Source organism: Comamonas odontotermitis, from assembly GCF_014207855.1.
Lineage (GTDB): Bacteria > Pseudomonadota > Gammaproteobacteria > Burkholderiales > Burkholderiaceae_C > Comamonas > Comamonas odontotermitis_A.
In genome coordinates this window covers 1-57372 of the sequence record NZ_JACHKZ010000023.1, presented here as the reverse complement: position 1 = coordinate 57372, position 57372 = coordinate 1, and the positions used below count along the sequence as shown (strand labels likewise).

General features: G+C 61.2%; 51 protein-coding genes and 1 pseudogene (1 of these 52 only partly in view). 22 read left to right on the top strand and 30 right to left on the bottom strand.

What is annotated here, in order from left to right:
• On the top strand, window positions 1-1326 hold the 3' portion of the coding sequence (locus tag HNP33_RS15930; protein WP_233464554.1) for a TonB-dependent siderophore receptor. Its footprint begins 747 nt before the window's first position; 1326 of the gene's 2073 nt are visible here — the last part of the coding sequence; the start codon falls outside the window, past its left edge; the stop codon is at window positions 1324-1326.
• Window positions 1327-1479: 153 nt separating this feature from the next.
• Window positions 1480-2814: an MFS transporter gene (locus HNP33_RS15925; RefSeq protein ID WP_184710128.1), complete on the top strand. Its 1335-nt coding sequence runs from the start codon at window positions 1480-1482 to the stop codon at window positions 2812-2814.
• Window positions 2815-2859: 45 nt separating this feature from the next.
• On the opposite strand, the gene HNP33_RS15920 is transcribed toward HNP33_RS15925, so the two are convergent.
• Complete coding sequence (locus HNP33_RS15920) at window positions 2860-5052, bottom strand: prolyl oligopeptidase family serine peptidase (RefSeq protein WP_325064948.1); 2193 nt, start codon at window positions 5050-5052, stop codon at window positions 2860-2862.
• A gap of 374 nt (window positions 5053-5426) precedes the next feature.
• Here HNP33_RS15920 and HNP33_RS15915 point away from each other — a divergent pair, with 374 nt between their 5' ends.
• The 6 genes from HNP33_RS15915 to HNP33_RS15890 all read left to right on the top strand — a co-directional run bounded on the left by HNP33_RS15915 (window position 5427) and on the right by HNP33_RS15890 (window position 12744).
• Window positions 5427-5723 (top strand): YciI family protein, encoded by a 297-nt coding sequence (locus tag HNP33_RS15915; RefSeq protein ID WP_184710221.1) that lies wholly within the window; start codon window positions 5427-5429, stop codon window positions 5721-5723.
• A gap of 218 nt (window positions 5724-5941) precedes the next feature.
• Window positions 5942-7378, top strand: a complete 1437-nt coding sequence (locus HNP33_RS15910; protein WP_184710130.1) for an MFS transporter — start codon at window positions 5942-5944, stop codon at window positions 7376-7378.
• Window positions 7379-7401: 23 nt separating this feature from the next.
• Entirely contained in the window at window positions 7402-8943 is a 1542-nt protein-coding gene (locus tag HNP33_RS15905; protein ID WP_184710132.1) for an FGGY family carbohydrate kinase, read from the top strand.
• Window positions 8940-10622 (top strand): glycerol-3-phosphate dehydrogenase/oxidase, encoded by a 1683-nt coding sequence (locus HNP33_RS15900; RefSeq protein ID WP_184710134.1) that lies wholly within the window; start codon window positions 8940-8942, stop codon window positions 10620-10622. Before HNP33_RS15905 ends, HNP33_RS15900 begins: the two co-directional genes overlap by 4 nt.
• Entirely contained in the window at window positions 10616-12157 is a 1542-nt protein-coding gene (locus HNP33_RS15895; protein WP_184710136.1) for an FAD-binding oxidoreductase, read from the top strand. The genes HNP33_RS15900 and HNP33_RS15895 overlap by 7 nt, the downstream gene beginning before the upstream one ends.
• A gap of 17 nt (window positions 12158-12174) precedes the next feature.
• Entirely contained in the window at window positions 12175-12744 is a 570-nt protein-coding gene (locus HNP33_RS15890; protein ID WP_184710137.1) for a glycerol-3-phosphate responsive antiterminator, read from the top strand.
• Window positions 12745-12892: 148 nt separating this feature from the next.
• Here the strand turns inward: HNP33_RS15890 and HNP33_RS15885 are convergent, their stop codons facing one another.
• Window positions 12893-13693: a pseudouridine synthase gene (locus HNP33_RS15885; RefSeq protein ID WP_418903853.1), complete on the bottom strand. Its 801-nt coding sequence runs from the start codon at window positions 13691-13693 to the stop codon at window positions 12893-12895.
• 640 nt (window positions 13694-14333) lie between these two features.
• Here HNP33_RS15885 and HNP33_RS15880 point away from each other — a divergent pair.
• Window positions 14334-14522: a hypothetical protein gene (locus HNP33_RS15880; protein WP_184710141.1), complete on the top strand. Its 189-nt coding sequence runs from the start codon at window positions 14334-14336 to the stop codon at window positions 14520-14522.
• An 18-nt stretch (window positions 14523-14540) separates the two neighbouring features.
• Here the strand turns inward: HNP33_RS15880 and HNP33_RS15875 are convergent, their stop codons facing one another.
• Window positions 14541-15269, bottom strand: a complete 729-nt coding sequence (locus HNP33_RS15875) for a Crp/Fnr family transcriptional regulator (RefSeq protein ID WP_184710143.1) — start codon at window positions 15267-15269, stop codon at window positions 14541-14543.
• A 123-nt stretch (window positions 15270-15392) separates the two neighbouring features.
• On the opposite strand from HNP33_RS15875, the gene HNP33_RS15870 reads away from it, so the two are divergent.
• The 9 genes from HNP33_RS15870 to HNP33_RS15830 all read left to right on the top strand — a co-directional run bounded on the left by HNP33_RS15870 (window position 15393) and on the right by HNP33_RS15830 (window position 24949).
• The gene (locus tag HNP33_RS15870) at window positions 15393-15647 is read left to right on the top strand and encodes an acyl-CoA-binding protein (protein WP_184710145.1); all 255 of its coding nucleotides are present in this window, start codon (window positions 15393-15395) and stop codon (window positions 15645-15647) included.
• Window positions 15648-15982: 335 nt separating this feature from the next.
• Window positions 15983-17929: an AMP-dependent synthetase/ligase gene (locus tag HNP33_RS15865; RefSeq protein WP_184710147.1), complete on the top strand. Its 1947-nt coding sequence runs from the start codon at window positions 15983-15985 to the stop codon at window positions 17927-17929.
• 25 nt (window positions 17930-17954) lie between these two features.
• The gene (locus HNP33_RS15860; RefSeq protein WP_184710149.1) at window positions 17955-18737 is read left to right on the top strand and encodes an ABC transporter ATP-binding protein; all 783 of its coding nucleotides are present in this window, start codon (window positions 17955-17957) and stop codon (window positions 18735-18737) included.
• A gap of 22 nt (window positions 18738-18759) precedes the next feature.
• Window positions 18760-19689 carry a branched-chain amino acid ABC transporter permease gene (locus HNP33_RS15855; RefSeq protein WP_184710151.1) on the top strand — a complete coding sequence of 310 codons (930 nt, stop codon included), beginning with the start codon at window positions 18760-18762 and terminating at the stop codon, window positions 19687-19689.
• A 16-nt stretch (window positions 19690-19705) separates the two neighbouring features.
• Complete coding sequence (locus tag HNP33_RS15850; RefSeq protein WP_184710153.1) at window positions 19706-20770, top strand: branched-chain amino acid ABC transporter permease; 1065 nt, start codon at window positions 19706-19708, stop codon at window positions 20768-20770.
• A 76-nt stretch (window positions 20771-20846) separates the two neighbouring features.
• A complete protein-coding gene (locus HNP33_RS15845) occupies window positions 20847-22157 on the top strand; it encodes an ABC transporter substrate-binding protein (RefSeq protein WP_184710155.1) in 1311 nt (436 codons plus the stop codon).
• 115 nt (window positions 22158-22272) lie between these two features.
• Entirely contained in the window at window positions 22273-23100 is an 828-nt protein-coding gene (locus HNP33_RS15840; protein ID WP_184710157.1) for an ABC transporter ATP-binding protein, read from the top strand.
• 165 nt (window positions 23101-23265) lie between these two features.
• Window positions 23266-24513 (top strand): phenylacetate--CoA ligase family protein, encoded by a 1248-nt coding sequence (locus tag HNP33_RS15835; protein ID WP_184710159.1) that lies wholly within the window; start codon window positions 23266-23268, stop codon window positions 24511-24513.
• Between the two features lie 193 nt (window positions 24514-24706).
• Window positions 24707-24949: a hypothetical protein gene (locus tag HNP33_RS15830; RefSeq protein ID WP_184710161.1), complete on the top strand. Its 243-nt coding sequence runs from the start codon at window positions 24707-24709 to the stop codon at window positions 24947-24949.
• 96 nt (window positions 24950-25045) lie between these two features.
• Here the strand turns inward: HNP33_RS15830 and HNP33_RS15825 are convergent, their stop codons facing one another.
• From HNP33_RS15825 to tkt, 13 genes and pseudogenes are all read right to left on the bottom strand, one after another.
• Window positions 25046-25453, bottom strand: a complete 408-nt coding sequence (locus HNP33_RS15825) for an OsmC family protein (protein ID WP_184710163.1) — start codon at window positions 25451-25453, stop codon at window positions 25046-25048.
• A gap of 231 nt (window positions 25454-25684) precedes the next feature.
• The gene (locus tag HNP33_RS15820) at window positions 25685-26416 is read right to left on the bottom strand and encodes a sulfite exporter TauE/SafE family protein (RefSeq protein ID WP_184710165.1); all 732 of its coding nucleotides are present in this window, start codon (window positions 26414-26416) and stop codon (window positions 25685-25687) included.
• A 168-nt stretch (window positions 26417-26584) separates the two neighbouring features.
• Window positions 26585-26887 carry a FixH family protein gene (locus HNP33_RS15815; RefSeq protein WP_184710167.1) on the bottom strand — a complete coding sequence of 101 codons (303 nt, stop codon included), beginning with the start codon at window positions 26885-26887 and terminating at the stop codon, window positions 26585-26587.
• Window positions 26888-26930: 43 nt separating this feature from the next.
• Complete coding sequence (gene ccoG, locus HNP33_RS15810) at window positions 26931-28388, bottom strand: cytochrome c oxidase accessory protein CcoG (protein ID WP_184710169.1); 1458 nt, start codon at window positions 28386-28388, stop codon at window positions 26931-26933.
• A gap of 136 nt (window positions 28389-28524) precedes the next feature.
• Entirely contained in the window at window positions 28525-29442 is a 918-nt protein-coding gene (gene ccoP / locus HNP33_RS15805) for a cytochrome-c oxidase, cbb3-type subunit III (RefSeq protein ID WP_184710171.1), read from the bottom strand.
• A 32-nt stretch (window positions 29443-29474) separates the two neighbouring features.
• Window positions 29475-29609: pseudogene (locus tag HNP33_RS15800) on the bottom strand (cbb3-type cytochrome oxidase subunit 3); the annotation flags it as partial.
• An 11-nt stretch (window positions 29610-29620) separates the two neighbouring features.
• Window positions 29621-30250: a cytochrome-c oxidase, cbb3-type subunit II gene (gene ccoO / locus HNP33_RS15795; protein ID WP_184710175.1), complete on the bottom strand. Its 630-nt coding sequence runs from the start codon at window positions 30248-30250 to the stop codon at window positions 29621-29623.
• A 15-nt stretch (window positions 30251-30265) separates the two neighbouring features.
• Entirely contained in the window at window positions 30266-31711 is a 1446-nt protein-coding gene (gene ccoN / locus HNP33_RS15790) for a cytochrome-c oxidase, cbb3-type subunit I (RefSeq protein ID WP_184710176.1), read from the bottom strand.
• A gap of 142 nt (window positions 31712-31853) precedes the next feature.
• Window positions 31854-31991, bottom strand: coding sequence for a cbb3-type cytochrome oxidase assembly protein CcoS (ccoS, locus tag HNP33_RS15785; RefSeq protein ID WP_184710177.1), 138 nt, complete (start codon window positions 31989-31991; stop codon window positions 31854-31856).
• Window positions 31992-32008: 17 nt separating this feature from the next.
• Window positions 32009-34435 carry a heavy metal translocating P-type ATPase gene (locus HNP33_RS15780; RefSeq protein WP_184710178.1) on the bottom strand — a complete coding sequence of 809 codons (2427 nt, stop codon included), beginning with the start codon at window positions 34433-34435 and terminating at the stop codon, window positions 32009-32011.
• A 222-nt stretch (window positions 34436-34657) separates the two neighbouring features.
• A complete protein-coding gene (gene gap, locus HNP33_RS15775) occupies window positions 34658-35656 on the bottom strand; it encodes a type I glyceraldehyde-3-phosphate dehydrogenase (RefSeq protein WP_184710179.1) in 999 nt (332 codons plus the stop codon).
• A gap of 328 nt (window positions 35657-35984) precedes the next feature.
• Complete coding sequence (locus HNP33_RS15770) at window positions 35985-36533, bottom strand: hypothetical protein (RefSeq protein ID WP_184710180.1); 549 nt, start codon at window positions 36531-36533, stop codon at window positions 35985-35987.
• 94 nt (window positions 36534-36627) lie between these two features.
• Complete coding sequence (gene tkt / locus HNP33_RS15765; protein WP_184710181.1) at window positions 36628-38667, bottom strand: transketolase; 2040 nt, start codon at window positions 38665-38667, stop codon at window positions 36628-36630.
• Between the two features lie 229 nt (window positions 38668-38896).
• On the opposite strand from tkt, the gene HNP33_RS15760 reads away from it, so the two are divergent.
• Window positions 38897-39409 (top strand): PepSY domain-containing protein, encoded by a 513-nt coding sequence (locus tag HNP33_RS15760; RefSeq protein ID WP_184710183.1) that lies wholly within the window; start codon window positions 38897-38899, stop codon window positions 39407-39409.
• 78 nt (window positions 39410-39487) lie between these two features.
• Here HNP33_RS15760 and HNP33_RS15755 read toward each other — a convergent pair whose 3' ends face one another.
• The 14 genes from HNP33_RS15755 to HNP33_RS15690 all read right to left on the bottom strand — a co-directional run bounded on the left by HNP33_RS15755 (window position 39488) and on the right by HNP33_RS15690 (window position 53226).
• Window positions 39488-40048, bottom strand: coding sequence for a GNAT family N-acetyltransferase (locus HNP33_RS15755; protein ID WP_224150772.1), 561 nt, complete (start codon window positions 40046-40048; stop codon window positions 39488-39490).
• 54 nt (window positions 40049-40102) lie between these two features.
• Window positions 40103-40669, bottom strand: a complete 567-nt coding sequence (locus tag HNP33_RS15750) for a carboxymuconolactone decarboxylase family protein (RefSeq protein WP_184710185.1) — start codon at window positions 40667-40669, stop codon at window positions 40103-40105.
• 23 nt (window positions 40670-40692) lie between these two features.
• Complete coding sequence (locus tag HNP33_RS15745) at window positions 40693-42039, bottom strand: aspartate aminotransferase family protein (protein ID WP_184710187.1); 1347 nt, start codon at window positions 42037-42039, stop codon at window positions 40693-40695.
• A gap of 300 nt (window positions 42040-42339) precedes the next feature.
• A complete protein-coding gene (locus HNP33_RS15740) occupies window positions 42340-43512 on the bottom strand; it encodes an MFS transporter (RefSeq protein WP_184710188.1) in 1173 nt (390 codons plus the stop codon).
• A 64-nt stretch (window positions 43513-43576) separates the two neighbouring features.
• Window positions 43577-45028 (bottom strand): FAD-binding oxidoreductase, encoded by a 1452-nt coding sequence (locus tag HNP33_RS15735; RefSeq protein WP_184710190.1) that lies wholly within the window; start codon window positions 45026-45028, stop codon window positions 43577-43579.
• 133 nt (window positions 45029-45161) lie between these two features.
• A complete protein-coding gene (hutG, locus tag HNP33_RS15730; RefSeq protein ID WP_184710192.1) occupies window positions 45162-46001 on the bottom strand; it encodes an N-formylglutamate deformylase in 840 nt (279 codons plus the stop codon).
• A 134-nt stretch (window positions 46002-46135) separates the two neighbouring features.
• Window positions 46136-47521 (bottom strand): formimidoylglutamate deiminase, encoded by a 1386-nt coding sequence (locus tag HNP33_RS15725; protein ID WP_184710194.1) that lies wholly within the window; start codon window positions 47519-47521, stop codon window positions 46136-46138.
• Between the two features lie 19 nt (window positions 47522-47540).
• On the bottom strand, window positions 47541-48128 hold the full coding sequence (locus HNP33_RS15720) for a HutD family protein (protein ID WP_418903854.1): 588 nt from the start codon (window positions 48126-48128) through the stop codon (window positions 47541-47543).
• Window positions 48129-48146: 18 nt separating this feature from the next.
• A complete protein-coding gene (locus tag HNP33_RS15715) occupies window positions 48147-48923 on the bottom strand; it encodes an amino acid ABC transporter ATP-binding protein (protein WP_325064947.1) in 777 nt (258 codons plus the stop codon).
• Entirely contained in the window at window positions 48920-49588 is a 669-nt protein-coding gene (locus HNP33_RS15710) for an amino acid ABC transporter permease (protein WP_184710198.1), read from the bottom strand. The genes HNP33_RS15715 and HNP33_RS15710 overlap by 4 nt, the downstream gene beginning before the upstream one ends.
• A 67-nt stretch (window positions 49589-49655) precedes the next feature.
• Window positions 49656-50396: a transporter substrate-binding domain-containing protein gene (locus tag HNP33_RS15705; RefSeq protein ID WP_184710200.1), complete on the bottom strand. Its 741-nt coding sequence runs from the start codon at window positions 50394-50396 to the stop codon at window positions 49656-49658.
• A 44-nt stretch (window positions 50397-50440) separates the two neighbouring features.
• The gene (locus tag HNP33_RS15700; protein WP_184710202.1) at window positions 50441-51217 is read right to left on the bottom strand and encodes an IclR family transcriptional regulator; all 777 of its coding nucleotides are present in this window, start codon (window positions 51215-51217) and stop codon (window positions 50441-50443) included.
• Between the two features lie 353 nt (window positions 51218-51570).
• Complete coding sequence (locus HNP33_RS15695) at window positions 51571-52602, bottom strand: XdhC family protein (RefSeq protein WP_184710204.1); 1032 nt, start codon at window positions 52600-52602, stop codon at window positions 51571-51573.
• A gap of 9 nt (window positions 52603-52611) precedes the next feature.
• Window positions 52612-53226 (bottom strand): nucleotidyltransferase family protein, encoded by a 615-nt coding sequence (locus tag HNP33_RS15690; RefSeq protein WP_184710207.1) that lies wholly within the window; start codon window positions 53224-53226, stop codon window positions 52612-52614.
• Between the two features lie 141 nt (window positions 53227-53367).
• On the opposite strand from HNP33_RS15690, the gene HNP33_RS15685 reads away from it, so the two are divergent.
• From HNP33_RS15685 to HNP33_RS15675, 3 genes are all read left to right on the top strand, one after another.
• Window positions 53368-53850, top strand: coding sequence for a (2Fe-2S)-binding protein (locus HNP33_RS15685; RefSeq protein ID WP_184710209.1), 483 nt, complete (start codon window positions 53368-53370; stop codon window positions 53848-53850).
• On the top strand, window positions 53847-56150 hold the full coding sequence (locus HNP33_RS15680) for a xanthine dehydrogenase family protein molybdopterin-binding subunit (RefSeq protein WP_184710211.1): 2304 nt from the start codon (window positions 53847-53849) through the stop codon (window positions 56148-56150). Before HNP33_RS15685 ends, HNP33_RS15680 begins: the two co-directional genes overlap by 4 nt.
• Before the next feature lie 380 nt (window positions 56151-56530).
• Window positions 56531-57372, top strand: an 842-nt coding sequence (locus HNP33_RS15675; protein WP_184710213.1) for a type VI secretion system Vgr family protein, incomplete at its 3' end; no start/stop codon positions are given.

Below are 57372 nucleotides of genomic sequence, written 5' to 3'. Positions count from 1 at the left end.
CGCCCCACCAACGGCTTTCTGCCTGCCTACGGCACCATCATCGACACGCCCTATGGGCGCATCGACCGTCGCTTCAATGCCGGCGAGCCAGGCGTGGATCAGCTCAAACGCACCCAATCGAGCCTGGGCTGGCTGCTGAGCCACAAATTCAACCAGGATTGGAAGTTCACCCAGGACTACAAGTACACCAACCTCGATCTCGACCAGACCAATACATTCGCCTATGGCTCCAACGGTGATCGTGAGCTTCTGCGCGGCTACACCTTTACCGACGGCAAGTCCAAATCACATTATCTGGACAACCGCATCAGTGGCCGCCTGCGCCTGGGTGACAGCGTGCAACTGCTGCCCACCTTTGGCATCGATTACCTCAAATCCGACACCGATGGCCTGAACAACGGTTTTGGCATGGTGCCCAACCTTGACATGTTCAACCCTGTCTATGGCGCACCTTTTGCTGTGACGGGCACGCCCTACGGTCTGCATTCCAAGCAATGGGGCGCTTATGCATCTGCCCAGATGCGCGTAGGCAGCCACTGGAACTTCAACGCAGGCATTCGCCACGACAAGGCCAAGAACAACGGGCAGACCAATGGCGCCGATTCCAGCTACGACGTCAGCAAAAACTCGATCAATGCGGGCGCGATGTACATCACTGATTTTGGTGTCTCGCCCTACATCAGCTACTCCGAATCCTTCAAGCCCATCGCTGGCGTAGATGGCTACGGCAACGCCTACCGCCCCTATGAAGGCCAGCAAAGCGAAGTGGGCGTGAAGCTCGAACCGACCTGGCTCAATGGCGGCAACATCACGCTGGCTTACTTTGACGTCAAGGAAAAGAACGCACTGGTCTCGGATGCCTCCAATATCCAGTCGCAGACGGGCAAGCGCACCAACAAGGGCATTGAGCTGCAGGGCGACTTCAAGCTGGGCGCCAATACCCGCATCAAAGCGGCCTATACGCACAACAATTCCCGCCAGGATGTGACTGCCGCGCAGACAGTGCGCACGCCGCTGATCCCTGACAACCAGGCCAGCCTGTGGGTGAGCCATGCCTTTGCCCTGGCCAACAGCCAGAAGCTGACCGTGGCCGCTGGCGCGCGCTACAACGGCTCTACCGAAGACCAGCGCTACACCCCTGGCACACGCATCTCCAGCTATACGCTGCTGGACCTGATGGTGCGCTACGACATCAGCCGTGAATGGGCGCTGCAGTTCAATGCCCGCAACCTCACCGACAAGACCTATGTCAGCGGCTGCGACTTCTACTGCTACTACGGCGACGCTCGCACGGTCGATCTTCAGTTGCAATACAAATGGAAGTAAGCACCGCTGCCCAGGCGGCTGCGCCCGGCGCTCGTCAGGTGCAGCCTTCCTTCAGCTAGCAATGGCTCTCGTTGCTTGCATACCCGCCCGGCCGCACCAGATGCGCGCCGGGCGCCATGCATTCTCACGACAGCTGGGTAAAACAGTACTGCTATGAAAAACTCTTCCAGTGCCGAACAGGCCCAAGGCCCTGCGCAATGGTCGCTGCAGAGCTTGTTGACCGTGGTCTTCCTGGGCCTCACAGCGGGCGTGCAGATGAGCGACTACGGTCTACAGGCCATCTCGTTGTCGGCCATTCAGAAGACTTTTGCCATCAGCGATGCCGCAGTCGGTGCACTCCAAGGTCTGGCAGGCGTACTGGTCGGCAGCGCGCTGGCGATACCGCTGGCTCGCTTTGCCGACCGTTTCTCGCGCAAGCGGGTGCTGTTGTGCCTCGTTCTGGCTTCGACGGCAATGATGGTGCTCAGTGCCCTGGCACCCAATTTTCCGCTGTTCTTTCTGGGCCGCTCGGCGGCAGGCATCACTGAATTTGCAATGGTGCCCCTGGTGTACTCGATGATTCCTGATCTGGCACCCGAGCGCCACCGCGTGTTTGCCAATCTGGGCTTTGCTGCCCTGGTTTCGACCGGCGCAAGCGCGGGCTTCTACTACGCAGGCGATATCCAGGCAGCCGCCATGGCATGGATTCCCGGCGCGCTCGATCCCTGGCGCAAAGCCTTCTTGCTGCTGTCCGCAGCAGGCCTGCCTTTGCTGGTGGCCGGCCTGTTCACCGCCGATCCACCTCGCCACGCAGTGCAGGGCGAGATCGCAAACGGGGGCACGGGCGCAGATTCGCTGCAACAGTTTCTGCGCCAGCACTGGCGGCCAATTGCACTGTTCGTGGGCGTGGCAGGTAGCCTGATGATTGCCGTGCAGGGTCTGAACCAGTTGATGGCCTTGGCATTGGAGCGCCGTTTCAACGCCACACCGGCACACATCGGCAAGGTGCTGGGAGCGCTGGTACTGGTCGCCACGCTCGGCTGCCTGCCAGTGGTGGGCTGGCTAGACCGGTGGCTAGGCAAGCGCCTGCAGGCTGCAGTGCGCCCTCTGCTGATGGGTATATGTGCTCTCCTGGCAGTGCCTGCAATTTTGATGCTCTATTCCACCGCTTCGCTTGAGCAGGCATTTGTGGTGGTGGGGGTGTTCCTGTTCGTCACCTGCACTGCCAATGCACTGGTGCCCACCATGCTGCAGGATCTGGCACCCCCTCCGCTGCGCGCGCGCTGCTTTGCGCTGTGGAGCTTTGTGGTGTCGGTCTTCAGCGCCCTGGGGCCTCTGCTGGCGGGTTTTGTGTCCACCTGGCTGGTGCATGGCCGCATGCTCAGCGCCATTGCCATCACCGCAGTGCCTACACTATTGATTTCAGCCTACTGTGCATGGCGGCTGTTCCTGCACACACGCAGCGCAACGCAAAGCGCAGCCCTGGCACCTGCCGCGCCAGCTGTGTAGCGGTTGTACAGCCGGTTTTGCAGTGCGGACATGCGGCCGTACCGCTCAACGGCCGGTATGTTTATCTGCAGCGCCCGCCGTACGGATGCAATGCTCGGCAAATGCCCATAACTGCGCGGCCTGCTGCAGCACGCTTTGCGGTTGATCGCTCTCCTGGTGCCCGCTGTCCGGGTTGAGCAGCAGCAGTGCAGGCGCGTTGCTGGTGGAATAACGTCGGATATTGGCCAGCAACTTGGCGGGCTCCCAGTAAGGCACGCGATCGTCCTTGAGGCCCGCCGTGCACAGCACCGGCGGATACGCGGCAGCGCGCACGTTCTCATAGGGCGAAATGGCGGCCATGGCGTCGTAAGCGTTCTGGTCTGCCAGCGGGTCACCCCAATCGGGCCGCAACAGCGGCACCAACGGGTGGCCCGCATCGCTCATGGTGTTGAGCATGTCGACAAATGGTACCTGCGCCATCACGCCAGCCCATAGATCTGGCCGCATATTCGCTGCGCCGCACACCAGCAAACCGCCAGCCGATACGCCGTGGCTGACCGTTTGCTCCGGCGTGCTGTAGCCCATGCGCTGCAGGTGCTGCGCGCAGGCCAGAAAATCGCTCATCGAATTGCGCTTGTCTTCGCGGCAGCCGCCCTGGTACCAGTCATAGCCTTTTTCCGAACCACCTCGCACATGCGCAATCGCATAGCGGTAGCCGGCATCCGCCCAGGCCAGTGCGGGTAATGAAAACCCAGGCTCATAAGCAATGCCATATGCGCCATAGCCGGTAAGCAGCAAAGGCAATGGCTGCAGCGGGCTTCCTGCACGGTCTTTGCGCGAGAGCAAGGTAATGGGAACCAGCTGGCCATCGTCAGCAACGGCATGCATGCGCTCGACCAGGTAGCGGTCCGAATCCAGCCCGCTATAGCTTTCGCGCTCCACTTCGCTGACCTGCCCATCGCTCAAACGCACCTGCAGCCAGCGCAGCGGTTGGGCCAGGGTCTGGTGGGAAATTCGTACGTGCGTGGCGTCCCAGGGCTGCGCCAGCGGCATCTCCAATACGTACGAGGGCTCAGTGAACGCGATCACCATTTCATGGCCATCAGGCCGCAGCAGCACCACGCGGTGCAGGCCATCCACGCGCTCCAGCCGCACCAGGGCAGCGGCAAAAGGCTGCATGGCGATGATGGGGACACCATGGCGGTGCGGCACCAGTGGCTCGGGTGCCGCAGATGCGAAGGCACTCTCCATGCGCAGGATTTGCCGGTCACTTGCGCCATCCACATTGGTCAGTGCAATCAAGCCGCCATCCCACTCGTTGATCTCGTAGCGAATACCCCGTTCGCGCTCGCGCAGGATGCGCGGCGGTGCACACTCGGCATCCGCAGCGATCAGGCGCACCTCACTGGTATCAGGCCCAAACAGAGTCACCGCAACATAGCCATTGGCCGCCGTGCGCGCCACTTTCATGAACAAAGCGGGGTCGTGCTCTTCATAGACCAACTCGGTGGAACCACCTGCGACCGGCGTGCGGTACAGACGCGAAGGTCGGCTGTGGGCATCGCGCCAAATCCAGAAAACGTGCTGCGACGACGGCGAAAACACCAAACCGCCATAACCAAATGCGTCCTCCGGCACCAGCACCCGGGTTGAACCTGTCTGTGTATCGAGCATGCAGATCCGATGGCGGTCATTGCCGATCACATCCTCCGCCCAGATGAAATAGCGCTCATCTGGGCTGGCCTGGTGCTCGGCGGCTCGGTAATAGGCATGGCCTGCGGCACGCTCGGCTTCATCCACCAGCGCCTGCACCCGTCCATCGGCATGCCTGCGCACAAACCGCTTGTGACCTAGGGCTGCACTGGGCTCCACGCTGTAACTCCATCCCCCAGGGGCCCGGGCTGATGCTGCCGCAGGCGCCTGCTCCACACTGCGCACATGCGCTGCCATTGCCTTGTAGAACGCCTGTGCAGACGCAGCCAACGGCTGCAACAGCTGCTGCGCATAATTGCGCTCGGCCTGCAGGTGCTGGCCCAGACGGGGCGGCAAGTTCTCCATGGTTCGCGTGCCCGTGGCAGGCACAAACTTCATCCAGGCAAATTCGTCGTTACGGATGCGCCCCAGTTGCTCGATCACATGGTCCTCACGCGGAGCCTGGGGCACCGCCAGCATCGGCCAGCCTGGCGCAGGCTTGTCTGCCTCCGCACGATTGGCAATCAAAGAGGTTTTCTCGGTGAAAAGAGGTGTGGAAGGGAGCACAGGCAAGGTGGTCTCGGCAATAGGATGGGGCGCGCCAGAATATGCTGCAAAGCATACGCCCATAGGTAGCGGGCAAAGCCCTGTCAGCTGCAATCGCGGCACAAGGCAGGCGGCACAAAGGTTGCTTATTGTTGTAATGCGCAGTATTCCCATCCGCACATGGGGCTAATTGGATTGGTTGATTTGGCCACTATGCGCCCTGGCGGGAGGTGGCCATGTTCCACACCGTCGCTGCAGCATTTCTCTCGCTCCGTCATATGACCACAGAACGGACGGCACATGGATGGCATTGGGTAGCCTTGTCATCTCTGCATCACCTCCAGGGCTGTGGGGTGCGCTACGCTAGAAACCTTTCCTTGACCTTCCAAGCCGGTATGCCTTACATCATTGAAACCTTTGACAAGCCCAACAGCCTAGCAATGCGCAAAGAAAATCGGGATGCACACCTGCAATTTCTTGATGAGAACAAAGCAGCGCTGATCGCATGCGGCGCCAAGCTGAATGACGATGGCTCGGACCAAGGCGGCGGCCTGTATATCGTCGCCGTGGAAAGCGCCGAGGAGGCGCGCGCCTTCATCGAGCAAGACCCTTTTTTCAAGATCGGGCTGTTTGGAGACATCAAGATCACCCGCTGGCGAAAGGCCTATGTCGATGGCGTGTGCAAGCTCTGAAAAGATTCCTCCAGCTGCATTGCATGGATGGTCGCCCTCTCGTGCTTTCGCTTATGCGACAGCCAACGGTGGCGATAGTGGTTTGTCCTGAGTTCTGAGCAGAACATGCGTTCTACAATGGGCGCATACAGGTTCAGATTTGAAGACCATCTGTAAGATGGCTTCGTCGCGCCTTATGGGTTTGTATCAGCCTCTTGCAGCATATGAAGGAGGCAATGATGCAAACCAGCGCTATAAAAATTCGTGGTGTCCAGGATGTCATATCCTTTATCGACGGATGCCAGGGGATCAAAGGCCGAGCGGGCGTTATTTGGTGGCTCGCGCTAGGTGGCCTGTTTCTCGATGCATTTTCCAATTCGGCACTCAGCGTAGGCCTGGGGCCCATGACGCGCGACCAGCAGCTGACCCCTGCTGAAGTTGCGTGGATGACGTCGCTTGCATCCTGGGTGTCCATCGCCTTCAACCCCATTGGCGGCTGGATGGCTGACCGCTGGGGCCGCATGCGCCCCCTCATCATCGCCAAGGTGCTCGCGGTGATTGGCGCGCTGCTGGTCACGTTTGCGCCAGACTATTCCACCATTCTTTTCGGCCGCTTCTTTGTGGGCGCGGCCTACGGCATTGATTTCGCCATTGCCATGGCCGTGCTGGCAGAGTTCACTCCGGCAAGGTTCAAGAGCCGCCTGAACGTATGGCAGGGCATGTGGTACATGGCCGTCTGTACCAACCTGGTGCTTGCGCTGTGGTTCAACTCCTGGGGCGTGGGCGATTCGCTGTGGCGTTACTCGGTTGCAGCCACCGCTGTATTCGGCTGCCTCATCCTGGTGCTGCAGCTTTGCCTGTTGATTGAAAGTCCGACCTGGCTGGCGCGCAAGGAACGCCTCGAAGATGCAGCGCGCTCAATGACACGCATCTATGCCCAGTCATTTGTTGCCGCCCCGGTTTCCGAACGCCTGCCGGTCATCAACCAGGCCAAGCGAGGGCTTGCGAATGTGCTGCTGATTTTCCGCGGCATCTATCTGCCACGCACCATTCTCGCGGCCACGGTGCAGATTGGCCAGTCGATCCAGTACTTTGCGGTGGGCTGGTATCTCCCGCTGATCAGCGCGTCGCTGTTTGGCAAGGATTTTCAGCAGGCCACGCTTGGCGCGCTGGTGTTCAATGTCTTCGGCATCGTGGGCGGCTTTCTTTCACCCACGATCGGCCGCATTCTGGGATTGAGACGTGCCTCTGCCATTGGGTTTGCACTGGTCTTTTTGATGCTTCTGGTGCTAGGCCTCTTCAACGGAAAGATGCCAATCTGGGCAGCAGTAGCGGTACCGTCGCTGTTCATTCTTTTCCACTCCGGCGGTCCCGGCGCCAATGGAAAAAGCCTCTCGACGCTGTCTTTCCGCAGCGAATTGCGTGCGGGGGCGAACGGTGTCATTGGTGCGCTGGGTGCCATGGGCGCAGCCCTGGGGCTGCTCGTGTTCCCGCTGTTCCGCCAGCAGTATGGCCTGGAGACCACCTTCCTGATTCTGTCGGTGGTGCCGCTGGTTGCAAGCCTCATCTGCTTCACCATCAAATGGGATCCGACGCGCAGTGCCGTCAACCCGGACAACGAGCCGGACGCCCCCCAGTTTGAAGCCGATGCCGTCAAGGTGGTGGCAGCGCGATAGCCGACAAGAAGAGGAGACAGGCAATGGCCGACAACGACGTTATTTTGTCCATCGATGAAGGCACTTCAGGCACGCGCGCAGCTTTGGTGGGAAGAGACGGCCTCGTCTTCGGCCAAGACTACATTCCGCTGGATGTGTCGTGCCCGCGTCCGGGAACCGTTGAGCAAGACGCAGATGTTTTGCTGGAGAAGACGCTGCTGGTGTGCCGCAGGGTGATTGCACAAGCACAGGCGAGCGGAAAGCACATCGTAGCCATGGCCATTGCCAACCAGCGCTGCTCGGCGGTGCTGTGGGATACCTTGACCGGCAGGTCCCTCGCTCCCGTCATGGTCTGGCAGGATTCAAGGCACCGGGAAGAGCTGGCAGCCCTGTCCTCCCGCTGGGATTCGACCCTGGTGCAGTATGCGGGGCGGCCTGCGGGTGTCCGCTCGCCCTATCTGTGGGCCCGGCACAAGCTGCGAGAGGTACCGGAGATTGCCCAGGCCTACCGGGAAAAGCGCCTGGCATTCGGAACCATCGATACCTGGTTGCTGTGGCACCTTTCTAAGTCGCGCGAACTGGTCACGACGCCGACGAACGTGACTTCAGGCAATGCATACATCCTGCGGGAACACCGGTATCTGAACTCCTGGCTGGATGCGCTGGAGTTTCCACAAGAATTGCTACCCAAGCTCCGGGAGGATGCAGACGATTTTGGTGTCACCCGGCATGAGCTCCTGGGTATCGAAGTACCCATTCTTGCCTGTGCAGGCGACCAGCATGCTGCTGCCATCGGTCTGGGTTGCCTGGAGCGCGGGCAGGCCATGTGCGTGCATGGCACGGGCAGTTTTGTGGATGTTCTGACAGGCACCACGCTGGCGCCACACGATGGAGCGCATGAGAGCTCCCTGACGATGACCGCAAGAAGAGCGAACGGACTGTCTCGCTTCGCCATCGAAACCTATGTGCCCACCACGGGCTCGGCCTTGAACTGGATATGCGAGAAGCTTGAATGGTTCAGCGACCCCAAGCAGATCAGTGAATTGGCCAGCAGCGCAACCACGTCTCCAGACCTGCTGTTCGTGCCTGCGCTGACGGGGCTGCGCATTCCCTCGATGGAGCCCGCAGCCCGGGCATCGGTGCTCGGAATATCGATGGCAACCTCCAAAGCGGAGCTGGCAAAAGCCATTTTGGAGGGTATCGCGCATTCGGTGACCTCCTGCATGGAGGCCAACCAGCAGGCGTCTGGCACCCGCGTATCGGAGCTGCTGGTCGGCGGTGGCTTGGCCGGCAGCTCTACCTTGTTGCAGATACAGGCCGACCTGATGGGTATGCCCGTGCGGCGCCTGGCCGAAACCGATAAAGCAAGCCTCAGAGGAATTGCCTTCCTGGCAGGGGCATCCGGCCTGCTGTGGGATTCGCTGGAAGAGGCTTGCGCCACCTTGAAGACAGACGCTGTCTTCGAGCCGCAGATGGGCGAGGACGAACGCGCCCACCGCCGGGCGATCTGGCATGCACGCGCGGCCGACGAGCTGGCCCACGCAAGAAAGTACACACGTCTTGAACCAACGGAGAAAGCAGCATGATAGGTTGGCCAACAAACCTATATGGCAAGGACAGCGCCGAATTGACATTGACCGCCCCGCTGCGGCTGGAGCGTGCCGAGCAACTGGCACAACTAGGCGGTGAGAAATTCGACCTGCTGGTGATAGGCGGCGGCATCACCGGCTCCTATGTCGCACTGGACGCCAGCCTGCGCGGCTACCGGGTCGCGCTCATCGAGAAAGATGATTTCGCCTCGGGAACATCGTCCAAATCGTCCAAGATGGTTCACGGCGGACTGCGCTACATCGAGCAGGGAAACCTGGGCCTGGTTCGCCATTCGCTTCTGGAGAGGCAGCGCCTGCGCCGCAACGCCCGTCATCTCGTTCATCGGCTGCCGTTCCTGTTTCCCGTGATGGAGCGCGAGGGCGTTTTCGACAAAAAACTGGCCAAGGCCTTCAACAGCCTGCTGTGGACCTACGATTTTGCCGGTGGCTGGCGCGAGGGAATCCTGCACCAGAAACTGTCCAAGGCCGAAGTGCTCTCGCACTGCCCGACTTTCCGCGAAGACCACCTCATGGGCGGATTCATGTACTTTGACGCGCGGGTGGACGATGCGCGCCTGACCTTGACGGTTGCCCGAACCGCCGCATTCCACGGCGCGACCGTCGTGAACCACTGCAAGGCGGTTTCGCTGACGCGCAATGAAAACGGCAAGGTCGACGGCGCCATCACCCAGGTGGATGGCAAGGAGATCCGCGTGCAAGCCCGGTCGGTGGTGATGGCGACTGGCGTATGGCTGCGCGATTGGGATGGTCGAAAGCATGGCCAGGAAGCCAGGCTGCACGTCCGCCCCGCCAAGGGCGTGCACGTCGCCATTCCGTGGCTGAAGATCCGCAACGACTGCACGGTCACCATTCCGGTGCCGGGACGCAGCAGGCGCGCCACCATCACCCGCTGGGGCAACGTCTCTTACCTGGGCACGACGGATGAAGATTATGAAGGCAGCCTGGACGATGTGCACTGCACACGCAAGGAACTCGATTTTCTTCTGGAAGGCGCGCGCTCGGCTCTCAAGACCGACCTGCAGCCAGAGGATGTGGTCGGCAGCATTGCCGGATGCCGCCCGCTGGTCGGGCCAGCCGGCGGGAAAACCGTCGAGATGAAGCGCAACCACGAGATCCATGTCGCCGAGGACGGGCTCGTCACCATCGTGGGCGGTAAGCTGACCACCTCTCGCCACATGGCAGAGCAAACGGTGGACACGGTGGAAAAACAGCTCGGGCGGCGCAAGCCATGCAGCACAAAGTCTGCATTCCTGCTGGGCGCTGCAGGCTACGACTCACAGGCCATCACGGCCACTGGCGGGCTCTCGGCGCATCTGGGTGAGCGCTACGGAACGGAGGCTCGGTTTGTCAGCGACATCATGCAGCCCCATCCGGCCCTCCTCAAGCCCATTGTGGAAGGGCTTGCGTACACCGAAGCGGAAGTCGTCTATGCGGTGCGCCACGAGATGGCAAGAACGGTGGAAGACGTGCTGTCCCGCCGCATGCGAGCGCGGCTCATGGCACGCGACGCATCCGCCTTGGCCGCAGCGCGCGTGGGCGAAATCCTGCAGGCCGAACTCCAGCTGAACGCAAACGACATTTCGGAACAGGTGGCCGCATACCGCCACTCTGTTGAACGTGAAAAATCCATTCTTATGGGAGATATCCAATGCTGAGCAAAGATGCAATCAAACGTGGCTACAACCGTCGCAACTACGTGGTGGGCGCCCATACCCCACCCGCCTATGCGGCAGGCATCACCGAGTTCGGCGGTCCGGCAGGCCTTCAGCGCGATCCGGTGCTGGTAACCCAGGCGCAGGTAGAAGCGCTGCAGAAGGTCGCGGACAAGGTAGAGACCGCCCGCGAAGCCGTCATCGCAGGAACGCGCGACTGGTGGGCTCGCACGATGGTTGCAGAGACTTCCGGGCAGCCCGCCACACCAGATGCAGTCATCGTTCATGCCTCTCAAGTCGCGCAAATCCAGGCCGTGATGCGCATCGCCAACGCGCATGGCATTCCAGTGACCGTGGCAGGTGGTCGCAGCAACGTCACCGGCGCGGCGCTTCCTGTGCGGGGAGGCATCGTCCTGGACATTTGCCAGCTCAACATGCTGGTCGATTTTGACGAAGTCAGCCAGGTTGTGAATGTGGAAGCAGGCATGTTCGGAGACGTCTTTGAGGAGACCATCCAGGGCCAGTTCAAAATGACCATGGGCCACTGGCCTTCGTCCTTCGGCATCAGCACCGTGGGAGGCTGGGTTGCCTGCCGAGGTGCTGGCCAGCTGTCAACCCGGTACGGCAAGATCGAGGACATGGTCTATGGCATGGATGTGGTGCTCGCCGACGGCAGCCTCATCACCGTGGGCGGATACCCGCGTGCAGCCATCGGCTCCGACCTGCAGCAGCTGTTCATCGGCTCCGAAGGCACGCTGGGCATCATCGTTCGCATCCGCTTCAAGCTGCACCGCCTGCCTGACTATGGCAAAGCCATTGCCTACGAATTCAGCACCTTCGCACAGGGCCTGGAAGCCTGCCGCCAGATCATGCAGCAGGGCGCCAACCCCGCCGCACTACGCCTGTACGACGCGCTGGAAAGCGGCGTGCAGTTCAATCGCCCCACAACCAATGTGCTGATGATTGCCGACGAAGGTGCACCGGAAATGGTCGACGCCGTCATGCAGATCTGTGAGCGCGTGTGCAAGGCCACCGGCACCGAACTGGACGGCGCAGCCATTTTGGAGCGCTGGCTGGACACGCGCTACCTCACCGGCAAAAGCGCGGAAGGCTTCAAGAAAAGCCCCGGCTTTGTCGCCGATACCCTGGAGATGTCTGGCTGCTGGCGTGATCTCCCCGCCATTTATGACGAGGTGGTCAAAGCCATCGCATCGGTGCCTGGCACGCTTGCAGGCTCGGCCCACCAGTCGCATGCGTATGTCGACGGTGCATGCCTGTATTTCTCGCTGCGCGGCGAAGTCGAAGTGGGCAAGCGGGCCGACTGGTACCGCGCCGCCTGGGATGCGGCCAATGCAGTCATACTTCGTTACAATGCCACATTGAGCCACCACCACGGCGTGGGCCTGCTGCGTGCGCCTTACATGGCTGAATCGCTGGGCACCGCATTTTCATTGCTGCAGCTGACCAAGAAAATGCTCGACCCCAAGAATCTGCTCAATCCGGGCAAACTCGGTCTGTCCGACGAAGTAACGCCTTAACCGAAACGATTGCCAGCATGGACCGCTCCCTGGGCGCAAGGCTCGCCAGATACCCCGTCATGGCAACCCTCTATGGTGCCGAGCAGATGGCTGCGTTTCTGGCCAGCGATGCCGAAGTTGCCATCGTCGCGAATATCGAGCTGCGAAAGCTGCGCCTGGTGGTCTCCACGATCACCAAGGCGGACAAGCTCGCCATCGTGAACATCGACAGCTGCGACGGGATATCGCAGGACAAGGGCGCTGTGGACTACCTGGTCGATATTGGTGCCAGCAGCCTGCTGTCCACCAGAATGGCGACCATCCAGCGGGCCAACAAGGCGGGCCTGCTCACCATGCTCAAGGTGTTCGTGACCGACCGGTCCACCTGGCCGCGCAGCGTCAAGGCTATCGAGCAAAGCGATCCCAACCTCGTTCAGATCATGCCAGCGCCCATGCTGGCGCACATCTCCAAGGCCGAGAAGCAATCCATGCCACCCATTGTCGCGTCCGGCTTCATCTGCAACCACGAGCACGTGGCACTGGCACTGCGCTCAGGCGCGTGCGCGGTATCCAGCAGCGATGCGGAGCTGTGGAGCCGGGCTTCTTGACACCAAGCAGCCCATTCTGTGTGCCCAAGAAGATAAAAAGAGAGCTGATTGCGCATCGGTATTGGGTTTCAAGCGTTTTAGACCTGAAAGCCCATTCCGCTCTGCGCAAACAGCTGCGCTTCACCGAATCCTCGGTTTGCTGACTGGCTCAGAAGCCTTCATTCGCGCCCAGATAGCGCCACTGCCCCACCGGCAGATTGCCCAGCGTGACCTTGCCGATGCGAATGCGCTTGAGGCCCACCACATGCAGGCCCACCGCTTCGCACATGCGGCGAATCTGGCGCTTCTTGCCTTCGCGCAGTACAAAGCGCAATTGCTCGGGGTTCTGCCAATCCACCTCGGCGGGCAGCAGTGCCTGACCGTCCAGCGACAGGCCATGGCGCAGCAGCGCCAGCTTGTCTTGCGGGAAATGGCGTTCCACATCCTTCTCCACCGCGCCGTACACCACCCGCACCAGGTATTCCTTGTCCACCTCGGAGTCTTCGCCAATGATGTGCTTGGCGATGCGGCCGTCCTGCGTCAGCACTAGCAGGCCGATCGAATCGATGTCGAGTCGGCCACAAGGCGCAAGGCCCTTGAGCTGGCTGAAGTTGAAGCGCGTCTTGCTGCGGTCTTCGCGCCAGTGGTTGGGCGGGTTGATCAGCACCACGGCAGGCTCGTGGCCATCTTCTGCCTGGCCGCTCACGTAGCCCATGGGTTTATTGAGCAGAATGGTGACCTGCTGGGCCTGCTGCTCCTGCGCCGCGCGCTGAATCTCGATTTTGTCGGTCAGGTTCACCAACTGGCCCATCGTGGCGACCACGCCGTTGACCAGCACCCACCCGTTCTCGATCCATGCATCGCCCTCGCGGCGCGAGCACATGCCCAGATCAGACAGGCGCTTGTTCACACGCACCTGGCCTTCAGCCTTGAGCTGCACATTCTGCGCCTGGGCGGTCGCCGTCTGCATGGTGCGTGGCGTAGCATCTGCCCGCCATACATTGGCTTTCGTGTCGCTGCGGGCCGGTTGCGCGGGGCGAAAGCCATCGCGCGGGCGATCAACGCCCGCAGGCTTGCCTGTGGCGCCCCGTGTACTTCGGGGACCGCCATCCCCTGTAAATCTGCCGGATGCACCGCCCCGTCGCACACCACTCTCGGCATTAGCGCCAGCATTGCTGCGCGGCGCTCCAGCCGACCTGCGCGCGACAGGTGCCGGCGCCGGCTTGCTGCTGAGCGTCAGTTTTTTGCGGCCTTCGCCCTCAGGCAAAGAGGATGCGGGCGATGAAGAAGGGGCAGGGGCATTTGGCATAGCCCGCTATTGTCGCGCTAATCCCATGCCTGGCCGCTCCGCACGGCCTTGTTGCCGCCCTTGCGCGGCAAGTGCGCTTACATTTTTCCGGGGTTCTTACGGGAAAAGCGCCCTACTCGCCCGATTGCTTCTCCCACGCCAGACTGGGCCTACGGCGTGCGAGCCGCAACCAGCATGAACAGAAGCGTCGCGCCCCAAAAAAGCAGTTGCAAGCAGATATGACGAATGCAACAGTGCCGCTTTTGACCTTCCGGCAGCGGCGTAGCATGAAACTTCGTTTGACAAAAATTGGAGAAACACCATGAAATGGATTTCCCTGTGTGCGATGCTGGCCTGTGCAGCGGCTGTCAGCGGCTGCGACCGAGGCCCTTCATCCGTACCCACCCCTCGCGCCACACCCGGCACCATGCCCGCACCCGACACTGCGGCCCCTGGCACTCCAAGTACCGGCCCAGGCTCCGCACCCGGCGCTCCAGAAAGCAAGCCCTGAACAACGCTACCCTGCTGCTCACGCGCGCTCGGGGTTGACGAACCAGCCCTTGCCGCGCAGAGCCTGCAGGTTGAGCACGCGCAGGCCGCCATATTCAATGCGGATCGCGCCTTGTTCCTGCAGTGCTGCCAGCGCCTCGTTCACACGTTGGCGAGACAGACCCACCAGGTAAGCCAGCTCCTGCTGGGTAATACGCAGCACATCGCTCACGCCGGGGTAGAGCACCGGATTGAACAGCGCCGCCAAGGTACGTGCAACACGCTCTTCGGGCCGGTTGAGGCGATCAATCTCGCGTGCCGAGATGAACTGCGCCAACCGTTCGTTGAGCTGATGCATCATGAAGCGGTTGAAGCCCAATGAATGGTCGAGCAGCCAGTGGAACGTATCCACCGGAATGCCACCAATCGTGCTTTTGCGCAGCGCCTGGATGTCATAGCGGTAGGGCTCACGCTTGAGCGCAGTGCCTTCGCCGAACCAGCCACTGCGTGGCATGCCTGCGAAGGTCATGGTTCGGCCCTCGCTGTCTTCGGCACTCATTTTGAGCAACCCTTCGATCACGCCGAACCAGAAGGTAACCGGGCGCCCGACCCGGCATACATATTCACCGGGCTCAGCTTCCGTCACCACCAGTTGCCGCACGGCGTGGTCGCGCTCCGCAGGCTGCAGAACACGCAGCCAGGGGATACCCGCCAGTTCGTCAGGGCTGGGGGCACGCCGACGTTGGTACAGGGACGCAGTGACAGTCATAGGGCGCAAGATTGCCGCAGAGCCTGCAGCATTCCTATAGGGAACGCACTAGTGTGCGAGGCTGGTTTGTCGCTTGCGCGCCAGCTACACTGACGCCCAGCTTTTGATTGCATTGGAAATACCATGACCGATTTGAATACCGCCTTTGAAGCCGCCAAGGACAACGCGATGAACCTCAGCGAGCGCCCCGACAATCAGACCCTGCTCAAGCTTTACGGCCTGTACAAGCAAGGTGCCGTTGGCGACAACAATGAACCGAAGCCTGGATTCACCGACTTTGTTGCGTCTGCCAAATGGAATGCCTGGAACCAGCTCAAAGGCACGGCGCAGGATGATGCCAAGCAGCAGTACATCGATCTGGTGAAATCGCTGGAGTAAACACGCACCAGCTCCAAGCAACGGCCCGAGGGCCGTTTTTTTTACCCCCAGCATCACCTATTACCCGCAAAGCGCTCGCATCCAAGCAAGAGCACATTGCAGTGTGGTCCGCAGGAGCGTATTTGCTTCTGCGTTACATCAAGACGGCATGCATTCAGCCGGGCTTTTCTGCTACCACAACCCGCCATTCATCACAGGTAAACACCGAGAGTGCTTTCCCTAGGATTGTCGTCATAAAGACAAAATAACGTCAAAGCTACTTCTACATTCCGTTTCAACAACGACGTGTGCTTTCAAAGCATGCGATCCAATAAAAACGGTTCAGGAGACGGCACATGTCCACTACCTTTCCCAAGCTCTTGCTGCAGCATGCCGCCAGCCGGCCGCACGACGCTGCACTGCGCGAGAAGGAATACGGCATCTGGCAAAGCTATGACTGGGCGCATCTGGCAGCCCTGGTCTCGCACATCGCAGCGGGCCTCGCGCAAGCAGGCCTCGTGCGAGGAGAGCATCTGGTACTGATCGGTGCCAACCGCCCCCGCCTTTATGCCACCATGCTGGCAGCGCAATCGCTGGGCGCGATTCCCGTGCCGCTGTACCAGGACGCCGTTGCTGCGGAATGTGTGTTCCCCTTGAACAATGCAGAGGTGCGCTTTTGCCTGGTGGAAGACCAGGAACAGGTGGACAAGCTGCTGGAGTTGCGCGAGCAATGTCCGCTGATCAGCCACATCTTCTACGACGATCCACGTGGACTGCGCAACTATTCGGAGCAGGGCCTGGCATCGCTCGACAGCCTGATTGCCACCGGCAAGGAATACGTCGACAACCACCCTCAGTGGTTTGAGGGGCAGGTGCATGCCACGCAAACCGAAGACGTGGCCGCAATGTTCTTCACCTCGGGCACCACGGGCAACCCCAAGGGCGTGGTGCACACCCACAGCTCGCTGCTGGAGAGCGCTTCTGCAGGCGCCGAATTCGAAAAGCTGACCAGCAAGGAAGAAGTGCTGGCCTACCTGCCTCCGGCCTGGATCGGCCAGAACATCTTCAGCTATGCGCAATGGCTGGCCTGTGGCTATGTGGTGAACTGCCCCGAATCGAGCAGCACCGTCAACATCGATCTGAAGGAAGTCGGCCCCACCTACTACTTTGCGCCGCCCCGTATTTTTGAAGGCATTCTGACCAGCGTGATGATCCGCATGGAAGATGCAGGCCTCATCAAACGCAAGATGTTCCACCACTTCATGGAAGTGGCCAAACGGGTGGGCCCCGCCCTGCGTGATGGCCAGCGCGTGAGCCTGATGGACAAGATCAGCTACCGGCTGGGCGACTGGATGGTGTTTGGCCCCTTGCGCAACAACATGGGTTTCAGCCGGGTGCGCGTGGCCTATACCGCTGGCGAGGCGATCGGGCCTGATCTGTTCACCTTCTTCCGCTCCATCGGCATCAACCTCAAGCAACTGTACGGATCGACCGAAACTGCCGTGTTTGTCTGCATCCAGCCGGACAACCAGGTGTTTGCCGACACGGTGGGCAATCCGATCCGCGGCGTCGAGATCAAGATGGCGGACAACGGCGAAATCCTGGTCAAGTCCAAAGGGCTGCTTAAGGAGTACTACAAGAACCCCAAGGCCACGGCCGAGGTGCTGAGCGAAGACGGCTGGTACCACACCAGCGACGCGGGCTTCATGGACAAGAGCGGCCAGCTCAAGATCATCGACCGCGTCAAGGATGTGGGCCGCTTGAAGGGCGGCGCCAACGACGGCGCAATGTTTGCACCCAAGTATGTCGAGAACAAGCTCAAGTTCTTCCCCTTCATCAAGGAAGCGGTAGCACTGGGTGATGGCCGCGAAAAAGTCTGCGCGATGATCAACATCGACTTCGAGGCCGTGGGCAATTGGGCCGAGCGCCAGAACCTGCCTTACGCGGGCTACACCGATCTGGCGCAAAAGCCCCAGGTCTACGCACTCATCAAGGATTGCGTCGAGAAGGTCAACGCCGATCTGGCAACCGACGCCATGCTCGCTGGCAGCCAGGTCACGCGCTTTCTGGTGCTTCACAAGGAGCTCGATGCGGACGATGGCGAGCTGACCCGCACCAACAAGGTGCGCCGCGGCTTCATCGCCGACAAGTACGGCGTGCTGGTCGAGGCGCTGTATGCCGGCCGCACGGAACAGTTCATCGAAACGCAGGTGAAGTTCGAGGACGGTCGCACCGGCAGCGTGAGCGCCACCTTGAAGATCGACGACAGCAAGACCTTCACGCCCGTGAAGTCTGTTGCCTGAAGCCATTGCCGAGAGAAAGCCACCCATGAGCAAAAAAATCGGTGACGTCATTTTGGACATCCAGAACATCAGCCTGCGCTTTGGCGGTGTGAAGGCGCTGACAGATATCTCCTTCAACGTCAAAGAGCACGAGATCCGCTCCATCATCGGGCCCAACGGCGCGGGCAAGAGCTCCATGCTCAACTGCATCAATGGCGTCTATACGCCCTCGGAAGGCTCCATCACCTTCCGCGGCCAGACCTTTGCGCACATGAACAGCCGCCAGGTGGCAGAGATGGGCGTGGCCCGCACCTTTCAGAACCTGGCGCTGTTCAAGGGCATGAGTGTGATCGACAACATCATGACCGGCCGCAATCTCAAGGTCAAAAGCAACATCCTGATGCAGGCCTTGCGCATCGGTCCCGCGCAGCGCGAGGAAATGCAGCAGCGCGAGTTTGTCGAACACATCATCGATTTTCTGGAAATCCAGGCGTACCGCAAGACGCCCGTGGGCCAGTTGCCCTACGGCCTGCAAAAGCGGGTGGACCTGGGGCGCGCGCTGGCCATGGAGCCGCAAGTGCTGTTGCTGGATGAACCGATGGCGGGCATGAACGTCGAGGAAAAGCAGGACATGTGCCGCTTCATCCTGGATGTGAACGACGAATTCGGCACCACCATCGTGCTGATCGAACACGACATGGGCGTGGTGATGGACATCTCGGACCGCGTGGTGGTGCTGGACTACGGCAAAAAGATCGGCGACGGCGCACCCGATGAAGTGCGCGCCAACGAAGACGTGATTCGCGCCTACCTCGGCGCAGGCCACTGAGCACAGGTTCCAGGAGCGAAGCATGGCATTTTTTCTCGAAACTCTGTTTGGCGGCCTGATGGTAGGCATGCTCTATGCGTTGATTGCGCTGGGCTTTGTACTGATCTTCAAGGCATCGGGCGTCTTCAATTTCGCCATGGGGGCCATGGTGCTGTTTGCAGCCCTGGCCATGGCGCGTTTTTCCGAATGGATTCCCAAATGGCTGGGCATGGAGCCGGGCTTTGTCAGCATTACGTTGGCACTCGCAGTGGCCATGGCCATCATGGTGGGCGTGGCCTGGCTGATCGAACGCTTTGCACTGCGCTACCTCGTCAACCAGGAGCCCATTGCCCTGCTGATGGCCACCCTGGGCATCGCCTATTTCCTGGACGGGCTGGGGCCGCTGATCTTCGGTTCGGCCGTGTACAGCATCAACGTGGGCATGCCCAAGGATCCGATGTTCGTGCTGGAAAACATGTTCCAGGGCGGTGTGCTCATCAGCCAGGAAGACCTGTATGCCGCCGCCATCGCCGCCGTGCTGGTGGTTGCCTTGAGCATCTTTTTCCAGAAGACCAAGACCGGCCGTGCACTGCGTGCCGTGGCTGACGACCACCAGGCCGCGCAATCCATCGGCATTCCGCTCTCTCGCATCTGGGTGATTGTCTGGTCGGTCGCAGGCTGCGTAGCCCTGGTGGTGGGCATCATCTGGGGCAGCAAGCTGGGCGTGCAGTACTCGCTGTCGCTCGTGGCACTCAAGGCCCTGCCGGTGGTGATTCTGGGCGGCCTCACATCGGTGCCCGGTGCAATCGTCGGCGGCCTGATCATCGGCATTGGCGAGAAACTCTCCGAGGTCTACCTGGGCCCCATGGTGGGCGGGGGCATCGAAACCTGGTTTGCCTATGGTCTCGCGCTGTGCTTCCTGCTGTTCAGACCACAAGGCCTCTTCGGCGACAAAATCATCGACCGCGTGTAACTGGAGATTCTGACCTATGTTTTATCGTGAAAATGGCCAGTTCAAGACCAGCTACGCGGCCGACCAGCAAATCTTCCCTGTTCTGCAAGACAAGTGGGCCATCGTTGCCATCCTGCTAGTGGCCTTTCTGGTGGTGCCCTTCACCTTCAGCAACTACACCTTTCAGGCGGTGCTGATTCCCTTCCTGATCATGTCGCTGGGCGCTATCGGCCTCAATATTCTGGTGGGCTACTGCGGCCAGATTTCACTAGGCACGGGCGCCTTCATGGCGGCAGGGGCCTATGCGGCCTACAACTTCCATGTGCGCTTTGAAGGCATGCCGCTCATTCTGTCGCTGATTGGCGGGGGTTTCGTCGCCATGTTGATCGGCGTGCTGTTCGGCTTGCCCAGCCTTCGCATCCGGGGCCTCTATCTGGCAGTCGCCACGTTGGCTGCGCAGTTCTTTGTCGATTGGCTCACCAGCCGCGCAGCCTGGGTCACCAACCACTCTTCTTCGGGCTCGGTGAGCGCAGGCAAGCTGTCGGTGTTTGGCATGGCCATTGAAACCCCGGTGCAGAAATACCTGTTCTGCCTCGCCATTCTGTGCGTGCTCGGCCTGCTGGCCAAGAACCTGGTGCGCGGTGCCGTAGGCCGCGAATGGATGGCCATGCGCGACATGGACGTGGCCGCCAGCGTGATCGGTATTCGCCCCATGTACGCCAAGCTCTCGGCCTTTGCCGTCAGCTCTTTCATCGTGGGCGTGGCGGGCGCGCTCTGGGGCTTTGTGCATCTGGGTGCATGGGAGCCTGCGGCGTTCAGCCTGGACCGTTCGTTCCAGTTGCTGTTCATGATCATCATCGGCGGCTTGGGCTCCATCGTCGGCAGCATCTTCGGCGCGGCTTTCTTCGTGCTGCTGCCCATTTTTCTCACCCAGGTACCGCACTGGCTGGGCCTGCCGATCTCCACCGCCACTGCCACCTATCTGGAGCACATGGTGTTTGGCGCGTTGATCGTGTTTTTCCTGATTGTCGAGCCGCACGGATTGGCCAAGCTGTGGGCCACGGCCCGCCAGAAGCTGCGTCTGTGGCCTTTCCCCCATTGATCCGTTTTCAGCAGAGCAACGCAGAGTGTTCGTGACAGGGGTAATCAGTCCCCAACAACCCAAAGGAGATAGAACCATGTCTTTCAAGAAAGCTGTTATCGCCGCTGCCACCGCAGCGCTGGGTATGGGCGCACTGGTTGCAGCCCCTGCCGCGCAAGCCCAGGAGCAGTTCGTGCCGCTTCTGGTGTATCGCACCGGCCAGTTTGCACCACTGGGTATTCCGTGGGGCGACGGCAAGCAGGATTACCTCAAGCTCGTCAATGCCAAGGGCGGCATCAACGGCGTGAAGATTGCCTTTGAGGAATGCGAAACCGCCTACGACACGGCCAAGGGCGTGGAATGCTACGAGCGCTTCAAGACCAAGGCGGGCGTCTCCAGCTTTGACACACAATCGACCGGCATCACCTTCGCAGTAAGCGCCAAGGCCCCAGGCGACAAGATGCCTGTCGTAACCCCAGGCTACGGCCTGTCGCAGTCTGCCGACGGCCGCGCCTTTGAGTGGAACTTCCCGCTGCTGGGCAACTACTGGACCGCTGCCGACTCGATGATTCAGGACATCCTGAAGAAGGAAAAGGGCAATCTCAAGGGCAAGAAGATCGCGCTGGTCTACCACGATTCTCCGTATGGCAAGGAGCCCATTCCGCTGCTGCAGAAACGCGCGGCCAAGGATGGTTTCGAGCTGATGCTGCTGCCGGTGACTGCCCCCGGCGTGGAGCAAAAATCCACCTGGCTGCAGATTCGCCAGAACCGCCCAGACTATGTGCTGCTGTGGTCTGCAGGCGTGATGACGCCTACGGCCGTGCGTGAGGCGCAGGCCACCGGCTACCCCCGCGAGAAGATGTACGCCATCTGGTGGGCAGGCTCCGACCATGACGTGAAGGACATCGGCGCCGGCGCCAAGGGCTACAACACCGTCACCATCCACAACACTGCCGAGCGCGACAAGGTGCACGACGAGGTCAAGGCCATGCTGTACGACAAGAACCAGGGCACGGCATCGGACGCCAAGGAACTGGGCCAGTTGGCGCACACCCGCGGCATGATGATTGCCATGCTGCAGGTGGAAGCCATCCGCGCCGCACAAGAGAAGTTCGGCAAGGGCAAGGTGATGACCAGCGAGCAGGTGCGCTGGGGTCTGGAAAACCTGAATCTCACGCAGGAACGCCTCAATGAGCTGGGCTTTGGCAAGATCCTGCGTCCGTTCAAGACCAGCTGCGAAAACCACCTGGGCGCCGACTGGTCGCGCATTGCACAGTGGGACGGAGCCAAGTTCACCGCAGTCTCCGACTGGTACCAGGCAGACAAGAGCCTGATCGATCCACTGGTCAAGGAGTATGGCGAGAAGTACGCCAAGGAAAAGAACCTGCCGATTCGCAGCTGTAACTGAATCGCGCAGCCATAGCTGGTAGCGCTTGTCTGGCATTTTTTCAAATACATTTCGGTTTGAAATTATTGCCAGACAAGCGCAGACAGCTCCATTTTCAATAGCAAATGGTGAGGCCATGAGCACATCCAATCCCGCATCTACCGCAGCGCCGCTGCTCGTGGTCAACGGCATCGAGGTCATCTACAACCATGTGATCCTGGTGCTCAAGGGCGTGTCGCTTTCCGTGCCGCAAGGCGGTATCGTTGCCATCCTGGGCGGTAACGGCGCGGGCAAGACCACGACGCTGCGCGCCATCTCCAACCTGCTCAAGGGCGAGCGTGGCGAAGTCACCAAGGGGAGCATCGAGCTTGATGGCGAACGCATCGAAAACCTCTCGCCGTCCGACCTCGTCAAACGTGGTGTGGTGCAGGTGATGGAAGGCCGCCACTGCTTTGCGCATTTGACGATCGAAGAAAACCTGCTGACCGGCGCCTACACACGCACCAGCAAGGGCGAGATCGCCGCCAATCTGGACAAGGTCTACAACTATTTTCCGCGCCTCAAGACCCGGCGTACCAGCCAGGCGGCCTATACCTCGGGCGGCGAGCAGCAGATGTGCGCCATCGGCCGCGCCATCATGAGCAATCCGCGCATGGTGTTGCTCGATGAGCCATCGATGGGCCTGGCACCGCAGATCGTCGAAGAAGTCTTCAACATCGTGCAGGATTTGAACCAGAAGGAAAAAGTCACCTTCGTGCTGGCCGAGCAGAACACCAACATGGCGCTGAAGTACGCCGACTATGGCTACATCATGGAAAGCGGCCGCATCATGATGGATGGAGCCGCCAGCGACCTGGCCAACAACGAGGACGTGAAGGAGTTCTACCTGGGCATGGGCGGGGGAGAACGCAAAAGCTTCAAGGACGTCAAGAGCTACAAGCGCCGCAAGCGCTGGTTGGCATGAAGTACCTCCTGAGCCGCTGCGCGCCTTCCCCCTCTCTCTGCGCGCCTCGCGCCATGGGAGCGGGGCGACACCCTCGGTGCGGGGCGGCCCTTCCTCGGTCTCTCGCATATCGGGATGCGCCAGTTTTATAGGCCACGCCCTCCACCTTCATTCACAGGATTTTCCATGAGTGCCTTCTACGACGCGCTGGAGACGCGCACACCCCAGGAACGCGAAGCGGCACTGCTCGCCGCACTGCCGCGCCAGATTGCGCATGCACAGCAGTATTCCAGTGCATTTGCCGCCATCCTGCAAGGTGTGGACGCTGCGGATATCACCAGCCGTGCAGCATTGGCGCGCCTGCCCGTCACCCGCAAGCATGAGCTGCTGGAGCGTCAAAAATCCGAGCGCTCCCGCCATGCCTTTGGTGGCTTCAACGCCATCGGCTTTGGCAAGGCCATGCCGCGCATGTTTGCCAGCCCCGGCCCAATTTACGAGCCCGAAGGCAGTCGCCCTGATTACTGGCGCATGGCGCGCGCCATCTACGCCGCGGGCTTTCGCGCGGGCGAGCTTGCACACAACAGTTTCAGCTACCACTTCGTGCCTGCGGGCTCGATGATGGAATCAGGCGCGCAGGCGTTAGGCGCTACGGTGTTCCCTGCGGGTACAGGCCAGACCGAGCAGCAGGTGCAGGCCATGTTGGATCTGCAGCCCCATGGCTATATCGGTACGCCCAGTTTTCTGAAAATTATTCTGGAAAAGGCGCAATCTCAGGGCCAGAAAATTGCATCGCTGACCAAGGCACTCGTCTCCGGCGAAGCCTGCCCGCCGTCGCTGCGCGACTGGTTTGCCAGCCAGGGTGTAGCAGCCTACCAGTGCTATGCCACGGCCGACCTGGGGCTGATCGCCTACGAAACCAGTGCCCGCGAAGGCCTGGTGCTCGATGAAGGCGTGATTGTCGAAATCGTGCGCCCCGGCACTGGTGACCCGGTGCCCGAAGGCGAAGTGGGAGAGCTGGTGGTCACCACCTTGAATCCCGACTATCCGCTGATCCGCTTTGGCACGGGCGACCTGTCGGCGGTGCTGCCCGGCAACTGCCCCACAGGCCGCACCAATACCCGTATCAAGGGCTGGATGGGCCGCGCCGACCAGACGACCAAGGTGCGGGGCATGTTTGTGCACCCCGGCCAGATCGCCGAAATCGTCAAACGCTTTCCTCAGGTGGAAAAAGCCCGCCTTGTGGTGACCGGCGCCATGGCGAACGACCAGATGAGTCTGCAGGTGGAAACACGCGAGCTGGGCATAGGCCTTTCCGAACAGATTGCAGATGCCGTGCGCGAAGTCACCAAACTGCGCGCCGAAATCGTCCTGTTACGCCCGGGTGAATTGCCCAATGACGGCAAGGTGATTGAAGACGCGCGAAGCTACGATTGAAATGCGCTCAAGCGCGGTGCAAGTGTTGAGGCATTTGCACACTGCAATCGTCGACAGCTTCTTACACATCGCAGTCTTGGTGCTGTGGTAAAAACAATGCATGCGGCTGTGGTCGCCCTTGGGGTGGCGCAAGCCGCATTTTTGTGTGTTAGCCGCCGGTGCGGTGCCCCTCATAGCAAAGGAGAGACAACCTATGACGACTGAACACTCCCACAACTATCCGGAAAACTTCAAAGCCCGCGTGGTAGGCAAGGTGGAACATCGCATTGGCGACGGCCAGCTTGAAACGATCCCCGAGAACCTCGATGTCGATGTGGCCACGGCCATTGCCAGCTTCGTGTTGTCGTGGGAATCCGAAGGCCAGCCAGTGATCGTATCCTTGTCCAAGCCGGAGTTCGAATACCACGTGGACAATGGCAATATCCTGGTGAAATAGAAAACCACTGCGGACAATTGAGCCATCCAATCGCAGGCGTCTCGCTCACTGGCGAGGGTGGAGACGCCTTTTCTATGGCCTGATGACAACGGCGCGCTATACCAGCAAGGTTGTAATGCGCACCCCACCTTCCAGCAGCTTGTGCACGGGGCAGGCATTGGCAATCTGCAGCAGCCGTTCGCGTTGCCCATCATCGAGCTCGCCAACAATGCGAATCCGCCGTTCGATGGCATTGGCACTGCCTGCGGCTCCTGCGCCCTGGGGGTTGAGCTGCAAATCCACCTCCACATGCTGCAGCGGCCATTGCTTGCGCTGCGCATACATCTGCAGGGTGATGGTCGTGCAGGCTCCCAGCGCGGACAACAAAAGCGCCGACGGCGTGGGTGCGGTTTCCCCACCGCCAAGGCTTGCGGGCTCATCTGCGTACCAGAGATGACCCTGAGGATTGCTGAGGGAGACGCGAAACGGTGTGTCGCTGCTTTGTGCTTGTGCGCTGTGGGTCATGAAAATGCTCTACAGGTGAATCGAGTTCAATGGTCGCAGCCGTCTTTCAGTGACGACGAACTATTTGTAGCTGAAAACGAAAACCTCCGCGCGGTGTCTGAAAACACGCCCGCCCCTCGCTGGTCACTTCTGTCCGTTTTGCCACTCCAACAGGCAGCTCTGCCGAAATAAGTCCATCGCAGCCTTAAAGACAGGCGCTCTGCCCGATACCGTTCCAAAAGCGGGGCGTAATCAACACCACAGGCGCGGTGCCTCGCGCAATGCATGAGCCCACAGTGCCCACCCGCTCATTGCCACCAATGCAATACCCGCCAGACGCGCACCAAGCTCCTGCCGCCATGCGCTCAAACGGCCCTGCACATGGCGCAATAGCCAGGGAGCTGCCAATAACCACGCGGTGCTGCCCAGGCCAAACAGCACCATCGCCAAAGCGCCATCAAACATGCGGCCTGTAAGGCCAGCAATGGCAGCAGCCGAATACAGAAGGCCGCAAGGAAGCCCCGCCCACGCCAGGCCCGCCACCCCAAGCCGCGCAGGTGTTTGCAGCCAGTGCTGTACGCGCGAACCCAAGGGATAGAGTTTGCGCGCCAGCCAATCGGGGGGCCTCGCGCCCCACAACAGCAGGCCCATCCCTATCAGCAGCACAGCCAACTGAAACAGCGCCCACAAAGGCCTCAATGCCTGTGACCATTCCACGAATTGCGCCAGCCCACCCACCACGCTGCCAGCCAATGCACCCAGCGCTGCATAGCTGAGCAAGCGCCCTCCGTGCAAAGCCAGAACCCGCGAGAGAGATGGCCTTGCAATCCGCGTTGCGCCCGCACGCAAAAGGGGTGTAGAGGCAACTGCACCGGATTCTGGCTCCGGCAAGGTGCTGGCACATGTCAGTCGTGTGCAAGGCACCCCGCACATCGCCACACAGTGAAAGCCCCCCGTCAATCCCAGCGCCAGGCAGGTAGTCATCACGCCGATCAGCATGCCTCAGCCCCTGTCAGGCACTGTCGGCCTTGGCGTTTGATTGATGCATGCGGGGCCCTGATGCATGTGCCGGCTTGGCTGATCGAGCGGCAGCGGCAATAGAGCGACAAGTTCTGTCATCACATCCTCCGTCGCCGCTTGGCTCCTTGTATCTCAGTCATGGGACTTTTCACGGGCAGAAGCCGCAGGTGCAGGTGCTGACGGAGTTGCCGCATGGTTGCGCCCCTGTACGGCTGGCGTCAGCGATTTCTCTGAATGCTTGAGCTCCTGGTTGACGCGCAAGCCGTTCTGGTAATAGTTGGAATCGATGACAGGGTCTTGTCCATGCACAGCAATCCAACCGGTGACAAAACCAGCGATCACGACCGTGACAGGGCCGGCAATGAGCAGCCACACATGACCAAACTTCCACCAGGGCGCGGCAGGCACGGGAGACGGGGGCGTCGCAGCAGTCATGACAGGGCTCCTGTACAGAATATTGGAATGAAAAACATGGCGCTCATCGCGGTACCAAAAACACTGACTTCTCGTTTACCGATTCAGATGCAGCACCGTCTTCGGCCCGCACTTCAAAATGGAAGGGGTGTGATCCGGCGGGCAGGCTGCCATAAGGGATCTGCAGCCGCACCGCCACCCAGCGTGCCTGGGCCGGAGCCACTTGCGTGGTGGATTCGGAAACCACCTCCAGACCAGCCAATCCACTGGCAGTAATGCGGTAGCTACGCGCCGCCTCAGTGGCGTTCATGATCTGCAGGCGATATACGTTTTCCAGCTTTCCGCCTGGCGCCAGACGCGCCAGCGCAGCACGATCACGTACTACGTCCACCTTGAGCGGAGTGCGCAAATACAGGCTGGACACCATGGCGATCGTCAGTACCGCAAGCACGCTGGCATAAATCAGAACGCGCGGACGCAATACGCGGCGCAGCATCTGCGTCTTGTTCCAGCCATTGGTCATGGCATTCTGGGTGGCAAAGCGGATCAGTCCGCGCGAGTAACCCACCTTGTCCATGACATTGTTGCAGGCATCCACGCACACGCCACACCCAATGCACTCGTATTGCAGGCCATCTCGGATGTCAATGCCTGTAGGGCATACCTGCACGCACAGCTTGCAGTCAATGCAGTCCCCCAGGCCCTGGGCACGAGGATCCACTTTTTTTGCACGGGGCCCACGCGGCTCACCGCGCAAGCTGTCGTAGCTGACAATGAGCGTGTCCTTGTCGAACATGGCGCTTTGAAAGCGCGCGTAGGGACACATGTACTTGCAGACCTGCTCCCGCATATAGCCCGCGTTGCCATAGGTGGCAAAACTGTAAAACAACACCCAAAAAATTTGCCAAGACCCTTGCAGCGCCATCAGCTCGGCCGCCAGTGCCCGAATGGGAACAAAATATCCTACAAAGGTGAAGCCGGTCCAAACCGCAATGGCAGCCCACAGCAACTGCTTGAGCGCCTTCTTGCGCAGCTTTTCAAATGTCCAGCGACCTTGGTCTAGTCGCAGGCGCGCACTGCGGTCGCCTTCGACCACCTTTTCTATCCAGAGAAACAACTCGGTATAGACCGTTTGTGGGCAGGTATAGCCGCACCACAGACGCCCCGCCACCGCCGTAAACAAAAAAAGTGATAGCGCGCTGATGACCAGCAATGCGGTCAGGTAAATGAAATCCTGCGGGTACAGGACCAAGCCAAAAAGATAGAAACGCCTTGCCCCAAGATCAAACAAAACCATGGGCCGGTCGCCCCAGGTCAACCAGGGCAGGCCGTAATACAGCAGTTGCGTCAACCACACCATGGCCCAACGCCAGCGTGAGAGCACGCCGGTGATGGAGCGGGGGTATATCTTCTGCTGCGCCGCGTACAGCGCGTCTGAACTCTCTGCCTGCGCAGGAACTATAGGAATGGCACGGTACGCCCCCGTGCGCGGCTTATCTTCTGAAGGAGGCTGCGAATTCATACAAACTATGGGCTTGGCGACGAGATTCCATCCAAACCCTCTGCCAGGGCCACAATAAATCGCTTGCCCTGGCTACCCACCGGAATTTCTCCGGTAGCGTTGAAAATGACGGACACCGACTGCTTACGCAATGGTTTTACTTGGCAGCTCCTCCCTGGTTGGACAAACTCCAGACGTAAGCCGTAAGCACTTTGATCTGTTGCTCGGTCAACTTGCCTTCTTGAGCAGGCATCTGATTGGTTCGCCCGTTGTTGACGATGGAGACAATGGCCTGCTCGCCCCAACCATGCAGCCACACCTGATCGGTCAAGTTGGGAGCACCAATGGCTTGGTTGCCTTTGCCATCGACTCCGTGGCATGCGGCACAGGCCGTGAACTTGGACTTGCCAAGGTGTGCTCGCAACGAATCATGCGGGCTGTTGGAAAGGCTCATCACATAGTGCGCCAGATTGCGCACATCGTCAGCCGTTCCCACGGCAGCAGCCATCGGAGGCATGCTGCCATTGCGGCCCTTGTGAATGGTTTCCGAAATCTGCTCGGGCAAGCCACCATAAAGCCAATCGCTGTCAGCCAAGTTGGGGAAGCCCTTGCTGCCGCGCGCATCCGATCCATGGCATTGCGCACAGTTGTTCATGAACAGGCGCTCACCGATGCCCATGGCCGCTCCGTCCTGGGCCAATGCCTGTGTGCTCATGGCATCAAAGCGTGCATAAACAGGCTCCAAGGCCTGGTTTGCCTGCTGAACCTCGGCTTGGTAGCTCTGGGCCGAACTCCATTTTCTTTCACCAGCGTAGCTGCCCAAGCCCGGGTATAGCGCCAGGTAAGACAAGCCAAACACAATGGTGATGACAAACAGCCCCATCCACCACAGCGGCATGGGATTGTTGGCTTCGGTCAGATCTTCATCCCATACATGCCCCGTCGTGCTGTCCTCGCCCTTGGAAACCACCTTCTTTCGGGCAGTCAGAAAAAGCAGAAGTAGACATGCAAAAATACTAAGCAGCGTGATGGCCGCCACATACCCGGACCAAAAATTGCTGGTGAAATCGCTCATTTTTGTCCCCGCTCAACTTGTGATGGCAGGGCCTCGTCATCAAAAGGCAGCATGGCGTCTTCGTCGAAACGGACGCGGTTGTTTCTGCTGTATGCCCAGCGCGCAATGCCTACAAAACAGGCGAGTGAGGCCAGGGTAAAGAAGATTCTTAAGTCGTTGATGTCCATCGGAAGCTCCATTACTTCAATGCACGGCCCATCACCTGCAGATAGGCCACCAGCGCGTCCATCTCGGTCTTGCCCTTGAGCTCCTCGGGAGCCGCATTAATCTCGTCGTCCGTGTAGGGAACCCCGACCTTGCGCAATGCGCGCATACGAGGCGCTGCATCGGATGGATCCACGGTTGTCGCCTGCAGCCAGGGATACGCTGGCATATTGGATTCGGGCACCACATCGCGCGGATTGTTCAAATGCACGCGATGCCACTCATCGCTGTATTTGCCGCCCACACGGTGCAGATCAGGCCCCGTCCGTTTGGAGCCCCATTGGAACGGATGGTCGTATACGAACTCGCCAGCCACTGAGTAATGGCCATAGCGCAGTGTTTCGGCCCGGAATGGACGGATCATCTGCGAGTGGCAGTTGTAGCAACCTTCACGCAGATAAACATCACGCCCGATCAACTGGGTGGCCGTATAGGGCTTGAGACCTGCAACCGGTTCGGTCGTGGATTTCTGGAAAAACAGCGGAACGATCTCGACCAAGCCACCAACCGCAACAACCAGGACGATCAAGATGATCATCAGGAAGTTGTTGGTTTCAATACGCTCGTGGCTAAAGCCCTTGCTTGTAGTTTGCTCATTGCTCATGGTGTCGTACCTTGATCAGGCGTGTGCCGCTTGCGGCGCAGGAATGGCGACCCGGATGGAACGCCCCGAGATCACCGTCATCCATACATTCCAGAGCATCAGCAGCATGCCGCTCAGGTATAGAAGACCGCCCACCGCACGAATGACATAGAAGGGATAGGTGGCCTTTACGCTTTCGACGAAGGTATAGGCCAAAGTGCCATCGGCGTTAACTTCACGCCACATGATGCCCTGCATTACCCCAGCAATCCACATAGCGGCGATGTAGAGAACGATGCCTACCGTGCTCAGCCAGAAATGCAGTTCGATGGCGCGAATGGAATACATCTTTTCACGGCCAAACAGGCGCGGAATCAGGGCATACAGCGAACCCATGGTGATCAGCCCTACCCATCCGAGTGCACCTGCATGCACATGGCCGACCGTCCAGTCGGTATAGTGGCTGAGTGCGTTGACTGTCTTGATCGACATGAGTGGTCCTTCGAAAGTGGCCATGCCGTAGAAGGACAGCGAGACAATCAGGAAGCGCAGGATGGGGTCGTCACGCAGTTTGTGCCAAGCACCCGACAAGGTCATGATGCCGTTGATCATGCCGCCCCAGCTGGGTGCCAGCAGGATCAGCGAGAACACCATGCCCACCGACTGCGCCCAATCCGGCAAGGCGGTGTAGTGCAGATGGTGCGGGCCCGCCCACATGTAGGTAAAGATCAGTGCCCAGAAGTGCACGATGGACAGCCGGTAGCTATATACCGGACGGCCTGCCTGCTTGGGAATGAAGTAGTACATCATGCCCAGGAAGGCGGCTGTGAGGTAGAAGCCCACCGCATTGTGGCCGTACCACCATTGCACCATGGCATCCTGCACGCCCGCATAAGCCGAGTAGCTCTTCATCCAACCCGATGGGATGGCTGCACTGTTCACGATGTGCAGCAGTGCAACGGCAATGATGAAGGCTCCAAAAAACCAGTTGGCCACATAAATGTGGCGTACCTTGCGGATGCCCACGGTTCCAAAGAACACAATGGCATACGCAACCCAGACAAGGGTGATGAGCAAGTCGATGGGCCATTCCAGCTCTGCGTATTCTTTGCCCTGTGTGTAACCCAGCGGCAGACTAATGGCAGCGGCCACAATGACTGCTTGCCAGCCCCAGAAGGTGAAGCTGGCCAGCTTGTTGCAGAACAGACGGGTATGGCCGGTACGCTGCACAATGTAGTAGCTGGTGGCAAACAGCGCGCATCCGCCAAAGGCAAAAATCACGGCATTGGTGTGCAATGGACGCAAGCGCCCGTAACTCAGCCAGGGAATACCTGCACCAATCTCTGGCCAAGCCAGTTGTGCAGCAATGAACAGCCCTACAGCCATGCCAACCACACCCCAGACCACTGCCATGAAGGCGAATTGGCGAACTACGGTGTCGTCGTAATGGGTGGTGCTGGCTTGTGAAGAAGTCGCAACCATTTTGTCCCTCATTGACAGGTCGGAAGCTCGGCTTGCCATGGCATCCATGGACAGTAGGCATGCTTATTCAGCACAATTAATTGAATCCGGCCTTCCTGATCGATAGTGTTCGCTTTTGGGACTCCAGACCCTTTGATTTGCCTCAAGAGTCATGCAGGATGCGTTCGCCTTCTGGCTCCATGTTCTCGAATTGGCCACTGTGGACGGCCCACCAGAGCGCCGCCACGACCGCCAGCACCAACAGCACCGACAGCGGAATGATCAGATAGAGGATGTCCATGAGTATCTCCGGGCCGCTCAAGTGCTGCCCATGGTTTGCAGATCCAGCGCCTGGTTTTCATTGCAAAGATCGGCTTCCGCGTCTGGCAGTTCAACAACTGGCCAACGCAACAGCCGAGCCGCATTCAGCACTACTGCCAGCGAACTGAGCGCCATGCCCAACCCTGCCAGCCAAGCAGGCATGTGACCCATCATGGCCAATGGCACGCAAAGCGCGTTGTAACCTGCAGCCCATAGCAGGTTTTGGCGGATCACGCGCATCGTGGCGCGCGCATGGAGCAGGCTGCAGGCCACTTGACGTAGGTCACCCCCAGGAACCACGATGTCGGACTGCGCTTGTGCCAATGGCAAGGCATCACCCACGGCAAATGACACCTGAGCCGCCGCCAGCACAGGGCCGTCGTTCAAGCCATCTCCCACCATGGCCACGTGGCGGCCCTTGGATTGCTCGGCCTGCAGCCAGCCCAGCTTGTCTGCGGGCGAGCAGTGTCCATGGGCCACTTCAATTCCCAGTTGCTGCGCCACAGTGTGCACAGCCTCTTCACGGTCTCCAGACAGCAGGCAGATGTGCAGCCCCAATCGGCGCAGCGCCTGCAACGCCTGGAAGGCCTCCGGCCTTGGAGATTCAGCCAAAATGAAACCGGCCAATGGATGCCATTGCCCATGTCGCGTGTCGCGCCAAGCAAGCACCAGCCGGGCTTCAGGCACCGTGTCGTACGCAGTTTCGGTAAATGCGGCCGATCCCAGACGCAATTCCACAGACTGCCCAAAGGGAATCATAGGCAAATGTGCAGTCCGACTTTCCAGCGGCATCGCACGCGCCTGCAGGCCCTGGCCCACCACTTCACAGACATCGCTCACCTGCCAGTCGGGCATTTCATCGATATCTGGCCGGATCAGAGCACGCGCGGCAGGGTGGCGCGATTCCCAGCAAAGCAGCGCTGCCAGACGCCAAGCGTCTTCGCCCGACAGTGCTCCCAAGGGCAAAACCTGCTGCACACACAGCTGACCGCCGGTAAGCGTGCCAGTCTTGTCGAACACCACGGTATCGATCTGGCTCAACTGCTCCAAAGCCTGCAGGCGCCTGACCAGCACCCCATGGCGCGCCGCCGCTCCCGCTGCGCACAATAACGAGGCGGGTGCGGCCAGTGACAATGCACACGGGCAGGTGACGATGAGAACTGCCACCGCGACCATCAGCGCCTGTGCTGGGCCTTGCGGCCACCAGAGCGCAGCAGCCAGTGCAGCACACAGCAGCACACCCCATAAAAAAGGCCGCGCTACCCGGTCGGCAAGTTGCACCATCGCCGGCTTCTGCATGGCAGCCTGGCGCATCAAGGCCACCATGCCCGCATAGATGGTCTGCTCGCCCAACCGCGTGACTTCTACGTCCAGCGACGCATTCAGGTTCGTGCTGCCGCTCACCACGCCGTCTCCCGCATGCTTGGGCCGGGGAGTGGACTCGCCGGTCAGCAGCGATTCGTCTGCCTGCGAATTTCCACGGCGCACCACGCCGTCCGCCGCAAAAATATCGCCCGGCAATACACGGATGATGTCCCCTACACACAGGTCGCTCAGCGCCACCGACTGCAACACGCCATGAGGCCCGATACGCTGGACGGATTGCGGCAGACGGTTCAGCGCCTCGTCCAGCAAGCCCGCGTTGCGATGACGCAGGCGCTGCTCCAGAAGACGGCCGGAGAGCAGAAAGAAGACGAACATGGTGAACGAGTCGAAGTACACCTCGCTCCCGAAAGCACCGCCCGGATCCAGCGTGCCCAGTGTGCTGACACCGAAAGCGATGCCCATGCCCAAGGCCACTGGCAGGTCCATTCCCACCTGGTGCCTGCGCAAATCACGCCATGCCCCTTTGAAGAAGGGCTGGCAGGTAAACAGCAGCACCGGTAGCGAAATCACCCATGAGGCCCAGCGCAGCAGCGATTCCATGTCTGCGCTCAGCTCGCCGGGTTGGGCTACGTATACCGGCCATGCATACATCATGACCTGCATCATGCAAAAGGCCGCCACGAGCCAGCGCCACAGCAGCTGGCGGGATTCTTGCCTGCGCATCTCCCGTGCCATTGCATCCATGGCCGGCTGCACGCGGTAGCCCGCCGCCTCGATGGCGGCCATCCAGCGTGAGGGACGGGTTTGCCCCGCAACCCACACCACGCGCGCGCGCTCGGCAGATGTGCTGACTTCTACCTGCTCCACGCCTGGCACAGCGCGCAGTGCGTCTTCAATAGTCAATGCGCAGGCAGCGCAATACATGCCGCCGACCACGATGTGTGATTCCCACCGACCGGCAATATCGTCCAGGCAGCGGCCAAAGCGCGACCATTCTCGGGCATCGTCGAGCAGCAGCGTTCCAGAAACAGGACGGCGGCCCGTCTCCTGAGAAACGGGAAGGGAATCGTCTACGGGCCGTGTATGACTGTCCTGCATGGCGAGAGCTTAGTCAGCTCTTCAAGGTCGCATCTTGATGCGCATCAAGCGTTGCCGACTGCCCCCAGATATTCAATGCCTCGTGGCAGATCCAACGGAGCTGCTTCGGCAAACCCGCCGTGACGAATGCAAAAAAGCCAACATGCTCGGCATGCTGGCTTCTTGTGGTTGCTGTTGCTGCCTGCGTCTAGTGCATCAACGCAGGCAAGTAGCTGCCAGGAATTACTTGGCGACCACTCGTACCATTTCGAGGCACTTGTTGGAGTAGCCCCATTCGTTGTCGTACCAGGAGACGACCTTCACAAAGGTCTTGTCCAGGGCAATGCCCGCTTCGGCGTCAAACACGGAGGTGCAGGTTTCACCACGGAAGTCGGTGGCCACCACTTTGTCTTCGGTGTAGCCCAGCACACCCTTGAGCGCGCCTTGCGACTGCGCCTTCATTTCTGCGCAGATTTCTTCGTAAGTGGCTTCGCTGTTCAGCTCCACGGTCAAGTCCACCACAGAGACGTCAGACGTAGGCACGCGGAAGGACATGCCGGTCAGCTTCTTGTTCAGCTCGGGAATCACCACGCCCACTGCCTTGGCAGCGCCGGTGCTGGAAGGAATGATGTTTTCCAGAATGCCACGGCCACCGCGCCAGTCCTTGTTCGACGGGCCATCCACAGTCTTCTGGGTTGCAGTGGCGGCGTGCACGGTGGTCATCAGGCCGCGCTTGATGCCCCATTTGTCGTTGAGCACCTTGGCCACGGGGGCCAGGCAGTTGGTGGTGCACGATGCGTTGGAGATGATGGCCTCGCCCTTGTAGCGCTTGTCGTTCACGCCGTACACGAACATGGGGGTGTCGTCCTTGGAAGGAGCCGACATGATCACCTTCTTGGCGCCCGCGTCGATGTGCTTCTGCGCAGTTTCCTTGGTGAGGAAGAGGCCGGTGGATTCGATCACCACGTCTGCGCCCACTTCGTTCCACTTGAGTGCTGCAGGATCGCGCTCTTGCGTGAGGCGAATCTTCTTGCCATTGACGATCAGAGTGTTGCCTTCCACAGAAACTTCGCCGTCGAAGCGGCCGTGCACGCTGTCGTACTTGAGCATATAGGCCAGGTAATCAGGCTCCAGCAGGTCGTTGATGGCAACGATTTCGATGTCAGAAAAATTCTGCACTGCCGAGCGCAGCACATTGCGGCCGATACGGCCAAAACCGTTGATACCTACCTTGATTGCCATGGTTTTCTCCAAGTAAATGAAATTCTGGATGTCCATCCGGCTGCAGCAATGGCGATGTGGCGACCGTTTCGCCATCTGGTGCCGCTTTTGAGGCCCGGCGGAGCGACAAGCGCATGCGTCCCGGCACAACAGAGTCACCGAGGCGCTTCAATCATGCCGCGTATTGTAGAGGCGCCTCGTCTCGTGGCACTTTTATGGGCCATTGACCTGGGGCCCGCCTGTGACGGCTGCGCGACAGCAGCGGCACAGCCTGCAACCCGATAGGCATGAAAAAGGCCCCACATAGGGGCCTTGGATTGTTTTGCGCTGGAGGGCGCAGGAACCTGCTCTAAGCGGCCACCGCCTCGGCGGCCTGTATGCGCCGACGGCGCCACCGCATGCCCAGGCCGCCCAGAATGGCCAACAACAGGCCTGCGCCCATCATCAACGGGGCCTCTGCGCTGCTGCGGTCGGCGTCTTCCTGCATGTACTTGGCCATTTGGGCATAGGGTAGGATTTCCTTGCCATCGCCCTTGACCGCGTATGCGTCGTTGTTCGAGCTCGTGGCGTCGTACGAGACCTGAATGGTGTCGGCATTCGCCATGTCCTGCACCTTGGATTCCGGCACCAGGGTGGGCAGGCGCACGGTCAGCTTGTCGCCGGACTGGGGCTGCACGTCCACTTCATAGTAGTAGGAGTGGCTCTCCCCACCGCGGCGACGCTTTTTCGTGACCGTCACCTTGCGGGCGCCGGCCACCTCGCCTTGCACCACGGCCAGGGCCGATTCCTGCGGGATGCCTCCGCCGGTAGCGCTCTGGTAGAGCAGATAACCGCCAAAGCCCAGCAAGGCAAGACCACCGAGCAGCAGATAGCGCGCGTAGCCCAGGATGAAATTCATAGACTTTCTTTCTCCCCCTTGTCGAGGGTTCACTGTTATAGGTATGGCAACTATAGCCATGATCTATCACAATCAAAAGTCTATCTATCAGTGATTAGCGCTTCTGCAACGCCACTTGCACCGTGTTTGCCACGTTTTCGGCGGTAAAGCCAAAGTGTTCGAACAGCACGCCAGCCGGTGCCGATTCGCCATAGGTGTCGATACCGACCACGGCAGCACAGCCGTACTTCCACCAGAAATCGGTCACACCCATTTCCACGGCCACACGTGGCAGGCCCGCGGGCAGCACGCTGGCCTTGTACTTGACATCTTCCTTGTCAAAGGTCGTGGTGCTGGGCATGGAGACGACGCGCACGGCAATCTTGCGCTCGGCCAGCAGGCGCTGGGCCTTCAGGGCCAGCTGCACTTCGGAGCCGGTGGCAATGATCACGGCCTCGGCCTTTTTCTTCAGGCCGATGTCGGCAGGCTCGGACAGCACATAGGCGCCGCGGCTGATGTTGCCAATGGCCTCGCCATTCTTGGGCGCGTAAGGCAGATTCTGGCGCGACAGCAGCAGGGCTGTCGGCTTGTCGCGGTTGGTCAGCGCCACGCTCCAGGCCACGGCGGTTTCGGTGGTATCGGCCGGGCGCCACACGTCCAGATTCGGAATCAGGCGCAGGCTGGCTGCATGCTCGATGGACTGGTGGGTCGGGCCGTCTTCGCCCAGGCCGATGGAGTCGTGCGTGAACACGTGCACCACGCGCCGCTTCATCAGCGCCGCCATGCGGATAGCGTTGCGGCTGTAGTCGCTGAAGGTCAGGAAGGTGCCGCCGTAAGGAATGTAGCCGCCATGCAGCGCCACGCCGTTCATGATGGCGGCCATGCCGAATTCGCGCACGCCGTAGTTGATGTGGCGGCCAATCTGGCCGTCTTCGGTCTTGACCACGTTGCCCTTGTCATCCACACGGAAGGCAGGCGTCGACTTGGTGTTGGTGAGGTTGGAGCCGGTCAGGTCGGCAGAGCCGCCCAGCAGCTCGGGTAGCGCTGCGGTGAAGGCTTCCAGCGCCAGTTGGCTGGCCTTGCGGCTGGCCACGGTCTCGCCCTTGGCGTGGGCGCCGGCCACGGTTTCCACCGCGATCTGGGCAAAGTTCTTGGGCAGGTCGCCTGCCATGCGGCGCTTGAGCGCTTCAGCCAGCTCGGGGAAGGCCTTGGCGTATTCGGCAAACTGGGCGTCCCAGGTCTTTTCGGCCTTGGTTCCCAGTTCCTTGTGATCCCACGCGGCGTAGACGTCCGCAGGAATCTCGAACGGGCCATGGTTCCAGTCCAGCACAGAGCGGGTGAGCGCGATTTCTTCCGCACCCAGCGGCTCGCCGTGGGCCTTGCTCGTGTCCTGGCGGTTGGGGCTGCCCTTGCCGATGCTGGTCTTGCAGATGATGAACGATGGCTTGTCTGCCACCTTCTTGGCCTTGGCGATGGCATCGCTCACGGCCTTGGCGTCGTGGCCGTCGATCGGGCCGATGACGTTCCAGCCGTAGGCTTCAAAGCGCTGGGCGCTGTTGTCGACAAACCAGGGTTGCACCTTGCCGTCGATGGAGATGCCATTGTCGTCGTACAGCGCGATCAGCTTGCCCAGCTTCCAGGCGCCAGCCAGTGCGCAGGCTTCGTGGCTGATGCCTTCCATCAGGCAGCCATCGCCCAGGAAGACATAGGTGTGGTGATCCACCACATCGTGGCCCGGGCGGTTGAATTCGGCGGCCAGCAGCTTTTCTGCCAGCGCAAAGCCCACGGCATTGGTGATGCCCTGACCCAGCGGGCCGGTGGTGGTTTCCACACCGGGGGTGATGTCCACTTCGGGGTGGCCCGGGGTCTTGCTGTGCAGTTGGCGGAAGTTCTTGAGCTCTTCGATCGGCAGCTTGTAGCCGCTCAGGTGCAGCAGCGCGTAGATCAGCATGGAGGCGTGGCCGTTCGAGAGGATGAAACGGTCGCGGTTGATCCAGTGCGGGTTGACGGGGTTGTGCTTGAGGTGCTTGCTCCACAGCGCCACAGCCATGTCTGCCATGCCCATGGGAGCACCGGGGTGGCCGGAATTGGCTTGTTGAACGGCATCCATTGCGAGTGCGCGGATCGCATTCGCCATATTCTGAGTGTTGACCATGGGAGTGGGAGAGGTTGAAAGCAACAAACCCGGCATTTTACTGGCGTGCCCACAAAGCCGCTGGGCCATTCGCACTTTGCCGTACGGAGATAGTGGGCCTCCGCCTACGTCGCGGGCGGCGTATGGTGCCAAACTATCCCCTTCACAGGCCATGACAATGTATAAAACCCAGGCCTTCACGGCGTGCGACGCGCGTCCGCCTCCCATCCAACGCTCGAAAGGATCTTCCATGCAATATCGCATTCGTACTGCCGCCATCGCTTTGGCCCTGGGCCTGTCTTCGCTGGCGGCATCTGCCAGCACCGCAGACAAGCTGGCAGCCGCTCAGGCCGCTGCCATTGATCTATCGCAAGCCATTGATACCGTACAGACCCAGCACGGGCTCAAGGTGGTGGAGGCCGAGATCGACATGAAGAAAAAGCAGCCGATCTATGAGTTCAAGGGCATCAATGCGCAAAACCACGAGACCCAGCTGAAGTTCAGCGCGCTCGACGCCTCCAAGATGCTGGAAACCAAGGACGAAGGCGCTGCCAAGAAGAAGTACACCGACCGCCTGGCCACCGCCAAGATCGGTATCAACGAAGCAATTGCCACTGCACTCAAGCACACGGCTGGCAAGGCCGTGGAAGTGGATCTGGACGACCACCTGGGCGTGCTGAGCTATGACGTGAAGATCATCGACGCCAACAGCAAGCTGGTGGAAGTGCGCGTCAACGCGGTTGACGGCACCATCAAGCAGTAAGCCCTCCCTGCACGCCCGTGCTCTGCCAACAGCAGAGCATCCAAAAGAAAAGGCCAGCCATGCGCTGGCCTTTGCGTTTCAACAGCCCTGGCCGCTGTATGGCTGCACCATGTACACCGCATCTTCGCCATAGCCGCGCACGGCTGCGGCGTCAGCATCGGACAGGCCCGTATGCAGCGCATAGCCTTTGCGGCGCCAGTAATCCTGCGAGCCCTGCACCGATACCAACGCAGAGTGGCGGGGAGACCAGCTGCGCGCACTGTGCCAAAGCGCATCCAGCAGCGCCGATGCCAGCCCCTGGCCCGCACAATCAGGGCTCACGGCCATGTCGTGCAGATACAGGGTGTCGGGAGCTTCATAGTCTTCAAACGCGCCGTGTATGGGTGTGACACGTCCCAGGGCGGAGCGATAAGCCGCCAGGTAGGCCAGCACGGTATCCCCCTGCACGGCCACCAGCGAGCATTGCATGCGGCTGGCGATGCGGGCGCGATAGACCTCCGCACTCTCCATGTAGTGCCTGCCGTAGCAGGCCTCCTGCACCTGCATCAAGCCTTCAAGGTCGGCCAGCGCCAGCGGGCGGATGATGCGGGAATCATTGGAATCAGGGGCAGAAAAGCGCATGGCCTTATTGTCGGCCATGCGCTTTTCTATTGCATGCGCTACGGATTGTGGAGCGGCCGCATGCCGCCCCAATCACAAAGCAGGCAATGGCGCCTGCGAAGACGCGGGCACCGTGGTGCGCGCGGCATTCATCACCATGGACAGCAGGCTGTAGTAACCATTGATGCCAATCAAGTCCATCACGCCCTTGTCGCCGAACAGCTGCTGGGCCTTTGCCCAGGTGGCGTCGCTCACCTGGCGCGCCTGGTGCAGCTCGATGCAAAAATCATGCACCACGGCTTCGTCCTCGGGCATGGCAGAGGGCCGCTTGCCAGCGGCCACCGCATCAATGGTGGCCTGCGCCACGCCTTCGCGCAATGCGATCGGCGCATGAATTGCCCATTCCACCTGCTGCGTCCACTGGCGCGCAGTCACCAGAATGGCCAGCTCGGTCAGGCGCACGCCAATCGCGCTGCGGTAGCGCAGGTATTCGCCCAGGCGCTGCGTATGGTCCATCAGCTCGGGGCTGCGCAGCAGGGGAACAAAGGGCGAGATCAGCGCGCCGCGTGGGCCGTCGATGATGGGTTGCGCATAGCGGCGCTGTTCTTCGCTCCAGGCCTCTTGCGGCAAGGGTGGCATGCGGTCGTTGGCAGATGTCATTGCGAGGGGCTTTTCCTGTACGTTTATGCAGCCGCTGTAGCGCCATTCCGCGCCAGCACGGTATCGATGGCGTCACCCAGGCGCTCCACCACCTGGTCCAGCTCGGATTCACTGATGATGAACGGCGGCGCCAGCAGGATATGGTCGCCATGCTTGCCATCGATCGTGCCACCCATCGGGTAGCACAGCACGCCATTGGCCATGGCCTGCGCCTTGATCTGGGCATGGAGCTTGAGCGCCGCGTCAAAAGGCGCCTTGCTGTCCTTGTCCTGCACCAGCTCCACGCCCCAGAACAGGCCCCGGCCACGAATATCACCGACATGCGGGTTCGTGTCAAAGCGGGCATGCAGCTGCTTTTGCAGGTATGCGCCCCGCGCCAGCACCTGCGGCATCAGCTGGTCGCGCTGAATCACCTTCTGCACCGCCAGCGCCGCAGCCGCAGCCATCGGGTGGCCGATATAGGTGTGGCCGTGCTGGAACAGTCCGCTGCCCTTGCGCATGGCCTCCACAATCCGGCCTTGCGCGAGCACAGCACCAATCGGCTGGTAGCCACCGCCCAGGCCTTTGGCAATGGTCATCAAATCAGGGCTGATGCCCTCCTGCTCCACCGCATGCAGGCTGCCGGTACGGCCCATGCCGCACATCACCTCGTCGGCGATCAACAGAATGCCGTAGCGGTCGCACAGCGCGCGCAGACCCGTCCAATAGCCAGCGGGTGCCGCTATCGCGCCCAGGGTGGCGCCCACCACGGGCTCGGCGACAAAGGCAATCACCTTGTCGGTGCCCAGTTCCTGGAATTTGGCGTCAATCTCGGCCAGCAGGCGCGCTGTGTAGGCCTGCTGGCTTTCGTCTGCGCGGCGGTCACGGTATTCGTAGGCGGGCGCCACGCGGCCCACATCCATCAGGATGGGCGCAAACTGCTTGCGGCGCCATTCGTTGCCGCCAACGGCCAGCGCACCCAGGGTGTTGCCATGGTAGCTTTGGCGGCGCGCGACAAAGTGCGTGCGCTCGGGCTGGCCGATCTCCACAAAATACTGGCGCGCCATTTTCAGCGCGGCTTCCACCGCTTCCGAGCCGCCCGAGACGAAGTACACGTCCGTCATGCCCGCAGGCGCGTGGGCGACCAGGTGGTCGGCCAGCTCTTCCTGCACCTCGGTCGTGAAGAAACTGGTGTGCGCATAGGCCAGCTGGTCAATCTGGCGGTGCATGGCAGCCATCACATCCGGCTGGGCATGGCCCAGGCAAGAGACGGCCGCGCCGCCGCTGGCATCGATATAGGCCTTGCCCGCCTTGTCAAACAGCTGAACACCCTTGCCGCCCACAGCAACGAGCGGAACCTTGGCCAGAGAACGATGGATGACATGGCTCATGATTGAAGCACTCCTTATTCCGTTTCTAAATCAAACGATGACTTTGTCGGCGGCGTTCGCCGTGCTACAGCACTGTCTTCACTTCGCCTTCGCGTACTCCTTTGATTGAGAAACGGCATTTGCGATGCGGCGCCGGCCCTGTGCTGACGGCCATGCGCACAGTATAAGGAGCATTTGTTATTTTTTAAATATTTTTTGGAACAAATGATCCATTTGCATTCATACCGCTACCAATTTGATAGTTAATACGTGCGTCAGTAGTGCGCCAGAGCCCCATTTCATACCAGAACAGCGCCTGGCTCAGGCAGCCGCCCTCTTCTGCCGCCATACCAGCCACCCCATGGCCAGCGCGGTCACCACCAGCGGCACGATGGAGCCCAGGTTGAGCATGTTCCAGCCCTGGCTGGTGACCAGCGCGCCCGAGGCGAACGAGGTCACCGCCATGGTGGCAAACACGAAGAAGTTGATGCAGGCCTGCGCACGGTCCTTTTCCTCGGGGCGGTAGTTCTGCACGGCCAAGGTGGTGCTGCCGGTGAACAGAAAATTCCAGCCCACGCCCAGCAGGCTGAGCGCCAGTGTGAAATGCATCACGGTCTGGCCCGAGAGCGCAATGCCCACGCAGATGGCATTGAGCACCACACCTGCAAACATGACCTGCATCACGCCAAAGCGCTTGATCAGATGACCGGTGAAAAAGCCCGGGGCAAACATGCCGATCACATGCCACTGCAGCACGCCTGCGGCGGCGCTGAAATCGAAACCGCACACGTCCATGGCCAGCGGCGTGGCGGCCATCAGCAGGTTCATGACGCCGTAGCTGGCCGCAGCCGCCAGGGTGGCCACGGCAAAGCCCGGTTGCCGGAGCAGCTCGCCCACCGTGCGCTGCGGCGCGCTGCCAGCCCCTGCGCCTGCTGCCTGCGGTGCAAAGCGCACCAGGCGCATGAGCCCCATCGACACGACCGCCACCACCATCAAGGCCAGGTAAGCGCCCAGAAACGGCGTGGCAAACATGGTGCGCGTGGCGCTGGCCAGGCCCGGGCCCAGCACCGCGCCGATCAGCCCGCCCGCCAGCACCAGCGAGATGGCCTTGTCGCGCTGGGCGGGCGCCACCAGCTCGGCCGCCGCAAAGCGGTAAAGCTGGCCATTGGCACTGTAGTAGCCCGCCACCAGGGTAGACAGGCACAGCAGCACAAAATGCTGCCAGTACGCCGCCAGCGCACACAGCGCCGCCGACCCCAGCGCCACCAGCAGGCCCAGCTGGAACGAGCCCTGCCGCCCCAGCCGCGCCTGGCTCCTGGCCACCAGCGGCGTGGAAAGCGCGCCACCCACCACATAGCCCATCACCGGCAAGGTCGCCATCCAGGATGCGGGCGCCAGGTGCAGGCCCACGAGGCCATTGATGGCGATGAACACCACGTTGTTGGTGAGAAACAAGCCCTGGCACAAGGCCAGCCAGGCGATGGAGCGGTTCATGGCGGTTTGTTATGTGTATTGTGTTCAGAACATGTTTACGTTCTTAAAGCCAGCATGCAGGCGCTCATGGCACAGCGCTGTCACCTACAGCTCCATCGAACACCTTGCCCGGGTTCATCAGCCCCAGGGGATCGAGTGCAGATTTGATAGCACGCATCGCTGCCAGTTCTTGCGCCGTGCGGCTGAACGGCAGGTATGGCTTCTTGTGCAGGCCAATGCCATGCTCTGCAGACACGCTGCCCTGAAATTGTTGCACCAGGCCGTAGAGCACAGCTTCCAGCGCCTCGTCCTCACCGCCAATGGTCTTGCCATCGGTCGTCACATGCAGGTTGCCGTCGCCTACGTGGCCGAAGAACAGGCTGTGGTGGCCGGGCCAGCGGGCGTCGAACGCAGCGCGGCAGGCGGCGGCAAAGCGACCGATATCCACCTGCGGCAGGCTCACGTCGAAATTGACGGGCGGGTGCATGTGCTGGGTCATCTCCGCCGGGGCTTCGCGCAGCTTCCACAGGCTTTTGGCCTGCTCGCCCGATTGTGCAATCACGGCGTCCACCACCTCGCCCGCTTCCATCGCTTCGCCCAGGGCGGCTTCCACGGCGTCCTGCAGGCTGGCTTCGTCCTTGCCGTCCACATCGATCAGCGCCAGGATCGGGTGCTGCTCGGCAAAGGCGGGCTGGAGCTTTTGCCACTGCATCGAGGTCTGCACGAAATCGTTCCACATCAGCTCGAACGCCGCCACGCTGTTGCCAAAGCGCGATTGCATGCGTGCGAGCACCGCCAGGGCTTCGTCAAACCCCGGCATCGCAACCAGGCAGGTGGCCTTGGCTTGCGGCGCGGGGCGCAGGCGCAGCAGCACGCGGGTGATCACGCCCAGGGTGCCTTCTGCGCCGATGAAGAATTGCTTCAGGTCATAGCCGGTGTTGTTCTTGAGCATGGGGCGCAGCATGGGCAGCACGGTACCGTCGGCCAGCACCACTTCCAGGCCCAGCACCTGCTCGCGCATCATGCCGTTCTGCAGCACGCCGTTGCCGCCCGCATTGGTCGATACATTGCCGCCAATCTGGCAGCTGCCGCGCGCGCCCAGATCCACGCCGAACACACGGCCAGCCACCACGGCAGCTTCTTGCACGGCCTGCAAGGTCACACCCGCCTGCACGGTCATCAGGCCGGTGCGCGCATTCACGTCTTCGATGACGTTCATGCGCTCCATCGACACCGCCACGCAGCCGGGTACCGGCACTGCGGCGCCAGCCAGCCCCGTCAATCCGCCCTGCGGCACCACGGGCACGCGGTAGGCATGGCAGATGCGCAGCAAGGCGCTCACTTCGTCCGTGCTGCGCGGGCGCACCAGAGCGAGCGGCTGCACGGGGGCGGTGCCGCTCCAGTCGGTCCAGTATTTGTCGGGGATGGAATCAGCGCCGCTGCGCGCAAAGCCTTGTGCGCCCAAGGCTTGTTCCAACTCGGTCCAGAAGGCAGCGCCAGGGGCAGTTGCTGCGGTGGTAGGGCTCGGGGTAGTCATAGCCCTCTATTGTGGTGCGCCTGGCGCCGCTGTGGCTCAGGCGGCGGCGCTCAGCTGTCATGCCGGTACAGCGAGGAACTACCAAATAGATAGCATCCGGCGCTTATGGATTGGACGCCAGATGCAGTTTTTGCTACCAATGATGGTTAGCGGCCCTGTTTTGCACAAACTGCAGCAGCGCTTCCACCATGCGGCGCACATGCGGCTGGATCTTGGCCGCCACCCCGGGCAGGTAGTCGAACGGCATGGTTTCCTGCATATAGGCGCACTGCGTCATCTCCAGCTGGATGGCGTGCACATTCTGCGCAGGCTGGCCGTAGTGGCGCGTGATATAGCCGCCGGTGTAGCGACCATTGAGCACGGAGGTAAAGCCGTCCGCCGCGCTCTTTTGCGCCTCTGCCAGCAATTGCTCGCCCAGGCCGGGGGCGCAGCTGGCGCCCTTGTTGGTGCCCAGGTTCAGGTCGGGCAGCTTGCCTTCGAAAAAGCGCGGCAGTACCGAGCGGATCGAGTGCGCATCCCACAGCCCGGCCGCGCCATGCTGCGCCTTGATGCGCGCCAGCTCAGCCGCCAGCTGGTCGTGGTAGGGCTGCCAGACGGCATCGCGGCGTTGGGCGATCTCGGCGTCGTCTGGCTCCAGCTCCTTGCTGCGGTAGATCGGCGTGTCGGCAAAGGTGTCGGTCGGGCACAGGCCCGTCACGCTCTGACCGGGGTAGAGGCTCGCGCCATCAGGCGGGCGGTTCATGTCGACCACAAAGCGCGAATGCGTCGCCACCAGGGTGGAGGCGCCAATCTCCTCGGCAAAGGCGTACAGGATGGGCAGGTGCCAGTCGGTGTCGTGCACCTCGCGCGCATCGGGCATGAAGCGCTCGGCCAGCGCAGGCGGCACGTAGGTGCCGACGTGCGGGAAGGAGATCAGGACAGGCGCGGTTCCCTGGCGAAATTCAAACGCCGGACGGTCGGTTTCGAAATGCATATGAGGCTCCTTCTTTCTCTCCGTGCCTTCTGTTCATCAAAAAAATGAGCTGGTGGCGCTTATCTGTATTGATTTTCATAATGTTTTATATATGAAAATCAATAAAACAATGCGCCTGCAGCTATGCTTTTCACCTAGGCAAGCAGCGCACTACGCGCAGCGACAAAAGCCTGCTGCGCACTGCGGTGCAGGGTGTGGCGGCCTTGTTCAACCTGGCACTGCCCGGCCACCCAGACGCTGGCCACCGCATTGCTGCGGCTGCAGGCAAAGACGTGCGAGTCGAGCTGCTCGGCCACCGGCAGCCCTGCGAGTGCGAAGTGCTCGCCGTCGAGCACAACGCAATCGGCCTGCTGCCCCACGGCAAGGCCCGCCACATCGCGGCCAGCAGCCTGCGCTCCGCCCTGCACGGCAGCGAGCATCATGTGGCTGGCCACGTGCGGCTGCTGCGCACTGGCGGCCACATTGCGCTGCTGCGACTGCAGCCGCTGGCTGTATTCCAGCATCATCAATTCTTCCGCTGCATTCACACCGATGTGGCTGTCCGATCCAATACCCCAGCGGCCTGCACCGGCTTGCCAGCGCGGCAGGTCGAAAATGCCGTCGCCCAGATTGGCCTCGGTCAGCGGGCACAGGCCTGCAACAGCTTGGGAAGCGGCGGCGGCGGCGTATTCCGCATCGTCCATGTGCGTGGCATGCACCAGGCACCAGCGCGCGTCCACCGGCATGTGCTCCAGCAGCCAGGCCACCGGGCGCTGTCCGCTCCACTGCAGGCAGGCGTTCACCTCGACCATCTGCTCGGCGATGTGGATATGGACGGGCGCCTGTGCATTCAATGCATGCAGGCCTTGCACGGCCTCTTTGAGGGCATCGGGCGCCACGGCGCGCAGCGAGTGCGGCGCCAGGCCCAGCGCGGCGCCCTGGGCGGCGCAGGCGGGGGCCAGGGCTTCGAGCAGGCGCAGCATGTTGTCGGTGCTGCGGATGAAGCGCTTTTGGCCGTCGCCAGGCGGCAGGCCGCCAAAGCCGCTGTTCTGGTAGAGCACGGGTAGCAAAGTGATGCCGATGCCCGCCGTTTTCGCAGCGCGCAGCAGGGCCAGGCTCAATTCGCTGTCTGGCGCGTAGGGCTGGCCATCGGGCTGGTGGTGCAGGTAGTGAAACTCGCACACGCTGGTGTAGCCCGCCTCCAGCATTTCGATATACAGCCAGGTGGCAATGGCCTCCAGGTGCTGCGGCGACAGGCGCGCGGCAAAGCGGTACATCAGATTGCGCCAGCTCCAGAAGCTGTCCTGCGCCTGGCCGCGAAACTCCGACAAGCCCGCAAATCCACGCTGAAAGGCGTGCGAGTGCAGGTTGGGCATGCCCGGCAATACCGGGCCTGCCGCCCGCATGGTGCCTTGCGGTGCCTCTGCATCGGCTTGCACCGATGTAAAGCGCCCTTGCGCATCCCAGCGCAGCAATACGTTCTGCGCCCAACCGCCAGGCAGCAGCGCATGGGCGGCAAACAAACTCTTTTCTTGGTTCATGGTTCGCATGGCAGGCGCATCAAGCACCTTTTGCCACCTTGTTCAAAGCCACGGCAATCAGGGTCGCGTCATCACTTGCCGCAGTCACCTCCACCGCATGGCCAGCATGCGCGGCCCAGTACACGCCATCTTGGCCCCCCGCCTGCAGCGCAGCGCCGCCAGCCAAACGCCACTGGCCCGTGCGCGCCAGCAGCAGCCCATGGGGCGACGCCAGCTGCACGCTGCCACCGTGGTGAATGCTGACCACGGCGCGCGCCACGTCACGCCGCGTCATCACATTGAAATCGTACGAAGGGCCGCCCAGCAGGTCGCAATCCAGCGCCACATCGCCCGAAAAGGCAAAGGGCTGCAGGGCCTGACCCAGCCGGTGGTTGATGGCGCCGTCACCGGAGTGCAGATGCACGCCGTCGCCCGACAGCAGGGTGATCACGCGGTCGATACCGGCAAAGGCCGAAAACGGACCGCTCTTGGCAATCTGCGCGATGCTGATGCGCCATTCAAAGCTGTCAAGGCCTGCGCCCTGTGGCCAGCACACCACTTCCTGTGTGGTGCCGCCGCCGTTTTTCCATGGCGCAGCGGGCAGCGCCTGGCTGCTGAAAAAATGCATGCTCATTCAGCCGCTCGCTCATTGCTTGGTCAGTACCGCCTGCAGGAAGCTGCGCGTGCGCTCCTTGGTCGGGTTGCTGAAGATGGTGTTGGGGTCACCGGCTTCGATGATGCCACCGCCATCCATCACCACCACCACGTCGGCCACTTCCTTGGCAAAGCCCATTTCGTGGGTCACCACCATCATGGTCATGCCTTCGGAGGCGAGCATCTTCATCACCTGCAGCACTTCGCCCACCAGTTCGGGGTCGAGCGCCGAGGTCGGCTCGTCGAACAGCATGACCTTGGGGCGCATGGCCAGCGCGCGGGCAATGGCCACGCGCTGCTTCTGGCCGCCCGAGAGGCTCGCAGGCATGGCGTCGGCCTTGTGACCCAGGCCCACTTTCTTGAGCAGGTCATGCGCCAGGGCATCTGCATCCTTGCGGCTCATGCCGTGCAGCTTGCGCGGGCCGAGGGTGACGTTGTCGATCACCGACAGGTGCGGAAACAGGTTGAAGGACTGGAACACCATGCCCACTTCTTCACGCAGCGCGTTGAGCTCCTTGTCGGGCAGCATGCGACCTTCGTCGACCAGCGTGCGGCCGCAGATGTCGACGCGGCCGCCCTGGGGCTCTTCCAGACCATTGCAGCAGCGCAGAAAGGTGCTTTTGCCCGAGCCGCTGGGGCCGATGACCACCACCACCTGCTGGGGCTGCACATCAAAGTCAATGCCGTTGAGCACCACGTGATCGCCATAGGCCTTGCGCAGGCCGCGAATGCGGATCATGGATTCCTGGTTGGGGGTTGCAGCACTCATTGCACCATGCCTCCAGCGCGCATGCGCTTTTCAAAATGGCGCAGCAGCAAGGTCGTCACGCCCGTCAATACGAAATAGATCACGGCAATCGCCAGATACACCTCCAGCGAACGGTAGGAGACGCTGATGATCTTCTGGCCTTCGTGCATCACGTCGTGGATGGTGAGCAGCGACACCAGGGCCGAATTCTTGATCAGCGCGATGAATTCATTGCCCAGCGGCGGAATCATGCGCACGATGGCCTGCGGCAGGATGACCGAAGTCATCGCCTGGCCGGACGACATGCCGATGGAGCGTGCCGCTTCCATCTGGCCCTTGTCGATGGACTGGATGGCGCCGCGCACCACTTCGGACACATAGGCGCCCGAGTAGATGCCCAGACCCAGCACGCCGCAGGCAAAGGCCGGCAGCATGATGCCGAACTGGGGCAGGCCAAAGAACAGGATGAACAGCTGCACCAGCAGTGGCGTGCCACGGATGGCGGCCACATAGGCCGTGCAGACGCCGTAGACAATCCGGCGCTTGGGGTTCAAGCGGCCGATACCGATCAGCAGGCCCATCACACAGCCCAGCAGCAGCGCGCAGGCGGTGATCTCCACTGTCACCGCGGCGCCGCGCAGCAGCTCCGGCCAACCTGCCCAGACGGGCGAAAAATCCAATTCCATAATCTATCCTGTCGTGTCGGTACAGCACGCGGCACTCGCCACGCGCTGCGGACATCACTGCTTCACATTACTTGGTGGGGAACCACTTGTTGACGATGGCCTGGTAGCCGCCATCGGCCTTGAGCTGCTCCAGCGCCTTGTTGACGGCAACGGTCAGCTCGGGCATGTCCTTGCGGATGGCCATGCCGTATTCCTCGGTCGTCAGCTGCTCGGGCAGCACCTTCATGCCGCCACGGGTGCGGATGTACTGGAACGCGGCGGGCTTGCCGGTGACGGCGGCATCGGCGCGGCCGATATCCACCAGATTGAACATCTCCTGGTTCTTTTCCACTTCGACGCGCTGCACCTTGGGGTAGTGCTCGGTCAGAAAGCCCACCGACTTGGTGCCCACCTGCACCGACACCTTCTTGCCATTCAGATCGGTCAGCTTGGCAATCGAGCTGCCGTCCTTGACCATGGCGACCAGGCCGCCGGCGTAGTAAGGCTGGGTGAAATCCACAACCTTCTTGCGCTCCTCGGTGATGTAGATGGCCGATACCGCCATGTCGTAACGCTTGGCAATGAGGCCGGGCACCAGGCCCTTGAAGTCGATATCGACCCATTCCACCTTCTTGCCCATCTTGGCGGCAACGGCTTCCACCAGCTCCACGTCAAAACCGGTCTTTTTGCCGTTCTCGACAAACTCCATGGGTGGGAAGGTGGCATCGGTCGCCACGCGCAGCACATTGGACTGGGCAAACGCGGCGGCACCTGCGCCCAGGGCCATGGCAACCACAGCGGTCTTCAAAACGGTACGACGGAAGTTCATGGGGAAGTCCTTTCGGGGGGGGGAATTGGAAAAAATGGAATCGATCATTCAGCCAGGATGCGGGAAATACGCGCCGCGGCGGCCAGGGTGGCCTGCACCAGTTGCGCCTCCTGCTGCAACACGCGCTGGTGCGGCGCCATCAGCGTGATGGCGGCTACCGCGCGGCGGCCACTGCCAAAAAGCGGCGTGCTGCAGCCCCACACACCGGCATCGACTTCACCGATGGTGGTGATGTAGCCGCGCTCGCGCAGGGCAGCCAGCTCGGCGGCCGCCTCGTTGTACGCCGCCGTGTCGCGGCCATGGTGCTGGCTGAGCAGTGCATCGCGCTGGACGGCGGGCAGGTAGGCCAGCACGCACTTGGCCGAAGCACCTACGCGCAGCGGCACGCTGCTGCCCTTGACGAAGGAGCAGCGCAGCGACTGAGGGCTCTCCACCATGTCCAGGCACACGGCCTGGCCATTGGCAGCGACCAGCAAGCCCGCGCTCTCACGGGTCTGCTCGGTCAGTTGCACCAGAATGGGACGGGCCACCTGCACCAGATGCGAGCCATCGTCAAAACCACGTGCCAGTTGCAAACCCAGCGGCCCGGGCGCATAGCTGCCGCCGCTTTCAGCCACAAAGCCAAAGCGCTTGAGCCGCGCCAATTGCCGGTACAGGCTGCTGCGCGGCAGGCCGGTGCGCTGCATCAGATCTACGGCAGACAACGCGCGGTCCGCACAGGCCAGCACCGCCAGCACCTGCAGCACACGGTCGGCGGCCGAAATCTCGGCAGCCGGTGCAGCAGGGTCATCAACAGTCGCCAAGCGCTCTGGAACAGTCATTCTTTAATTCCCATTCATCGGGATTATAAAATTACAGAGTGAAACAAAATCCATGTCTGAATTTTCATTTTTACCTCTGGAGATACCGTTAGTAAAAACCCTTGCCGGAATCAGAATGCAAATTCAATATCCCATTAATTGGGAATAAAAATTGTAAAAATGGGACTGATCTACGGATTTCACGCCGCCCACAAACAAACATCAGGGCATCGCGGGCGCGCACGAAGACGAAGATGCACACCTTGGGCCAGCGGCACACAATGCAAGCAAGGATGGTGCCCGGGCACCAACGATGTACCCCGGGCGCCAGGGAGCGCCAAGGAACGCGCTCAGGGGACGAACTCGCCAGAAGGCTATGGCGCGGCGGCGCTGGCCAGGGCCTTGCCCTGCTCCACGGTCATCTCACGCGGCAGGGCAACCCCGTTCTTGACGGCCAGTATCTCGGCCATGATGCTGACAGCGATCTCTGCCGGAGTCTTGCTGCCGATATACAGGCCCACCGGGCCGTGCAGCCGCGACAGGCTCTCATCGGTCTCGCCGAAATGGGCCTTGAGCCGGTCCTTGCGGCTGTCGGTGTTGCGACGCGACCCAATGGCGCCCACATAGAACGCCGGGCTGCGCAGGGCCTCCATCAAGGCCATATCGTCCAGCTTGGGGTCGTGGCTCAAGGCCACGATGCAGCTGCGCGGATCGGGGGCGAAGGCCAGCACTGCGTCATCGGGCATGTCATGCCACAGTCGCACCCCGGGCATACCCAAAGCGCTCCAGTCCAATGCCCCCCAGTACTCTTCGCGGGGATCGCACACCGTCACGGCAAAACCGGAAAACTGCGCCATCGTGGCCAGATACTGCGCCATCGCACCTGCGCCGATCAGCAGCATGCGCCATGCGGGGCCAAGCACATTGCGCATGGTGGCCCCGTCCCACTGCAGATCAATGGCCTGGGAGGCTGGCGCCAACGCGGTAGCCCCGGTGTGTCCATCGACGATCCGCTCCACCAGCAGGCCGCGCGACAGCCGATCCACCAGATCGCGCAGCACCGGCAGGGACGGGGCAAATTCCAGCAACAGCTCCAGAGTGCCGCCGCACGGCAGCCCAAAGCGGTGCGCCTCATCGGCCGTGACCCCATAACGCACCAGCCTGGTGGGCTGGCCCCCTACCGCTGCTGCACGCTGCGGTCCCGAAAAGCGCTGGATCAGGTCATCCTCTATACAGCCGCCCGAAACCGAGCCGATCGCCTGACCGTCGCCGCGCAACGCCATCATGGCCCCCTCCGGCCTGGGCGACGAGCCCCAGGTACGCACCACCGTGGCCAAGAGCGCGGGGTGACCGGCTTCCAGCCAGTCCTTCAAGGTTCGCAGCACCAGGGCGTCCATGTCTTGCATTGCACATCCTCATTCCATCGTGGCTGATGCGCCCACAAGACGCGCCAGCCGCTCCAGATCTTCAAGCGTATCCACATCGCTCACCACACCGGCGTCCGGCACCGAAGCGTCCTGCACCTGTTGCAACGCACGCAAGGCCTGCACCACACTGGCAGCACCCTGCTCGCCGCTGAGCTGGCTGAGCGCCGGGTAACACAGGGCGTCAAACACCACCGGATGACCCCGCTGACCGCCGTAATGGGGCACCACGCAGCGAATACCCCGAGGCCGTGCAACATGCAGCACCTGCGCCAGCGACACCAGGGTGGAAGCCTGCACCAAAGGCAGATCGCCCGGCAGAACCAGCCAGGCGCCGGCCTGCGAGGTGGCGCGCACCCCGGCTGCAATGGAATCAGCCATGCCGCTGCCTGCGGGCATGGCGTCCACCACATGCCAGCGCAGGCCACTGGCGCGCACGGCTGCCAACACATGCTCCAGCACCGTGCGCCCTTGCAGCAAGGCCTGCAGCTTGCTCCCACTCCCCCCCGATTGCACAAAGCGGCGCCCCTGCCCGGCGGCAAGCACAACCACAACGGCATCGTCGGCGGCATCGGATCGGCGGTGGGATAGGGCAGCGGCAGGCATGCCCGTGAGCATCATTCGCCGCCGCCACCGCTCATGTAGGACAACACGCCGTGATGCGCGCTGGGCGTTGACGCGCCGGGCGTTTCTACGCAAATTCGTGTGGCGCTTTCCTCCCCCACGATCCAAAACAGACAAGACCCCATGGCGACACTTTCCATCAACGGTACGCAGCAAACCGTGCAAGCTGCGGATGACACCCCCTTGCTGTGGGTGCTGCGCGACGAACTGGGCATGACCGGCACCAAATTTGGCTGCGGCATGGCCATGTGCGGTGCCTGCACCGTGCATATCAATGGCCAGCCGACCCGCTCGTGCGTCACCCCCATCTCTGCGCTGCAGGGTGTGCAGGTGGCGACGATCGAACATCAGGAGACCGATGCCATTGGCCGCGTGGTACAGGCCGCCTGGGTGGAGCTGAGCGTGGCCCAGTGCGGCTACTGCCAGGCCGGGCAGATCATGTCGGCCATCGGCCTGCTCAAGAGCAACAAGAACCCGTCAGACCAGGAGATCAGCGACGCCATGAGCGGCAACATCTGCCGCTGCGGCGCCTACCCGCGCATCCATGCCGCCATCCAGCTGGCGGCCAAGAATCTGGCCAAAGCAGGGACGGGAGCTCCATCATGAATGCACGCGACAAAAACCTGGGCGGCCTCTCGCGCCGGCAACTGCTGCAAGCCGGTGTTGCCGGCTTGACGCTGGCAGTTACTGCACAAGGCAAGGTATGGGCCGCCACACCGGCAGAAGCCAAGAAATACGGAGCCGACTCCATGCCCGGCGGTACGGTGGACGATCCGCTGGTCTTCGTCTCCATCGCAGACAGCGGAGTGGTCACCATCATTGCTCACCGCGTAGAAATGGGTACCGGCGTGCGCACCAGCCTGCCAATGGTCGTGGCCGACGAAATGGAAGCCAAATGGGACATGGTGCAAGTCCAGCAGGCAGAAGCCAACGAAGCCCGCTATGGAAACCAGAACGTGGACGGCTCGCGCAGCATGCGCCACTTCTTCATGCCCATGCGCCGCGTGGGCGCTGCCGCGCGCCAGATGCTGGAAGCGGCCGCCGCCGCCCAGTGGGGTGTGCCGGTGACACAAGTCAAAGCCGTGCAGCACGAAGTGGTACACAGCGCCAGCGGCAAACGCCTGGGTTACGGCGAACTCGCCCAGGCGGCAGCCAAGCTCGCGGTGCCGCCCGAAAACCAACGCCGCCTGAAAAAAGAATCGGAGTTCCGCTACATCGGCAAGAGCCAGGTTCGCATGGTGGATCTGGAAGCCATCGGCAAAGGCCGGGCCAAATATGGCATGGACCAGCACATGCCGGGCATGGTGTATGCCGTGGTGGCGCGCCCTGCGGTGCTGGGCGTCAAGCTGCGCAGCTTCAATGGCGACAAGGCCATGCAGGTGCCGGGTGTTCTCAAGCTGGTCGAGATACCCATGTACCAGGGCGCCCCCGCATTCAGCCCCTTGGGCGGAGTTGCCGTGGTGGCCCGCAATACCTGGGCAGCCATGCAAGGCCGCAAGGCGCTGGAGCTGACCTGGGAAGACAGCCCGCACACCCAATATGACTCGGCCAGCTACCGCCAGACCCTGGAGAAGGCGGCCCGCGCGCCCGGCAAATCGGTACGCAATGAAGGCGACGTGGCCGCCGCCTGGGGCAAAGCCAAGCCAGCGCAGCGTATCACCGCCGAGTACTACATTCCCACACTGGCCCACGCCTCCATGGAACCCCCCGTGGCCACCGCTCTGGTCAAAGACGGCCAGTGCGAGATATGGACATCCAGCCAGGACCCGCAGACCGCGCTGAACTACGTGGCCAAGGCCCTGGGCCTGCCCCCCGAGAAGGTGAAAGTCCAGTGCGGGCTGCTGGGCGGCGGGTTTGGCCGCAAATCCAAGTGCGATTATGTGGTGGAGGCCGCGCTGGTGGCCAAGGCCATGCCCGGCACACCCGTCAAACTGGTGTGGACACGCGAAGACGACATCCAGCACGACTACTACCATGCCGTGGCAGTGGAGCACCTGGAAGCGGCCATCGGCAAGAAAGGCCTGCCAGACAGCTGGCTGCACCGCACGGTCTCGCCCACCATCAGCTCCCTGTTCGACCCCAATGCGCAAGGCGAAAGCCCGATGGAACTGGGCATGGGCGCCATCAACATGCCCTACCGGATACCAAACGTGCGCATTGAGACCGGCAATGTGCCCGCGCACTCACGCATCGGCTGGTTCCGCTCGGTCTACAACATACCGCATGCATTTGCCACCCAGTGCTTCATTGCCGAGCTGGCCCACCATGCGGGCAAGGACCACAAGCAGTACGCGCTGGATCTCATCGGCCCGGCTAGAAAGTTGAATCCGGACAAGGCCTTGGCCGACGCCTGGAACTACAGCGAAGACCCCGAGCGCTACCCCTACGATACCGGGCGCCTGCGCGATGTGATTGAGGCTGCCACACGCGGCGCGGGCTGGGGCCGCAAGCTGCCCAAGGGGCGCGGCCTGGGGTTGGCGTTTTCCTACAGCTTCGTGACCTATGCAGCCACCGTGGTCGAGGTCAAAGTCGATGACAAAGGCCAAGTCAAAGTGCTGTCCGTGGACATGGCACTCGACTGCGGCCCGCAGGTCAATCCCGAACGCATCCGCTCGCAGATGGAGGGCTCGGCCGTCATGGGTATCGGCATCGCGTTGATGAGCGAAATCAGCTTTGACAAGGGCCAATGCCGGCAAAGCAACTTCCATGACTACGAAGTGCTGCGCCACAACGCATCGCCGCCGGTCATTCGTACCCACCTGGTCAACAACCACCTGCTCACCCCCCCAGGCGGCGTGGGCGAGCCGCCGCTGCCACCCGTGGCACCCGCCGTGTGCAATGCCATCTTTGCGGCAACCGGCGTGCGCGTGCGGGATCTGCCGGTGCGGCAGGTCAAGCGCGGCTGAGCGGCGCATAAAACGTATTTACGACCTCTACGCAGCCGTGTTGAAGTGAAATCGGGATGATTTCACTTCAACCCTTCGGAACAATTGGTTGGTGAGCGCCTGACTAGTGCGCTTGCCCAGGCTCTTTGCCGCTGCCGTTTACGTGTGAAGCGCATTTGGGCTTACAAGGGCGTTGTTGCATGACGGAGACTTCCCATCCATGCAAATACCGCTAGGCATTCACCATGCTTTTTACTTCTTCGTATTGAGAAACCTCAACCGCGCGAATTCGGTGTATCTAATCGACGCCTCTTGACAATCGGTCGCTCATTTCCGGTTGCTCCTCCCTATTATCTGGCCCCATACCAAAGCACATACACCCATAAAAACCAGGGGCCACCATGCCAAGCCGCACCTTTGTCGCCCACAGCCCGCTGGGCGAACAACTGGAATTCCGCTCGCTCGAAGGCGCCGAGCAGATATCACGGCTGTTTGAGTTTCGGGTGCGGCTGCTGAGCGACTCCCCCAGCATCTCTGCCAAATCCTTGCTAGGCAAGGACATGAGCATCGAGATTGATCTGACCACTGAGGACGCAGGCAGCGGCAAGCGGTTCATCTCCGGGCAGGTGACGCAATTCACCTACATTGGCCGCGACGGCGATTTCAGCGCTTATCAGGCGGTGCTCAGACCCTGGCTGTGGCATGCCACGCGCCGCAGTGATTTCAAAATCTTCCAGTTCAGAAAAGCCCCCGACATCATCAAGGAAGTGCTCGGTAAATATGGCTTTTCTATTGAGGACCGGTTAACGGGCAATTACCGCGAATGGACCTATATGGTCCAGTACGGTGAGACAGATTTCAACTTTGTCTCTCGCCTTATGGAAGAAGAAGGCATCTTCTACTTCTTCTCCCATAGCAGCGGAAGCCATAAGCTGGTGCTCGCTGACGACATCGGCTCTGTCAGCCCTTTGCCCAACGGCCCCACCACCATTGCCTATTACCCCAATAGCCGTGCTGCGCATGTGCACAGCGAAGATTTTGTTGACGGATGGATCTATGCCGAAGATATCGCATCCGGCAACTTTGAAGCCGATGACTACGATTTTGAGAAACCTCAGACAGACCTGACCACTCGCCAGCAGCAGCCTGCAGGCCACAGCGAAGACAGCAGAGAGCAATACGAATGGCCCGGCGGCTACACCGAGCATGGCGATGGTGAGAACTACGCGCGCATCCGCATCGA

Excerpts from the sequence above, each read along its gene's own strand:
- HNP33_RS15925 (WP_184710128.1), top strand. The coding sequence starts at position 1,480 with ATGAAAAACTCTTCCAGTGCCGAACAGGCCCAAGGCCCTGCGCAATGG.
- HNP33_RS15915 (WP_184710221.1), top strand. The coding sequence starts at position 5,427 with ATGCCTTACATCATTGAAACCTTTGACAAGCCCAACAGCCTAGCAATG.
- HNP33_RS15910 (WP_184710130.1), top strand. The coding sequence starts at position 5,942 with ATGCAAACCAGCGCTATAAAAATTCGTGGTGTCCAGGATGTCATATCC.
- HNP33_RS15905 (WP_184710132.1), top strand. The coding sequence starts at position 7,402 with ATGGCCGACAACGACGTTATTTTGTCCATCGATGAAGGCACTTCAGGC.
- HNP33_RS15900 (WP_184710134.1), top strand. The coding sequence starts at position 8,940 with ATGATAGGTTGGCCAACAAACCTATATGGCAAGGACAGCGCCGAATTG.
- HNP33_RS15895 (WP_184710136.1), top strand. The coding sequence starts at position 10,616 with ATGCTGAGCAAAGATGCAATCAAACGTGGCTACAACCGTCGCAACTAC.
- HNP33_RS15890 (WP_184710137.1), top strand. The coding sequence starts at position 12,175 with ATGGACCGCTCCCTGGGCGCAAGGCTCGCCAGATACCCCGTCATGGCA.
- HNP33_RS15885 (WP_418903853.1), bottom strand. The coding sequence starts at position 13,693 with ATGCAGACGGCGACCGCCCAGGCGCAGAATGTGCAGCTCAAGGCTGAA.
- HNP33_RS15880 (WP_184710141.1), top strand. The coding sequence starts at position 14,334 with ATGAAATGGATTTCCCTGTGTGCGATGCTGGCCTGTGCAGCGGCTGTC.
- HNP33_RS15875 (WP_184710143.1), bottom strand. The coding sequence starts at position 15,269 with ATGACTGTCACTGCGTCCCTGTACCAACGTCGGCGTGCCCCCAGCCCT.
- HNP33_RS15870 (WP_184710145.1), top strand. The coding sequence starts at position 15,393 with ATGACCGATTTGAATACCGCCTTTGAAGCCGCCAAGGACAACGCGATG.
- HNP33_RS15865 (WP_184710147.1), top strand. The coding sequence starts at position 15,983 with ATGTCCACTACCTTTCCCAAGCTCTTGCTGCAGCATGCCGCCAGCCGG.
- HNP33_RS15860 (WP_184710149.1), top strand. The coding sequence starts at position 17,955 with ATGAGCAAAAAAATCGGTGACGTCATTTTGGACATCCAGAACATCAGC.
- HNP33_RS15855 (WP_184710151.1), top strand. The coding sequence starts at position 18,760 with ATGGCATTTTTTCTCGAAACTCTGTTTGGCGGCCTGATGGTAGGCATG.
- HNP33_RS15850 (WP_184710153.1), top strand. The coding sequence starts at position 19,706 with ATGTTTTATCGTGAAAATGGCCAGTTCAAGACCAGCTACGCGGCCGAC.
- HNP33_RS15845 (WP_184710155.1), top strand. The coding sequence starts at position 20,847 with ATGTCTTTCAAGAAAGCTGTTATCGCCGCTGCCACCGCAGCGCTGGGT.
- HNP33_RS15840 (WP_184710157.1), top strand. The coding sequence starts at position 22,273 with ATGAGCACATCCAATCCCGCATCTACCGCAGCGCCGCTGCTCGTGGTC.
- HNP33_RS15835 (WP_184710159.1), top strand. The coding sequence starts at position 23,266 with ATGAGTGCCTTCTACGACGCGCTGGAGACGCGCACACCCCAGGAACGC.
- HNP33_RS15830 (WP_184710161.1), top strand. The coding sequence starts at position 24,707 with ATGACGACTGAACACTCCCACAACTATCCGGAAAACTTCAAAGCCCGC.
- HNP33_RS15825 (WP_184710163.1), bottom strand. The coding sequence starts at position 25,453 with ATGACCCACAGCGCACAAGCACAAAGCAGCGACACACCGTTTCGCGTC.
- HNP33_RS15820 (WP_184710165.1), bottom strand. The coding sequence starts at position 26,416 with ATGACTACCTGCCTGGCGCTGGGATTGACGGGGGGCTTTCACTGTGTG.
- HNP33_RS15815 (WP_184710167.1), bottom strand. The coding sequence starts at position 26,887 with ATGACTGCTGCGACGCCCCCGTCTCCCGTGCCTGCCGCGCCCTGGTGG.
- ccoG (WP_184710169.1), bottom strand. The coding sequence starts at position 28,388 with ATGAATTCGCAGCCTCCTTCAGAAGATAAGCCGCGCACGGGGGCGTAC.
- ccoP (WP_184710171.1), bottom strand. The coding sequence starts at position 29,442 with ATGAGCGATTTCACCAGCAATTTTTGGTCCGGGTATGTGGCGGCCATC.
- ccoO (WP_184710175.1), bottom strand. The coding sequence starts at position 30,250 with ATGAGCAATGAGCAAACTACAAGCAAGGGCTTTAGCCACGAGCGTATT.
- ccoN (WP_184710176.1), bottom strand. The coding sequence starts at position 31,711 with ATGGTTGCGACTTCTTCACAAGCCAGCACCACCCATTACGACGACACC.
- ccoS (WP_184710177.1), bottom strand. The coding sequence starts at position 31,991 with ATGGACATCCTCTATCTGATCATTCCGCTGTCGGTGCTGTTGGTGCTG.
- HNP33_RS15780 (WP_184710178.1), bottom strand. The coding sequence starts at position 34,435 with ATGCAGGACAGTCATACACGGCCCGTAGACGATTCCCTTCCCGTTTCT.
- gap (WP_184710179.1), bottom strand. The coding sequence starts at position 35,656 with ATGGCAATCAAGGTAGGTATCAACGGTTTTGGCCGTATCGGCCGCAAT.
- HNP33_RS15770 (WP_184710180.1), bottom strand. The coding sequence starts at position 36,533 with ATGAATTTCATCCTGGGCTACGCGCGCTATCTGCTGCTCGGTGGTCTT.
- tkt (WP_184710181.1), bottom strand. The coding sequence starts at position 38,667 with ATGGTCAACACTCAGAATATGGCGAATGCGATCCGCGCACTCGCAATG.
- HNP33_RS15760 (WP_184710183.1), top strand. The coding sequence starts at position 38,897 with ATGCAATATCGCATTCGTACTGCCGCCATCGCTTTGGCCCTGGGCCTG.
- HNP33_RS15755 (WP_224150772.1), bottom strand. The coding sequence starts at position 40,048 with ATGGCCGACAATAAGGCCATGCGCTTTTCTGCCCCTGATTCCAATGAT.
- HNP33_RS15750 (WP_184710185.1), bottom strand. The coding sequence starts at position 40,669 with ATGACATCTGCCAACGACCGCATGCCACCCTTGCCGCAAGAGGCCTGG.
- HNP33_RS15745 (WP_184710187.1), bottom strand. The coding sequence starts at position 42,039 with ATGAGCCATGTCATCCATCGTTCTCTGGCCAAGGTTCCGCTCGTTGCT.
- HNP33_RS15740 (WP_184710188.1), bottom strand. The coding sequence starts at position 43,512 with ATGAACCGCTCCATCGCCTGGCTGGCCTTGTGCCAGGGCTTGTTTCTC.
- HNP33_RS15735 (WP_184710190.1), bottom strand. The coding sequence starts at position 45,028 with ATGACTACCCCGAGCCCTACCACCGCAGCAACTGCCCCTGGCGCTGCC.
- hutG (WP_184710192.1), bottom strand. The coding sequence starts at position 46,001 with ATGCATTTCGAAACCGACCGTCCGGCGTTTGAATTTCGCCAGGGAACC.
- HNP33_RS15725 (WP_184710194.1), bottom strand. The coding sequence starts at position 47,521 with ATGAACCAAGAAAAGAGTTTGTTTGCCGCCCATGCGCTGCTGCCTGGC.
- HNP33_RS15720 (WP_418903854.1), bottom strand. The coding sequence starts at position 48,128 with ATGCATTTTTTCAGCAGCCAGGCGCTGCCCGCTGCGCCATGGAAAAAC.
- HNP33_RS15715 (WP_325064947.1), bottom strand. The coding sequence starts at position 48,923 with ATGAGTGCTGCAACCCCCAACCAGGAATCCATGATCCGCATTCGCGGC.
- HNP33_RS15710 (WP_184710198.1), bottom strand. The coding sequence starts at position 49,588 with ATGGAATTGGATTTTTCGCCCGTCTGGGCAGGTTGGCCGGAGCTGCTG.
- HNP33_RS15705 (WP_184710200.1), bottom strand. The coding sequence starts at position 50,396 with ATGAACTTCCGTCGTACCGTTTTGAAGACCGCTGTGGTTGCCATGGCC.
- HNP33_RS15700 (WP_184710202.1), bottom strand. The coding sequence starts at position 51,217 with ATGACTGTTCCAGAGCGCTTGGCGACTGTTGATGACCCTGCTGCACCG.
- HNP33_RS15695 (WP_184710204.1), bottom strand. The coding sequence starts at position 52,602 with ATGCAAGACATGGACGCCCTGGTGCTGCGAACCTTGAAGGACTGGCTG.
- HNP33_RS15690 (WP_184710207.1), bottom strand. The coding sequence starts at position 53,226 with ATGCCTGCCGCTGCCCTATCCCACCGCCGATCCGATGCCGCCGACGAT.
- HNP33_RS15685 (WP_184710209.1), top strand. The coding sequence starts at position 53,368 with ATGGCGACACTTTCCATCAACGGTACGCAGCAAACCGTGCAAGCTGCG.
- HNP33_RS15680 (WP_184710211.1), top strand. The coding sequence starts at position 53,847 with ATGAATGCACGCGACAAAAACCTGGGCGGCCTCTCGCGCCGGCAACTG.